The 48,034-nt window shown below is 50.4% G+C and carries 39 protein-coding genes and 1 pseudogene; 24 read left to right on the forward strand and 16 right to left on the reverse strand.

Features of this window, described 5'->3' with window-relative positions:
• Nucleotides 1-248: 248 nt before the first annotated feature.
• Nucleotides 249-749 carry a MarR family winged helix-turn-helix transcriptional regulator gene (locus ACQ4M4_RS24875; protein ID WP_430687176.1) on the reverse strand — a complete coding sequence of 167 codons (501 nt, stop codon included), beginning with the start codon at nt 747-749 and terminating at the stop codon, nt 249-251.
• Nucleotides 750-903: 154 nt separating this feature from the next.
• Between ACQ4M4_RS24875 and ACQ4M4_RS24880 the strand changes: the two genes are divergently transcribed.
• From ACQ4M4_RS24880 to pyrC, 9 genes are all read left to right on the forward strand, one after another.
• Complete coding sequence (locus tag ACQ4M4_RS24880) at nt 904-1,392, forward strand: DMT family transporter (protein ID WP_430687177.1); 489 nt, start codon at nt 904-906, stop codon at nt 1,390-1,392.
• Between the two features lie 110 nt (nt 1,393-1,502).
• Entirely contained in the window at nt 1,503-1,964 is a 462-nt protein-coding gene (locus ACQ4M4_RS24885; protein ID WP_430687178.1) for a DMT family transporter, read from the forward strand.
• 63 nt (nt 1,965-2,027) lie between these two features.
• Nucleotides 2,028-2,651 (forward strand): FMN-dependent NADH-azoreductase, encoded by a 624-nt coding sequence (locus ACQ4M4_RS24890; protein ID WP_430687179.1) that lies wholly within the window; start codon nt 2,028-2,030, stop codon nt 2,649-2,651.
• 139 nt (nt 2,652-2,790) lie between these two features.
• Nucleotides 2,791-3,315: a DUF1349 domain-containing protein gene (locus ACQ4M4_RS24895; protein ID WP_430687180.1), complete on the forward strand. Its 525-nt coding sequence runs from the start codon at nt 2,791-2,793 to the stop codon at nt 3,313-3,315.
• Nucleotides 3,316-3,504: 189 nt separating this feature from the next.
• A complete protein-coding gene (locus ACQ4M4_RS24900; protein WP_430687181.1) occupies nt 3,505-4,725 on the forward strand; it encodes a dsDNA nuclease domain-containing protein in 1,221 nt (406 codons plus the stop codon).
• Nucleotides 4,722-5,270 carry a hypothetical protein gene (locus ACQ4M4_RS24905; RefSeq protein WP_430687182.1) on the forward strand — a complete coding sequence of 183 codons (549 nt, stop codon included), beginning with the start codon at nt 4,722-4,724 and terminating at the stop codon, nt 5,268-5,270. Before ACQ4M4_RS24900 ends, ACQ4M4_RS24905 begins: the two co-directional genes overlap by 4 nt.
• Complete coding sequence (locus ACQ4M4_RS24910; protein WP_430687183.1) at nt 5,270-7,195, forward strand: hypothetical protein; 1,926 nt, start codon at nt 5,270-5,272, stop codon at nt 7,193-7,195. Before ACQ4M4_RS24905 ends, ACQ4M4_RS24910 begins: the two co-directional genes overlap by 1 nt.
• Before the next feature lie 536 nt (nt 7,196-7,731).
• Nucleotides 7,732-7,932: a hypothetical protein gene (locus ACQ4M4_RS24915; RefSeq protein ID WP_430687184.1), complete on the forward strand. Its 201-nt coding sequence runs from the start codon at nt 7,732-7,734 to the stop codon at nt 7,930-7,932.
• A gap of 403 nt (nt 7,933-8,335) precedes the next feature.
• Entirely contained in the window at nt 8,336-9,364 is a 1,029-nt protein-coding gene (gene pyrC / locus ACQ4M4_RS24920; protein ID WP_430687185.1) for a dihydroorotase, read from the forward strand.
• 267 nt (nt 9,365-9,631) lie between these two features.
• Here pyrC and ACQ4M4_RS24925 read toward each other — a convergent pair whose 3' ends face one another.
• Entirely contained in the window at nt 9,632-10,132 is a 501-nt protein-coding gene (locus ACQ4M4_RS24925) for a hypothetical protein (RefSeq protein ID WP_430687186.1), read from the reverse strand.
• A 531-nt stretch (nt 10,133-10,663) separates the two neighbouring features.
• On the opposite strand from ACQ4M4_RS24925, the pseudogene ACQ4M4_RS24930 reads away from it, so the two are divergent.
• Nucleotides 10,664-10,879 (forward strand): annotated as a pseudogene (locus ACQ4M4_RS24930) (hypothetical protein); the annotation flags it as partial.
• Here ACQ4M4_RS24930 and ACQ4M4_RS24935 read toward each other — a convergent pair.
• The 5 genes from ACQ4M4_RS24935 to ACQ4M4_RS24955 form a co-directional block, all read right to left on the reverse strand.
• Nucleotides 10,817-11,641 carry an ABC transporter permease gene (locus tag ACQ4M4_RS24935; RefSeq protein WP_430687187.1) on the reverse strand — a complete coding sequence of 275 codons (825 nt, stop codon included), beginning with the start codon at nt 11,639-11,641 and terminating at the stop codon, nt 10,817-10,819. The pseudogene ACQ4M4_RS24930 and the gene ACQ4M4_RS24935 sit on opposite strands and share 63 nt — an antisense overlap.
• Complete coding sequence (locus ACQ4M4_RS24940; protein WP_430687188.1) at nt 11,638-12,546, reverse strand: ABC transporter permease; 909 nt, start codon at nt 12,544-12,546, stop codon at nt 11,638-11,640. The genes ACQ4M4_RS24935 and ACQ4M4_RS24940 overlap by 4 nt, the downstream gene beginning before the upstream one ends.
• Nucleotides 12,543-13,673 carry an ABC transporter ATP-binding protein gene (locus ACQ4M4_RS24945; RefSeq protein ID WP_430687189.1) on the reverse strand — a complete coding sequence of 377 codons (1,131 nt, stop codon included), beginning with the start codon at nt 13,671-13,673 and terminating at the stop codon, nt 12,543-12,545. Before ACQ4M4_RS24945 ends, ACQ4M4_RS24940 begins: the two co-directional genes overlap by 4 nt.
• A gap of 57 nt (nt 13,674-13,730) precedes the next feature.
• Nucleotides 13,731-14,921 (reverse strand): ABC transporter substrate-binding protein, encoded by a 1,191-nt coding sequence (locus ACQ4M4_RS24950; RefSeq protein WP_430687190.1) that lies wholly within the window; start codon nt 14,919-14,921, stop codon nt 13,731-13,733.
• A gap of 148 nt (nt 14,922-15,069) precedes the next feature.
• Nucleotides 15,070-15,915, reverse strand: coding sequence for a cyclase family protein (locus ACQ4M4_RS24955; protein ID WP_430687191.1), 846 nt, complete (start codon nt 15,913-15,915; stop codon nt 15,070-15,072).
• Between the two features lie 1,404 nt (nt 15,916-17,319).
• On the opposite strand from ACQ4M4_RS24955, the gene ACQ4M4_RS24960 reads away from it, so the two are divergent.
• From ACQ4M4_RS24960 to ACQ4M4_RS24970, 3 genes are all read left to right on the forward strand, one after another.
• Complete coding sequence (locus ACQ4M4_RS24960; RefSeq protein WP_430687192.1) at nt 17,320-18,186, forward strand: DUF488 family protein; 867 nt, start codon at nt 17,320-17,322, stop codon at nt 18,184-18,186.
• Nucleotides 18,180-19,007, forward strand: a complete 828-nt coding sequence (locus tag ACQ4M4_RS24965; protein WP_430687193.1) for a hypothetical protein — start codon at nt 18,180-18,182, stop codon at nt 19,005-19,007. Before ACQ4M4_RS24960 ends, ACQ4M4_RS24965 begins: the two co-directional genes overlap by 7 nt.
• A gap of 642 nt (nt 19,008-19,649) precedes the next feature.
• Nucleotides 19,650-19,850, forward strand: a complete 201-nt coding sequence (locus ACQ4M4_RS24970) for a hypothetical protein (RefSeq protein WP_430687194.1) — start codon at nt 19,650-19,652, stop codon at nt 19,848-19,850.
• Nucleotides 19,851-19,946: 96 nt separating this feature from the next.
• Here ACQ4M4_RS24970 and ACQ4M4_RS24975 read toward each other — a convergent pair whose 3' ends face one another.
• The 3 genes from ACQ4M4_RS24975 to ACQ4M4_RS24985 all read right to left on the reverse strand — a co-directional run bounded on the left by ACQ4M4_RS24975 (nt 19,947) and on the right by ACQ4M4_RS24985 (nt 24,329).
• On the reverse strand, nt 19,947-21,263 hold the full coding sequence (locus ACQ4M4_RS24975; RefSeq protein WP_430687195.1) for an ATP-dependent DNA helicase: 1,317 nt from the start codon (nt 21,261-21,263) through the stop codon (nt 19,947-19,949).
• A gap of 143 nt (nt 21,264-21,406) precedes the next feature.
• A complete protein-coding gene (locus ACQ4M4_RS24980) occupies nt 21,407-23,590 on the reverse strand; it encodes a CHASE2 domain-containing protein (protein ID WP_430687196.1) in 2,184 nt (727 codons plus the stop codon).
• Between the two features lie 286 nt (nt 23,591-23,876).
• The gene (locus ACQ4M4_RS24985; RefSeq protein ID WP_430687197.1) at nt 23,877-24,329 is read right to left on the reverse strand and encodes a hypothetical protein; all 453 of its coding nucleotides are present in this window, start codon (nt 24,327-24,329) and stop codon (nt 23,877-23,879) included.
• A gap of 30 nt (nt 24,330-24,359) precedes the next feature.
• Here ACQ4M4_RS24985 and ACQ4M4_RS24990 point away from each other — a divergent pair, with 30 nt between their 5' ends.
• Both ACQ4M4_RS24990 and ACQ4M4_RS24995 read left to right on the forward strand, forming a co-directional pair.
• Nucleotides 24,360-25,232, forward strand: coding sequence for a shikimate dehydrogenase (locus tag ACQ4M4_RS24990; RefSeq protein WP_430687198.1), 873 nt, complete (start codon nt 24,360-24,362; stop codon nt 25,230-25,232).
• Between the two features lie 364 nt (nt 25,233-25,596).
• Entirely contained in the window at nt 25,597-29,460 is a 3,864-nt protein-coding gene (locus ACQ4M4_RS24995; protein ID WP_430687199.1) for a PAS domain-containing protein, read from the forward strand.
• A 149-nt stretch (nt 29,461-29,609) separates the two neighbouring features.
• Here the strand turns inward: ACQ4M4_RS24995 and hemJ are convergent, their stop codons facing one another.
• Nucleotides 29,610-30,212 (reverse strand): protoporphyrinogen oxidase HemJ, encoded by a 603-nt coding sequence (hemJ, locus tag ACQ4M4_RS25000; RefSeq protein ID WP_430687200.1) that lies wholly within the window; start codon nt 30,210-30,212, stop codon nt 29,610-29,612.
• Nucleotides 30,213-30,342: 130 nt separating this feature from the next.
• Nucleotides 30,343-30,567 carry a DUF2811 domain-containing protein gene (locus tag ACQ4M4_RS25005; RefSeq protein WP_430687201.1) on the reverse strand — a complete coding sequence of 75 codons (225 nt, stop codon included), beginning with the start codon at nt 30,565-30,567 and terminating at the stop codon, nt 30,343-30,345.
• An 837-nt stretch (nt 30,568-31,404) separates the two neighbouring features.
• On the opposite strand from ACQ4M4_RS25005, the gene ACQ4M4_RS25010 reads away from it, so the two are divergent.
• The 9 genes from ACQ4M4_RS25010 to ACQ4M4_RS25050 all read left to right on the forward strand — a co-directional run bounded on the left by ACQ4M4_RS25010 (nt 31,405) and on the right by ACQ4M4_RS25050 (nt 41,385).
• A complete protein-coding gene (locus ACQ4M4_RS25010) occupies nt 31,405-32,226 on the forward strand; it encodes a prepilin peptidase (protein WP_430687202.1) in 822 nt (273 codons plus the stop codon).
• A 212-nt stretch (nt 32,227-32,438) separates the two neighbouring features.
• The gene (locus ACQ4M4_RS25015; RefSeq protein WP_430687203.1) at nt 32,439-32,663 is read left to right on the forward strand and encodes a putative signal transducing protein; all 225 of its coding nucleotides are present in this window, start codon (nt 32,439-32,441) and stop codon (nt 32,661-32,663) included.
• An 87-nt stretch (nt 32,664-32,750) separates the two neighbouring features.
• Complete coding sequence (accD, locus tag ACQ4M4_RS25020) at nt 32,751-33,698, forward strand: acetyl-CoA carboxylase, carboxyltransferase subunit beta (RefSeq protein WP_430687204.1); 948 nt, start codon at nt 32,751-32,753, stop codon at nt 33,696-33,698.
• 57 nt (nt 33,699-33,755) lie between these two features.
• Entirely contained in the window at nt 33,756-34,049 is a 294-nt protein-coding gene (locus ACQ4M4_RS25025; protein ID WP_430687205.1) for a hypothetical protein, read from the forward strand.
• 101 nt (nt 34,050-34,150) lie between these two features.
• Nucleotides 34,151-35,098 carry a prolyl aminopeptidase gene (pip, locus tag ACQ4M4_RS25030; RefSeq protein ID WP_430687206.1) on the forward strand — a complete coding sequence of 316 codons (948 nt, stop codon included), beginning with the start codon at nt 34,151-34,153 and terminating at the stop codon, nt 35,096-35,098.
• A 227-nt stretch (nt 35,099-35,325) separates the two neighbouring features.
• The gene (gene ychF, locus ACQ4M4_RS25035; protein WP_430687207.1) at nt 35,326-36,417 is read left to right on the forward strand and encodes a redox-regulated ATPase YchF; all 1,092 of its coding nucleotides are present in this window, start codon (nt 35,326-35,328) and stop codon (nt 36,415-36,417) included.
• Between the two features lie 157 nt (nt 36,418-36,574).
• Nucleotides 36,575-37,012 (forward strand): DUF6918 family protein, encoded by a 438-nt coding sequence (locus ACQ4M4_RS25040; RefSeq protein ID WP_430687208.1) that lies wholly within the window; start codon nt 36,575-36,577, stop codon nt 37,010-37,012.
• Between the two features lie 454 nt (nt 37,013-37,466).
• Complete coding sequence (locus ACQ4M4_RS25045; RefSeq protein ID WP_430687209.1) at nt 37,467-38,042, forward strand: Uma2 family endonuclease; 576 nt, start codon at nt 37,467-37,469, stop codon at nt 38,040-38,042.
• Between the two features lie 310 nt (nt 38,043-38,352).
• A complete protein-coding gene (locus ACQ4M4_RS25050) occupies nt 38,353-41,385 on the forward strand; it encodes an EAL domain-containing protein (protein WP_430687210.1) in 3,033 nt (1,010 codons plus the stop codon).
• 29 nt (nt 41,386-41,414) lie between these two features.
• Here the strand turns inward: ACQ4M4_RS25050 and ACQ4M4_RS25055 are convergent, their stop codons facing one another.
• From ACQ4M4_RS25055 to hpsL, 4 genes are all read right to left on the reverse strand, one after another.
• A complete protein-coding gene (locus ACQ4M4_RS25055) occupies nt 41,415-43,049 on the reverse strand; it encodes an alpha-D-glucose phosphate-specific phosphoglucomutase (RefSeq protein WP_430687211.1) in 1,635 nt (544 codons plus the stop codon).
• 311 nt (nt 43,050-43,360) lie between these two features.
• Nucleotides 43,361-44,575 (reverse strand): hormogonium polysaccharide biosynthesis glycosyltransferase HpsO, encoded by a 1,215-nt coding sequence (gene hpsO / locus ACQ4M4_RS25060; RefSeq protein WP_430687212.1) that lies wholly within the window; start codon nt 44,573-44,575, stop codon nt 43,361-43,363.
• Nucleotides 44,514-45,509 carry a hormogonium polysaccharide biosynthesis glycosyltransferase HpsN gene (gene hpsN, locus ACQ4M4_RS25065; RefSeq protein ID WP_430687213.1) on the reverse strand — a complete coding sequence of 332 codons (996 nt, stop codon included), beginning with the start codon at nt 45,507-45,509 and terminating at the stop codon, nt 44,514-44,516. The genes hpsO and hpsN overlap by 62 nt, the downstream gene beginning before the upstream one ends.
• A 769-nt stretch (nt 45,510-46,278) precedes the next feature.
• Complete coding sequence (hpsL, locus tag ACQ4M4_RS25070; protein ID WP_430687214.1) at nt 46,279-47,913, reverse strand: hormogonium polysaccharide biosynthesis protein HpsL; 1,635 nt, start codon at nt 47,911-47,913, stop codon at nt 46,279-46,281.
• Between the last annotated feature and the right edge of the window lie 121 nt (nt 47,914-48,034).

Below are 48,034 nucleotides of genomic sequence, written 5' to 3' on the forward strand. Positions count from 1 at the left end.
TCGGGCAAGCTCAGCAGGTCAGTAATCTGATGGATGAGCGCTCTAAAATCATCCAACTTTTGGGCCTACCTTACTGCCGTTACTACCTGCTTAATTAATTCCCAGCAACCTGCGGAATATCGGTTAGCTAGCTGGACGTTGACCAAAAAAGTCGCTGCAGGTTAAAACCATCGTAAATCTCGCTGGTCTCACTCGCTCGTGCTACTTCTTGAAGTGGTTCTAACAGAAGCGCAATGAACCAGATTGGCTCATCTGCCGTTTGGGTCAAACTCCAGCAAAAACTGGCGCAACAGTTTTGTAAAGGCTTGAGTCTCCGCTTTGGTAAACTGCTCCAGCAATTGATTCTCCCGGTTGAACAAAACTGGCATGACCGTATCCATCAGTTCAATTCCTTTGAGGGTTAACTGCACACTGACGCTTCGCCGATCGCTGGGATCTCGAAGGCGAACAACCAAGCCATCTTTCTCCAGGCGATCAATCCGGTTGGTCATCGCCCCCGATGAGAGCATTAACAGATCGTAGAGATCGGTCGGTTTGAGTTGGTAGGGCGGTCCCTGTCGTCTCAGGGTCGCCAACATATCAAACGACCAAACGGCTAACCCATAGCCTGCCAGGATAGACTCCCGATGCTTTTCTAGTAAGCGCGCAATCCGCAGGACTCGCCCGGTCACCGCCAGAGCCGAGAGGTCTAACTGCGGCGACTCCCGCTGCCATTGTTCCAAGATGTCGTCAATGCGATCGTGGTTCATAACACCATTATATCTTGATGTCGAGATTCTTGACTTTTATCTTTTGCTAAAGTATCTTGATGTCAAGATGAATCTGATTCCAGTCTTCTACTCGTCAGCGCTGCAGATTCCAAGATTTTCCTTATTACAAGTCATTTACCTACGGTTTTCAGGTATGAGCTTCTTGTCTCTGTTCCGATTGCGGAGCTTTTGGTTTCGCTGTCAAATTTGCCTTTATCTTGCGTTGTCGCTGCTGAGTGGCGCGTTGTTGCCGATTCAAGCCAGCATGAATGCTCAGTTGGCGCGATCGCTCACTTCCGCACCTCTGGCGGCTAATGTTTCTTACCTGGTTGGCTTTTTAGCCTTAGCGATTTTGCTGCTGACACATCGGTTTGATCGCCCTGACTGGTTGGCGCTACCGAAAGCACCCCATTGGAGTTTGACGGGAGGCATTTTGGGAGCCTGGTACATCGCCTCCAGCGCGTATTTCATCTCGACTTTAGGGGCGACGTTAACCCTGGGATTTGTGGTGTTTGGGCAGGCGATCGCAGGCATTGTTGCTGATCATTTTGGTTGGCTGGGACTGCCTCGCCATCGGCTCACGTCCTATCGGCGCGTGGCCATTGGGCTGTTTATCGTCGCGCTTTTCTTTTTAATCCAGTAGTGGTCTGTTAATTCAAGGATTGACGGTTAAAGCGGGTGATTGACTCGCGAAGCGCGGCAATCACCCGTCAGCAAACACTTGACAAAGCAGGCGTTCATTTCGGATGCATTATGGATCTTTTATTAGCCATCGTTGGTGCCGGTTCAGCGGGTAGTTTCTTAGCCATCGGGTCGGCTGCCAATGCCCGCCTTAAGCAAACGTTGCAGTCTGCGATCGCAGCGGCTGCCATTAATTTCCTGGTCGGGTTCAGTATTCTAGCGATTTTGATTGCCTCTGGGCTGTTTAAATCACCCAATTTTCAACAGTTCGCGACCGTTCCCTGGTGGGCATTTTTAGGCGGATTATTGGGCGCTACGTTTGTCAGTTTGAGTACATTGACAGTTCCGAAGTTGGGTTTAACAACAGCGACCTTAGCGGTGGTTTGCAGCCAAATGATTATGTCTTTAGTGATTGATCAGTTTGGCTGGTTGGGTGTTCCAACCCATCCGCTCGATTTTTCTAGAGTTTTTGCCATTGTTCTGCTGATGGTGGCGATTACGCTCACTCAGCTCGATCGGAAGCACTCACGTTAGATCCTAGGATCTCACTCAAAATCATCTTTGCATCGAATCAACCTTTTGATTGGAGAAATCCCTATGCAACTGTTAGAAATTCAGTCCAGTGTTCGTCAAGATAGATCCGTTTCCCGAACTCTAGTCTCCAAGTTTATTTACCAGTGGCAGTTGTTTCACCCCGAGGCGCAACACCAACTGCGCGACTTAGGACAACAACCCCCTGCCCTAATTACAGCAGAATGGGTTGCCGCCAATCAGACTCCGGCACAAGACCAAACGGAAACCACAAAGGCACTTTTAGCAGAATCAGATGCCCTGATTGCTGAACTGTTTGAATGCGATCGCATTGTGATCGGAGTTCCCATGTATAACTTTGGCATTCCGGCTCATCTGAAAGCCTACTTTGACAATGTTATCCGCGTTGGTCATACCGTAGGCTACAACCGCGATACGGCTACCTTTAAGGGTTTGCTCACCGAAAAGCAAGCGTTAATTATTAGTTCTCGCACTGGCAGCTATGCGCCCGAAACCCCGGCAGCCACTATGGATTTTTGCGTGCCCTACCTCCAGTTCCTCTTGAATTTTCTGGGTATTCAGCATGTGGACTATGTTGAGGTGCCCTATCAGGGCATGGGGGGTAAGATACAGCAACAAGCCACTGAAACAGCGATCGCCCGGTTAATGGAATTAGCAGAGGTTTGGTAGTGTCTGTACGATGGATGCCCTAGCGTGAAGCAGACGATTGAAGCTCACGCTGGAGCATTACAAATCGCGTCTTCATCAACCGATGGCACAATCGCCATAGTCATATCATCCAATCATAAAGGTACACCTGAGGTATCCCATGCAATGGCTTAATGAACCGGCGGAATGGTTCTATTCAGGCGATCGACTGATCGTTAAAACCTCCCCCAAAACGGACTTTTGGCGTACGACCCACTATGGCTTCATTCGCGACTCAGGCCATTTTTACTTCGATACCTTCAGCACCGATTTTGTGCTGGAGATCGGCATTCGCGGGAACTATACAGACCTCTACGATCAGGCCGGGGTCATGCTCCGGATTGACGAAAACCACTGGATTAAAACCGGTATTGAGTTTGTTGATGGAGTACAAAATCTGAGTGCCGTTGTTACCCACGACTATTCCGACTGGTCGATTATTTCGCTACCCAACCCGCCCGACGTTCTTCACCTGCGGGTCGAACGTCGCAAGGAAGCTATCCACATCGCTTACCGAGGTGGCGATTCAGAATACAGGCTGTTCAGGTTAACCTACCTACCCGGCGATACGATTCAAGCGGGCATCATGTGCGCTTCCCCAGAGGGCAATGGCTTTGAAGCGTCTTTTGAAGGTTTTCCATCATAGGAACTGGAGTTCTCTGGCGAATGCCAACGCCTTATAAGATTTCTCAACCTAGCCATTGAAGCCACCTAACGGCAAAACGCAACGGCTGCAGATAGCCTTAAATTAGCACCAGCAGCTCTAGTCTGTCCGCTGCCGTGAAGTGTTAGCCTGTGGCGCTGTTTCTTCCAGTTTATGGCTTCTTGACTCAGAGTGTTAAAAGTAGCTACAAAAGAAAAGATATTTCACGCTTATATACAGCTGCCGGAGGATCGTTTGCCTTCAGTTTCTCCCCTCCCCTCGTATCGCGATGTACCACCACTGGAAAGTGGTGGCGTGATAGCTCGTAGTGGATTTGAGTTTCAAGATCACGTTGCGGCTAGGTATTGCTTAGAAATGCTTCAGGACAAAACACTTATAGAAGTTTGGTGTGAAAGCCTAGACGACATAACGCTCATTCGCGTCAATGGAGATCAAGAAGAATTTGAGTTCGTTCAAGCAAAGAGTAATGAATTTAGCCATTTTTGGTCTGTTGCAGAATTATGCAAGAGAGATAAGAAAGGGAAAAATTCGGTGGTTGGCAGTTCGATCCTTGAGAAATCGCTTGCTTATGAACGTGGCTCAGAGCCTTGCCGCTTCCGAATAGTGACAAGCTTACCTGTCAAGGACGAACTTAAAGTGCTGACCTTACCACTTAGTTCACCATGCCGCACCTCACCAACTGATGGCTTTACCAAGCTATGTGAGCAAACTTTAAAGAAAATACCAGAATACACCTCTCCTAACGGTAGTGATGCGTCTTCTTGGCTATCACGGGCAGTATGGGAAGTTTGCCACTCATCTGAAGCTTTAGAAAATGCAAATCTTTTGAAGCTGAGGCATTTCGGTTGTGCCCTTGGAATGTTTCTTGCTGAAGATCAGTGGGATGAGATGTATAGAAAAATTCTGCGAAGGGTTCAAGATGCAGGTAGAGCAAAATGGGAAGTCGATCCGGAAGCCAAGAAGTTGAAACAAGGTGACTTTTTAAACTGGGTCAAGAATTTAGTGTCTAAAGCACAACATCCTGGAGTTGGTGGCAAGGGCGAACAACTCCGTGAAAAAATGGAGGGTGCAGGAATTCCTCCTGACTCGATTGAAATTGCTCAAGAACAGCGGAGGTCTTATCGCAGCCGTTCCTTGAGTTCAGGTTATATGGATCTATCAAGGCGACAGGAAATAGAAATGGACACTCAAGCTCATCTACATCAATTAATATCTAAACTTGACGCTGGGCAACTGAGTGATACAGGGGTTGAGTTTCATAGCCGATGTCTAGATTGCCTGAGTGAAGTTCGGCAGCATGACAAAGGGGAGATACCATTATCCTTCCTGCAAGGATATATGTACTATCTGGCAGATAGATGTTTACATCGCTTCACGAGGGTAGCGATATGAAGTCTTTGCATGAACTCGCCAAACTACCCGCAGGTGTGTCCTTATTAGCAGATGACATAATAGAGTTTCATGCAGCTAGGCTTCTTCTATTGTTGGGTTTGTGTGGTGTTGGTGGTCGTATTGATGGGTTGACTAAACTAGCAAAGCTCGATTTTTTCGTAAGATATCCTCATTTTTTTGATAAAGCCTGTTCTGCTTCAGGGGAACAAATTCAATCTGCTTCAACTTCTATTGAATCAAGTATGGTACGCCATCATTATGGTCCTTGGGATCATAGGTACTATGAGGTACTTGCCTATTTAAGAAGTCGAGGCTTAATCCAAATTATCAAGGAAGGAAATACCTATAAATTTAAGCTTACTCAAGTAGGCAAACAGCAAGTTGAGCAACTGAAAAAAGAACCATCTTATGAGCAGCTATGTGAGCAAATGCGTCGTGTAAAAGCTGTTTTCGGCAATAAAGCTGGAGCAACCCTGAAAAATTTGATCTATAAGGTTTTCAGTCAGGAAGTTGCACAAAAATCTCTGGGCGAGGTTATTGAGTAATGACTACAAAGACGTTAATAATTAAGCAACTGAGCCGCTCGCCTAAAACTGGTGATTTTGATGAGTTGAATTTTGAACCTGGAGTCAATGTTTTGGTGGGTCAACCAAATACAGGCAAGACCCAGTGGCTCAGAATGTTTAATTTTTTGATGGGTGATCGGGATAGCAATCCAGTTAATGCATTTGATGAAAACCTTGTCAACAAATATGATTCAGTCAAGGGTATTTTTATTGTTGGAGATGAAGAAATCATTTTAGAGCGAAACTGGAAGCAGGCGGGTAATAGAGGAAAAGTATTCATTAATGGAGAGCCGATCACAGCAGATAATTTCTCATCTTATTTATTACCTCGCTTAGAAATCCCCACGGTACATTATCCACAAGGAAATCCTTTATCGCCTCGTACATGGCCGGAGCTTAGTTGGCGAAGTTTACTACGTCATATTTACCGTAGACAGAAATCATGGGGAGAATTAGCAGATCAACAATTCGAAGTTGAACAGCACGCATGTATCTTGCTTTTTCTGGGAATTGCTGAATATTTATTTTCTCCTGAATATGAAAAATTAGCAGAAAAGCAAAAAGAAATTTATAGACAGCAAGTTCGAAAAAAAGAGTTTGCTAGCACACTGAATCAAATATCTAGAGAGATTCTAAATGAGCCAGGATTAGGTGTTGCAGTGACGGCTAATTCTATAGATTCTGCCATTCAACGTCTTGATATTGAAGTCGATAGCTTGCTCAATCAACGTACAGCGTTACTTAATTCTTTGCAAGAAAATGTACTTCAAGAATCAAGCTCAGAACAGATAGCAGCTTTTGAGCAATTGAGTGACAGGTGGTCAAGGCTTCAGGCAAGCAGAAGTGAAGTTTCATCGCAGATACAATCAACTCAAGCTCGTCTAAAAGATCTGGAAGACTATAGTACGAAAATAAGAGAGGAACTATCTAGAATTGAACGCGCTAGAAGTGCTGGTCAGGTATTTCGAGACTTACGAGTTACACATTGTCCCGTATGTGAACAACCTGTTGACTCAAAAAATATGTCTCTTGATCACTGTTATCTATGTGGTCAACCAACAGATCTAAATTTAAACGAGGGTAGCGCAAGTGAGCAGCGCCTTGATTTTGAGATAGAGCAACTTCGGGGCGAGAACCAAGAAGCTCAAGAGCTAGTTGAAGTGGTTCATAGCGAGCTTGAAAGCCTAATATCTCATCAACGCCTTATTGATGAAGAACTTACATATATTCAACGTCAGATGAGACCCACACAAATCGCTGCTGCTGCTATTTTACCTCCTGAAATATCTCAAATTGATATGGACTTGGGACGTATTCAAGAGCGCATGAGACAACTTGAGAGGGTTAAAAGTGCGCTTGAATTGCAAGAGGACTTATCAGAACAAATTGCTCAAATTGAAAGTGAAATTCGTGTTTTAGAGGTTGAAGTAGCACGGGCATCTCAAGAAATTAACTTTGAAAGATCTAGCTCGTTGCTTGTAGATCAGATGAATACTTATCTGAATGCTATTAAGCTTAGAAATCCAAACTCATGGACTCAGGGCGAAGTTGGATTACGCTTAAGGGAAAAAGGCTTTGCTTTCACGGTAGGTCAAAATAAAGCAAGTAGTCTTGGTGATACAATGATGCTTTATTTTTTGCCAGCATATAACTATGCGTTACTGTCATTATCTAATAATGAAAAATGTCATTATCCAGGATTGAGTATTCTAGAGTTTCCGGCAAATTTTGACGATGTCTCTCAACAATTTCTAGAGAGGGAACAAGAAAATTTTATATTGGAACCCTTTATAGACTTAGTAAATCAGGAAGGTATGAAAAATACACAAGTAATTGCTGTAGGAAGATCTTTTGAAGGTTTACAGAATGTTCACAGAGTTGAGCTTAATCAGGTATGGAGATAGAACTTGTTTTGCATTACTTACTGACAATCTTCAAAAGCTATCCCCGTCAATAATTCAGCAAGCTAACTCTATGTAGACAGATCAGTGTCAGCCTATATCTCCAAAATGGCAATTAAAGCAGACGCAGTTCTGTCTAAAATCTGGCAAAAGTAGAATTAGACAGAATCCTAGCATTGTGCCAAAAGTTGAGCCTTGTTCGTTCAACATTTTTCTATAAGCATGTGAATCGTGCCAAAAGATCAAGAATTCATAACAAAGCGCCAGGTGATACTTGTGTTCCCCTGGCGTTTTGTTTTATTGTGGGCGATACCGGAATTCGTTCCGGTGATTTGATTAAAGGACAAGCTTAAGGTGAGGACGCTGATTAGGAGTGTTGGTAGCACTGCCTAACCAGCTAACCTAACTCTCTGAATCGGGCAGAGGGCTAGGCTGGATCGATTTTATCGTTTCACCTCGCTAATGCTACACACGTGGTTGGGTACCACGCCTTAAGCTTTTCTTCTCCACATCTCCATTGCATTAGCGAGGAACAGAATATGACATCGGAGTTTAACGATCTGGTGCCTGTGCCCCAGCCCGAAAAGCCGCAGATTTGGATTATCGGTACGCGAGAGCAAGTCGTTCACATCATGAACGAAATGTACGTGAAAGAGATGGTGCAAGACCGAGCGCGATTCACGCCCATCATTCCCGCACCGTTTGCCCATGGCAAAGTTATGACGGTGTTGGTGCGGTAGGGGGGAATTCGAAATTCGGAATTGGAGGATTGCTGTGTTGGCTTGCTTGGCGTTGGCTAGAGTGGGTTGAGCAGCGTCTTCCAACTGTGCCAGAGGGCGATCGCCCCTGATTCCAACATGAGGTAATTCAGAATTCGCAGTTTGGAATTCGGAATTGGAGTCTTGCTGTGTGGGTGTCAGGAGTGCGATCGCCGCCAAAAGCTTTTGCCATATTCAAACAATGGCTAGAACCAGCAGTGCAAGGGAACGGCGCTTCCCAGCCTTTCACCATGCGAATGTTCATTATGACAGCCCTTGGAGTTTTGTTACTCAGCGTGAGTGCACAGCCGCCATGCGTTGGCCAAGCTCGTGAGGGGTATTCGCGCATCGTTTGCCAAAGCACTGGCAGTTTTATAATCAAATCATGCAACAACTCACCATCACCCGACCCGACGACTGGCATCTTCATCTACGCGATGGTGCCGCATTGAAAGCCGTTCTACCGCATACAGTGCGCCAGTTTGCCCGCGCCATTGTTATGCCAAATTTGAAGCCCCCAGTCCGCTCGGTTGCAGATGCAGCCGCCTATCGCGATCGCATTCTTGCAGCAGTGCCACCGGGGCAACCGTTCGAGCCACTAATGACGCTCTATCTCACCGATAACACAACCCCCGAAGAAGTGATTGCGGCAAAGGCTTCTCAGTTTGTCAAAGCTGTGAAGTACTACCCCGCCGGTGCAACAACCAATTCAGACCTTGGGGTGACAGATATTCGCAAGTGCGATCGCGTCTTTGAAGCCATGCAGCAAGTCGATTTGCCCTTACTCCTGCATGGAGAAGTAACCGATCACAAAGTTGATATGTTCGACCGCGAAAAAGTCTTTATCGAGCGACATTTAATCCCACTCAAGCAACGGTTTCCCTGCCTGCGCATCGTGCTTGAACACATCACCACCTCCGATGCAGTGCAGTATGTTCTATCGACCAGTAACATTGCTGCAACCATCACACCACAACATTTGCTATTCAACCGCAATAGCCTATTCCAGGGTGGCATTCGCCCCCACTTTTATTGCCTGCCAATTTTGAAGCGAGAAGAGCATCGCTCGGCGCTTTTACAAGCGGCAACCTCTGGCAATCCCAAGTTCTTTCTAGGCACCGATAGCGCCCCTCACCCTCGCAATAGTAAAGAAAGTTCCTGCGGATGTGCGGGTTGCTATTCAGCCCTGCACGCAATGGAGTTATACGCCGAAGCCTTTGAGAGCGCCAATGCTCTAGATAAACTGGAAGCATTTGCCAGCTTTTATGGGCCAGATTTTTATCAACTTCCACGCAATACGGAACAGATTACGTTGACCAAAACAACCTGGCGCGTTCCCGATGAAATTTCCTTTCCGGAATCTGGATTGGTGCCCCTATGGGCAGGTCAAGAAATGTCTTGGAAAATGGCTTAATCCCAGCCATATCCCAAAAAGAGCGATCGCAGGCTCAGAACAAACTAGCGACTTCCACCTCCACTAAAGATAACCATTGCATCCTCGCTCAATTGCATGATTGCCAAACAACTGGGCGATCGCTGTGTATAGAACTTATGAGCTTGTGGCTTCGAGATTAGCGAAAGGCAAAAAGCAAGAATGATGCTCTGGATAGAAAGCCACCCCACAAGAAACTGATAGTGGAAAATGTACCTCTAAATAGCTGTGATCTACCGAAACAGTCATTCATCGGCAAACACTCTCAAACCGATCGATATCCAGGTCTGCTGATGTCGTTGCTGCTGGCAGCAAGCATTGATAAGTCCCTATCAATGCTTGACCATCTTGATTAAATTGAAAATGACGAAACTCAACTGGAGGAGGACTTACTTCCATCCTAAAAGCCTCCAACTTCAGGTTTCTGAATGCCGTCATCATACAAAAATTACGGTCAGGAACAGAGTCTGTAGCACTTGGACGTGTAAAAACGGACAGACTTAATTGATGATCGCTAACGTTAGGACTTTGCCACTCGTACCATGCCCGCGGCCTACCGTTCAAATCAGAAACACCGCATGGAATTCTTTCTTCCCTTCCATGTAAATTCATGAAAAGCCATTGAAGGCGAGTAGGGGTGTAGGGTTGTTGCCATACATTCTGAGGGGATACTTCCGCGACAACCGATGGTTGAGATAAGGCTGAAAACAACAGAACGACAATGCTATGAAAGAGGGCTTGCTTCTGCATAAAATTTTGATTAGCTGCTCTATTGATTGAATCTTGATTGCAAAACTGCAAAACCTACCTAGACTAGACTTTGGCACCCAGAACGGAAGCTAAATCCTGACCTGAACTACTGAACTGCATCATGCCTTAAATCAGCAGCAGCTCATGAACTTTGCTAACTAACCAGCTTATCCTGTCTGCTGTATTTGGGTTGTGAACCTGCACTGTTGAGCGATCGCCTCCATCTCTCTTTGAGGGGATTTGAGAAGTATCAAATGTTCTGCATTTGACCCCAAACCCTTCAATTTTTGAGAACTTCTGACCCTGTTTTTCCCATTTACAGTTCCCCAATTTTTGGGGATGTAGAGGGCGGTTCGGATCGCAATTGGCACTTGTAAAACATCCTCTTCCCCTCTACTGCCCACAACTTCCGCTACTGGACTCATCCTTTTGCTAAAAACAAAAAAATCGGGACTGTTAACGTGGGCGGAACACTGGCTATCTCTACCCTCTGGCTGGGGGCGGCCCTTGCGGTAAAAGCAACTCGACGAGCAAGGACTAAAGTTGATCGCCAAGTGTCGTAAAAACATGGTCAATCGGCTCATGAGCCTCATTGCCAAAGCCCTTTTGCGTAAGCGTGTCATCATGAAAGCTCCCTGTCGACCTGCGCGAAATTCTTGCCCGTTGGCATTTCCCAAAACCCAGTCAGTGCCGAATTCGCCCTACCCGAAACACCAAAATGACCAAGGCCACCCCCAGCAGCGTTAAACCCATCGTCACGCTGGACGCTGCAGCAACCAGGGGCGTGAGCGTATAGCGAAGATTGGGCCAGATTACCTTGGGTAATGTCTCTGTGGCCGATGTACCTAAAAACAGCGCAATGACAAACTCATTCAACGAAATAATAAACGCCATGATGGCACCCACGATCATCGCTGGCGCAATGATTGGTAAGGTAATTCGTCGAAAAATAGTGATAGCACCTGCCCCAAGACCTTGAGCCGCCTGTTCTAAATCAGGGTCAAGGTCTTCCAAGGCCGATCGAATCAGCAGAAAGGCGACGGGCATACTCCAAAGGCTATGACCCGCAGCAATTGAAACCTTTGTGCCCCAGAGCCCAATCCGGTGAACAAAGGGCAACAAGGCCATTGCCAGCACCACCGCTGGCACAAACAGTGGTAGGAGCACTGCGCCAGAAATGAGTTGAGCATAGCGGAAGTGGTAGCGGGTCACGGCCAACGCTACCCCACCCCCGGCGAGTAATGATCCAACAACAGTCATCCCTGCCACCCAAAAGCTGTTCAGCAGCCCTTGGGTCCATTGAGGACTGGCAAAAAAGAGAGAATACCACCGCCAGGACCATTGCCCCGTAGGAGGCTGCAACAACTCGCCCGGCGTAAAGGAAATCCAGAGCACATAGATGAGGGGTAAGAGGATCACCAACAGCGCACCAATCCCTAAAAGCATCACAAGCCCCTGCCTCAGGGTCGTCAACCAACCCGATGCCCCACTCAGTCGTCTCGCTATCATGGCAACCTCCGCAAGGACTGTTTAGACCGTAGGGACAGGCTGTAAACGGCAATGCAAATCCCTAAGGTTACAAACATCATCATGGCTTCGGCGGCACCACGGGGCCAATTGAGGTTTTCAAACGTTTGTTTTTGAATATCGACTGCAAGGGTAATTTCCTGGGGGCTCCCTAACAGATAGGGGCTCTCAAAAGCCCCGAGGGCAAAGATTAAGCTGAGCAGCATGGCTAAAGAAAGACCCGGTACAGAAAGCGGCAAGGTAATCCGCCGAAAGGCCGCCCAAGTTGTTGCCCCAAGGCCGTAGGCTGCTGGCACCAAAGTATCATCAATGCGATCCAGCGCTGTGACCAAAACAAGCACTGCGTAGGGCAATATCAAAAAGATTTCTCCAGCCACAACCCCAAATAAGTTATGGAACAAGGGAAGGGGTTCTGCAATGAGACCTAACCCTAACAGACCTTGATTGATTGGGCCAGAGTTGCTCAGCAATAGCTGAATGCCGTAGATAATCACCAGAGGATTGGCTAACTTGGGGAGTACCACTGCTACAAGGGCGATCGCCTTCCACCAGGGCGGTAGTTTATGGATAAAGAGAGATAATGGATAGGCCAAGAGCACCGTCACAAGGGCGGTACCGAGCCCCAGGCTAACGGTAAAGGCTAAGACTTCCCAAAAGTAGCGATCGCCCAAGAGAGCCCCATAGGCATCCAGGGTCCATGTGCCGGGAGTATAAAACCCGCCACTACCAATTCCAAATCCACTCTGGCCACCACCTGCATAAAGGCTAACCCGACCCAGCAGCACCATGGGCGCAACAAAAAAGGCCAGGAGCAAAATCAACGCTGGTGTGAGCAGCAGGACCGTAACCCAATCACGCGCAGAGAATTGAGGGAACCGCAGGGTCATGCTTGAAACCTTTGCAGAGGACGGTGGGGAGAGCTGGACAACTGAGGCACTACCCAGGTTGGATCGGATTCAGGGATGGGCCAAAGGTATTGAGCCGGAATTCCAACGGGAAGAACATTGCCCAGTTGCACATCAGGTAGGTGATCCGGACGGCTCCGCACCCGTAAGGTTGCCCCAGACTCCAACTGCATCTCCAAAACAAGATCCGTTCCTAGAAACGTAGACTCTACGACTGTCCCCTGCCAACGATGAGCACAATCCATAGCGGCCATACCAACCACGCAATTTTCGGGTCGTACCATGAGCCAGTTGCCAGGTTCTACGGCAGGCGATTCACGACGATATAAATGCATCCCATTGTCTAGATGCATCAACTCTGTCCCTAGGGATTGCACCTGAAACAGATTGGCCTCGCCCAGAAATCGGGCAACCAGCGGAGAAGCTGGCTGGTGATAGAGGTTGGCCGGGGTATCAATCTGTAGGAACTGCCCGTTTAGCATTAAACCAATCTGGTCTGCCAGGGCCAAGGCCTCTTCTTGGTCGTGGGTCACCAAAATGGTTGTGACGCCGGTTTGCTGCTGTAGGTGTTTGAGTTCGGTACGCAGGCTTTCGCGCAGTTGGCGATCTAGATTCGCGAAGGGTTCATCGAGCAACAGTAGCTTGGGCTGAATCACCAACGCACGCGCTAGGGCCACTCGCTGCTGCTGCCCACCCGATAGTTCCTTCGGTAAGCGATCGCGCTCTGCGGTAGAAAGCCCAACGCGGTCGAGCATCGCTTCCACCCGTTGGTGGCGATCGGCACGGGCAAGTTTCTGTACTTCTAACCCAAAGGCAACATTCTGTCGGGCCGATAGGTGCGGAAACAGGGCATAGTTTTGAAATACCATCCCAACATTGCGCTGGTTAGGGGGTTTGCAGGTAACGTTCTGATTTGCGATGAAAATCTTGCCCTGGGTGGGCTTAAGGTAACCGCCAATTAACCGCAGGAGCGTTGTTTTTCCGCACCCGGAAGGCCCCAGCAAACAGAAAAAGCGCCCCGCTTCAATCGACAGAAAAAGTTGATTGATAGCCGTGAGACGCTGTTGATAGGAATACTGGATAGCCTCTAGACGTAGGATTACTTCCATTTGCGATCGCATTTTGATGATCTATTCATTGCCCAATATCAAGCAAATTGCCCGATATCAAGCTGCCTGTCGCAAAATCTCTTTATCCCAGGTAGCAACAATATTATCCCAGTCCTTGAAGTAGGCATCGTAGGGGTAATAGCCGATCTGTTGCAATTGATCTTCCGTAGACGGATACACTTGCTTCCACAAGGGATCTTGAGTAGACACTTTCTGGGCAACTGCCAAACTAGAGGTCATTGACCCAGTTTGGGCAAAGGCCATTTGCATTTCTTCTCCCATCAAGAAGTTAATGGCCTCTTCTGCCAGTTCCTTTTGCTGAGTGCCCGTCGGAATTACCCACATCAGTTGCACAAAGGCCCGATCTGCATCTGGCACAATGGCGGCCAGCTCTGGACTTTGACGCATTGCAATTAACATATCAGGGCTATGCATATTGCCGATGGCACAGTTCTTTTGGCTTAAGTTCAGAGCCATATCCGTTGAAGTTGGCCACCAATATTTCACGCGATCTCGGTTTTCCTTCGCAAATGCGATTACTCCAGCCAGGTTGTTGTCCATTTCTGCTGCCGCTGTCCCAGGCTTACCGTCCTGCTCCACTTTCATGGCAGCAAAGGTGTACAGAGACATATAGAAAGAGTTGTACAGCCCCAAATTGCCATTCACGTCATCGCGCAGTAGGTCAGACCACCCCGTTGGGGTGAAATCGATCAGTTCCTTGTTATAGGCTAAGGTCATGACGGATTCCGGGAAGGTGATCCCGTAGCCATCCGTATACACCCAATTGTTCAAAACCGATGGGCTTAAGTTCTCTTTATTGGGAATTCGAGACATATCAATGGTTTGAAACAAACCTTCCTTAATCGCCGGATAGCCTTGAGTGGCATCTGTAAGGACTAGGTCAAAGGCAGGCTGGCCCGGTGGGGAAGCCTTGAGCTTGGGAATAGAATCCCACCACCCTGGATCGGGGATGACCGTTGCGCCAGTTTTTGTTTGAAATTGAGGCACAAAGGATTCTCGAAAGGCTTTTTCCCAAGCCCCCGAATAGATAAATACCCGTAATGTTTGCCCTGCGAAATCTTGGGTTCCCGTATTGGTTGCAGGTGCAGGTGCAGCCTCACGGGCTGAGTTACTGGTATTTGTGCAACTATGCAACCCAAAACTCAGACCAAAGCCAGCGGCTCCAGCCCAGCCTAAGAAGTGACGCCGGGAAACTCCGGCTCTATTAAACATGGGGTTTGAGGGCATAACTTATACTTTCCTAAATCTGTAACAGGCGACGAGCATTTAATGGGTCGCCAAGCTACTGTGGCTGCTCGGACCGCTCCGAGCAAACATCTCAGACAACATTGATCAGGTTGAAATTTAACTCTTAGGGGCAGTAAGGGAGTTTAGCCTACTGGGAGAAGCGATCCCGAGGCACGATGGCTACAGGACGAACCCACCCCGCACTGCCACCGCGAATTTTGATCGGAAACGCAGCAAAAATAAACCCTGTTGCACAGGGGATAGCTTCCAGGTTTGCTAACTTTTCGAGATGCATGTGTTCGCGATCGCGCCCAGCAAAGTGGGCAGGCAAAAACATTGGATCTTCCTTCTGATATTCCTGTTGCATGGTGTTGTAGGAAACATCCATGGCATAGCCATCAATCCCCACTAACCGTACCCCTTGATCGAGTAAATAGTAAAGCCCCTCCAGGGAAAGCCCCGCCTGGCTTTGCCAGTATTGGTCATCGTCGTTGACATGGGCATCAGCACCGGACCAAATCAAGGGAATCATCCCTGGTTTTAAAGTGACTTCCAGGCGTTCTAGCTCCTGCTTGAGGTCATCTACCGTAATATCTCGACCACCGTGGGAGCGAAAATCTAACCGAACTCCTGGCCCCATGCACCACGATAGTGGCACTTGATCAATGGTTTTAGCAGGTTGCCCTGCAACAGTGGGGCCAAAGTGATAGGGCGCGTCAATGTGATTTCCGGCGTGATCCGTAAGCCATACATGGGTCCAGGCTAAGCCCATAGATTCAGGGAAGTCAGTTCCTTCTAGCTTTTGCTCACGATCTTCACCGCTAAACTTATGGCGATTAAACTGGCTAGCCATAGCTCTTGCCCCATCTGCATGGCTGACGTGCTGGGCTTTATAGGTCCACGGTGCGTAGGCTGCCGCATCTAGGTAAACCCCTAAATCAATAATCTCGAAGGGTTCGTTAAAGACATCAAACATAATTTCTGATTTGCTCATAAAATGCAATCCAACAAGACCAATTCACGGATAAAACTTTGCTGAAGAATCGGGCAAAAATCTTGAAACTCCGTTTCTGTCAGGGCTTACGCAGTTGAATGATGTTTGGAGCGCTAAGCGGTTCAAATATCATTCAACCCCCTAGTTTTTCGGATTAAGTGCATAAGGGCTATCTGTAATGCCGTAGCCGTGCGGTTTCTGAGTTAAGGGCATTATTTTGTGCTCACTTGATAGTTTTACCAAGCACCGCGATAATACCGGAGTAAACCTGGGTCAAAATGAGTACAAGATTAATTTGAATATTCCATATGGAACTTAACAGACGGCTAAGCATTTGCACACTGTTCGTAAGATATGCAGATGAACCAACAGTGTGGAGCCAGATTTCTCTTGGCAAACATCCCATTTACTGTCCATCCTTTTAACTCATTAACTCACTGGTTTTTCCAAAGCGTAGAGTATCTAAAAAATACACATTCGTTTTATTGCGTCTCTATAAGCAATCTTTTAATCTTGAAATAATTTTTGGTTGCTTTTTAACTAAATATTACTATCCATTAATTCATGATTCATTATTTATCGATGGGGTCGTAGAAGTTGAAGCGGGAAATGCACACTGCGAGATCGGCGATCGCACTGTAGCTTTTGGCGATCGCTATCAGGAATCTTTCAAGTTGTGGAGAGTACTCACTCTGTCTAAGAAGCTGAAACCCCTACTAAAAGAAACTTCCCCTGATGGTTACAAGTCGCTCAATCCGCCTTGCTTGAAAGGGTTGAGCCATAGATACCTATCGGCTCACCTGCTAATCTTCAACAAGGGAAAAGAGAGTCGCCCCAAGGATAATATTGGTCGCCCCAATTAGGCTATCGTCTTGGTCTTCTCCCGAAAAGGTGAGGTGCAGACCGCCGCCGACCATTAAGACAGAAATAAGACAGAAAGGATATTGATGCCCCACTTGGAGCATCGTCTCAAGAACATACCAACTTGCCACGGATTCATGTCTTCACCTTCCCCAAAAATTAAGCTTTTGCTAAAGGGAAATGTGAGATTGAACACCATCTAGGTATCGAATCAACTCATCCAATCAGGAATACTGAATACTCATGTACATAGAGGTTTTTCCGACTTTATGCAAGATCTACAGCTAACGGTGAAGTTGTGCGGCGGCAGATAACCTTGAACTCCCACCGATAAGCTCTGTACCGTCCGCACCGACGTAGTGTTGGGCTGCTGCTACCTGCACAGTGGAGAAACAAAAGACGCACCAAAATTTTAACTGGCGGCTAGAATGCTGAGAAGCTTGTGAGGTAAGATGTAAAGCCATCTTAATATCAGGCTGACTCCCAAGACCTTTTATGGGACAATCTTAGTATAAATGAACTATTTGGAGGGCGGTAAATAAGGTGTTGCATCGACAAAAAGCCCTACTGATGATGCTTCAGCAAGTTGGAGGTACAGCTTCTAGCTTGCAAATGATGAAGTGGGCATTTCTGTTGTCCTCTGAAACACCATCGCATGGGGGAAAGACGTTTTACCAATTTATTCCATACCGATACGGACCTTACTCCTTTACTCTCAATCAAGAAACAGATTCGCTCATTCGTAATGGTTTCCTAGAAAGAGAACTTGACAATCGATGGAATCTTACTCCTTTAGGGAAGAGCCTAGAAATAACTTTGCCTAATGATGTGAGCAAAGATATTTACCAAATTTCTAAGATTTACGGAAAGTTTTCTGGACAAGAATTAATCGATCTAATTTATGACAAATATGATTGGTTTACAATCAACAGCGATCTCCCTGGAAGAAGCAAGGGGAAACGTCCAGTTGCAGAAAAGTCTATTTACACTGCTGGTTATGAAGGCAAAACTGTTGATGAGTTTCTAAATCTCCTTATGGAATTTGGTATATCGCGGTTGATTGATGTCCGATACAACCCCATTTCACGCCGATATGGTTTCCACAAAAGTACTCTTTTGCGTCTATGTAGCTCTCTGAGAATAGACTATCAACACCTTCCTGGTTTGGGAATACCAGGCTCAGAACGAGAACATTTAGACTCTGATCGTCAATATACGTCCTTGTTTGAGAATTATCGTTGTAGTCTTCTCTCTCGTGAAAAGGATCTGACTAATGTAAGTAGGTTGTTGAAGTCCGAACCTAGTGTCCTTGTATGCATGGAAGCTAATCCAGAATTTTGCCATCGCAACGTTTTGGCTCAACATCTAACAACTTTAATCAATATGCCGATTAAGCACTTGGGATGTTAGATATGAGTAATCAGGCAATCAGAACTAAAGTTCTTATAACTGTGATGACTTACCCACATCCATCTAGAGGTTATCAAGAACTTGTTTGTACGGCTGGTGTGACTGAGCAGGGCGAATGGGTTCGACTTTATCCAGTAGACTATCGTTACCGACCTAGAAATCAACAATTTCGTAAATATCAGTGGATAGAAGTTGATTTATTCCCGCATGGAGCTGGTAATGATCGGAGGAGAGAAAGCAGGAAGCCGGTTTTAGATACGCTCCGCGTTTTAGGAGAACCACTCTCTACAAAAAATGGATGGAGTGCGCGTCGTCAAATTATTGATCAAGTTCCGATTTATACGGTGAAGCAGTTACGCGAATTGCATGAATCTGAGCATGTATCGCTCGGTATTGTGCAGCCTACAAGAGTAATTGATTTAAAGATTGAACCTGCTGATTCTGAATGGAAATCAGAATGGCAAACTTTATTTGACCAATTGACCCTTTTTGGACCTGTTCAAAAGCCTCTTCGGAAAATACCATACAAGTTCAGTTATGTTTTTGAATGCAATGACAGCCACAAACCCCACAATGCCATGATTGAGGACTGGGAATTAGGGGTGCTTTGGCTGAATGAAGTGGCTCGTTTGGGTAATGAAGAGCAAGCAGCTTTGAGCGTTCGCCGCAAGTTTCTGGACGAGCTATGTAACGAGAGCAAAGATACCCGTTTCTTTATGGGTACAGTATTTCCATACAATACGTGGGTTGTACTCGGTGTTTTTTGGCCACCTAAACCAAACAACTCGCAACCAGAAGTGGTTCAAGGAACTCTATTTTGAGGTATTGACAAATGGGTCGGCTCCAAATTTTCAATGCTGCACCATTATGCTCAAAGTACTGCCCCAACCGAAATACGAAGCAGCCCAACTCTATGTAGACAGATCGGATCTGTCTAATTCTTCTGCATGAGGGATGTAGGCAGATTTAGATCTGTCTAAGTGGCCCGTATAGGGGATATAGACAGATCAGTGTCAGCCTATATCTCCAAAATGGCAATTAAAGCAGACGCAGTTCTGTCTAAAACCTGACAAAAGTGGAATTAGACAGAATCCTAACATTGCGCCAAAAGTTGAGCCTTGTTCGTTCAACATTTTTCTGTAAGCATGTGAACAGTGCCAAAAGATCAAGAATTCATAACAAAATGCTGAGGGGTACTTGTGTTCTCTTGGCGTTTTGTTTTATTGTGTGCGATACCGGAAATTTGTTCCGGTGATTTAACCAAAGACAGGCTTAAGGTGAGGACGCTGATTAGGAGTGTTGGTCGCACTGCCTAACCAGCTAACCTAACTCTCTGGGGTCGCAGAGGGCTAGGCTGGATCGATTTTATCGTTTCACCTCGCTAATGCTACATAAGTGGTTGGGTACCACGCCTTAAGCTTTTCTTCTCCACACATCTTCATTGCATTAGCGAGGAACAGAATATGACATCGGAGTTTAACGAGCTGGTGCCTGTGCCCCAGCCCGAAAAGCCGCAGATTTGGATTATCGGTACGCGAGAGCAAGTCGTTCACATCATGAACGAGCTGGTTGTAAAACAGGTGGTGCACGACCGAGTGAAGTTCACCCCCATCATTCCCGCACCGTTTGCGAATGGCAAAGTCATGACTGTGCTGGTGCGATAGGCTGAGTCCGATCACGATCGCCCGAATCAAGATTTGGATAGGGTGAATGCAAACGTGCGATCGCCCATCCAGATCTTGATAAATTCGCAACATGAATTAGCACACGAACAATCGTTTAGATGCTCGCGTGACTGCAACGTACAACAATTGGTTCCGTTCGCGAATATTCTTATTGATCAACGCATTGGGAATATCCACGAATACATTTTGGAACGTAGAACCCTGAGATTTGTGAATCGTCAGGCAATAGGCATAGCTCAAGTTGGCGAATAGATTTTTTAAATCCCAAAACTCTTGCCAACGCTTTTCTTCGGCATAGAGCTTGAGCAGCTTGTCGTACTCGCCCTGGCTGGCTTCGTGGAGCACATGGAGCGATCGCAAATAGCCATCATCTGTCATCACCTGTAGCGTCCACACCTGCCACGGCCCATAGGTCGAGGCGCCCACATCCAGCACCTCACACTCTGCCGACGTTTGCATCAGCAGCGCATCGCCTGCAAAGCATGGGCTGTTGGCCACCAGCCGTTCGCCTGCCACAAAGCGGGGCACCGCAGGCCCATAAATCGCAGAGCGAATGGTGTGGTTGAGCGCATCGACGCGGCGGTTGGTATAAGCCAGCGCCCGCACATAGTCGGGATCGGCCTTGTAGGCATCGCTTTGAAAGGCGCGAATCAACAGTTTTTCCCAGTCCAAACGGTTGGCGACAATCACCCCCTCAGTGCGATCGCCATTGGCCTCCGTTTTGAACTGGGGCAGGTATGCCGACTCCAAATTGTTGCGAATGGACTCGGCCAGCAGAGCGATCGCCCCACCGTAGCGCACCACCATCGTTAAATCGGAGCGATCGGCGATGGATTGGAAGACTTGAGATTCTGGCTCACCAATGGGCGGTAGCTGTGCCACATCTCCCACAAACAAGAGCTGCGTTTTGGACAGTAGATCCATCACCTGCATCGCCAACAGGCTCCACATCTCTGCATTAATCATCGACGCTTCATCGACGACGACGAGCTGGTAGCGATCGATGTGGTTTTCGCTATCGCGATCGGGACGAAACACCTGCTTGCCCGTGGTCACATCAATATCGGGACGCAGCCCCAGCAGTTTGCAACAGGTCATGCAGTCGATATTCAGTTCCCACTGCGAGGCCATGTTCTCCAAAACTTTTGTGGCCTTGTTGCTGAAGGCGGTGAACACAATTTTGCGCTTGTCGCCTTCGGCCCGCATGCGTTTGATCAGCGCTTGCAGCAGAGTTGTTTTGCCGGTGCCTGCGTACCCCGTCAATAAATAGAAGCGATCGCGACTTTGGGTAAAGGCTTCGAGCGCACGCAACGCCTTGCGCTGCTGGCGGTTGAGGCGAATACCCGGCAGCACTTCGGCGATCGATCGATGTTTGGCGAGGGAGGAGGACAAGGGTGCAGGAGACGAGTGGAGGGCGCAGGCTAGAACAAACGTTTTACCTCATCATAGGGGCTGATGGCGAAGGGTTTCAAATCGGGGTGAAATTTATTTCTAACATAGGGATCTGTTGGGGCTGAGTTGTACGGTCTGCATGCCTATCGGGGGCGCGATCGCGTCAGGGGAGCCGTTGTCGCTCCCCACCAGAGTGCGGTCATCTCTTGCTGTTCCCGTGATTCGGCATAGGCGCGGTAGACGGACACGCCGCCTATGGATAGCACCAGGGCGATCGCCGGAGTCACCAAAGGAACCCAGCCACCTGCTGCAAAGGTGGCGACACCGGCCCCTGCCAAGCCACCCACGCCCACTACCAATCCACCTACCAGCACTGCCGGATGCCGCTGCACCCAGGCGATTGTGCTGCCCGTCACCGTACAGCCAATCAGAATGATCAATTCTGCCCAGTCGGAAATAGCCCAGGGCACCGCCTCCCCATCCAACACTGTGGTCAACAGTTGGCTGGTCATGGCGGCGTGAACCATCACCCCTGGCATTTGGTGTTCGCTGTCCTGCCCAGCGCTGTAGGGCGTGTAGAACAAGTCTTTGGCGCTGGGGGCAGTTGTGCCAATGAGAATGATGCGATCGCTCACCTGCTCGGGGGTAAGGGTGCCGCTGAGCACGTCCGATAGGGAAACCATTTCGGCGGGCTGGTTGGAGCGATAGCGCAGCATGATTTGGTAGCCCTGGGCATCGGTGGGTTGGTACCCGCCAAAGGTGGCTTCCAGTGGGGGAAAGGTGCGATCGCCAACCACCATGGTTCCTGGATTTTCCTGGCTATCCTGCGGGGTCATGTTGGCTTTTGCCAAGTATTGCAGCGCCAGCCGCGCCGAAAAGGAATACATTGGCGTATCGCCCACCGTTGCAAACATCAGATTTCGCCGCACCACATTGTCGGCATCCAGGGTGAGATCGTTAAACCCCACCTGCTGATCGGGCACACCGGGCGGAGGCGGCACTTGATTGGTGGTGGTGTTGCCAATTTGAGTAATGGCGATGACGTTGTTGGCGGCAAACTGTTGCAGCAGTTGTTCTCGTCCGGGGTCTTGGGGCAGGTCGCGCAGCAGATCGAGGCCAATCAGGCGGGGTTGCAGGAGTTGCAGGTTGGCGATCGCTTCGGCAATGGAGGCATCCGATGGGGTGGCTCGCTGTAGGGCTTGCAGATCGGCTTCGGTAATGCCCACCACCAGCAATCGCGGATCGGGCGGTTGTTCTGGCTGCAGCCGGACGAGCTGATCATAAGCCGCCAGTTCCCACGATTCTGTCCAGCCCAAATAGCGCGCCCCTACAAACAGACCACTCACGGCCAACGATGCGATCGCCACCGTTTTCAGTCCTTCTTGCAACCGCTGCTGCCAACTTTTGGGTGGCACAGTTGGCTGAGTTTGCAATTGTTTGAACAGAGCCTCTGGCAGTAGCAGCTCCGACAGCTCAATCTCTGACGGAATTTCGGTTGTACTGGTGGGCAAGTCGCCCAGCCGTCCTAGCGCATGCAGCACATCGGTTGCCGACTGGTAGCGCTGCATGTAGTCATACCGCACCATCCGATCCAAAATGAAGGCAAGTCCTGGGCTGGCGGTGGCGTGACTGTGCCACTGGACTTCCTGGGTGAGTTCATCATCTGGCAGGCGAGCCGGGGGAATGCCCGTCAGCGCTTGAATCACCGTCATGCCCAAAGCATAAATGTCGCTACAGTAGCGGGGCTTGCCCATGAGCTGTTCGCTGGGGGTATAGCCCTGGGTGCCAATGCCCACCGTCAGGTTAGTTTTGCCCGACATGCCGGTCATTTGAGTTTGAATTTCTTTGACGGCCCCAAAGTCAATCAGCACAATGCAGCCATCTTGCTTGCGCCGAATCAGGTTTCCGGGTTTGATGTCGCGATGAATGACTTGGTTCTGATGAACAAATTGCAGGACGGTCAGCACATCTTTTAGGATGGCGATCGCCTCATCTTCAGTCAGCCGCGATCGCCGCGAAAACTCTTCGGCCAGCGAGATGCCTTCAATTAACTCCTGAACCAGATAAAACTCTTTATTCTCTTCAAACGAGTCAAAAAAATCGGGAATTTGGTCGTGTTGACCCAACAGCCGCAGCATATTGACTTCGGTGTCAAACAATCGCCGTGCAACTTCCAAAAACTTGGTTTCGCGGCTGCTCGGCTGAAACTGCTTCACCACGCACTGGCGATGCCCTTGGGTATCTTCTGCCAAAAAGGTTTGCCCAAAGCCACCCGCCCCAAGGCTGGTTAAAATTTTGTATCGTCCCGCAAGCAGCGTTCCCAACATGAGCAGTGTGGTCGGCGTGATGTACTGATTCTATAGCAACCGTTTCGCTCGCAACTGTGATGAAGGGTTAGACCTGGCTCAAGGCAACACTCTACAGAACCTAGATTCACAGCGCCAAGCTCGACCGGATCGAGCTACTGGATCTAGATGATTCAAATCGCCTCGACTACTGTGCACCATCACCGAAACTGGATTTCGGTGTGTGAAACCACGGGCTGAATGTGGCAAGAGTTGAGTTGGTCAACCTAGCCCAATTGCCTTAGCCGCACACCCAACTCTAAGCCCGTTAGCTGGCCTTGCGGTAGGCCGTTTCAAAAGCTGGAGCTTTGGTCGGTTGAGGGGATGCGGGCAGAGCTGCGGGCAAGATTGCGGGCGGTGTCGCAGGCAATGCGGATGAGGGAGACTTTGCCGTCGCGTGAGATGCTGCCGAGCTAGTACCCGCGACCTGAGATAAGGGACGGTTGGCAGGGATCGGGTGAGTATTTGGCTGGCTGGAACTGAACTGGCTGGTTTGAAACTGCTGTATCGTAGCCCGAATCGCATCCAGCTTGGCGGTCAAGCCTTGGGTATGAGTGGTGAGTGTGGTTAGCTCATGTTCTAGCTGGTGCAGCTCGGTGTCGATTGTGTTGACGTTGAGTGCTAAAGTCTGAAGTTTAGATTTAAGCTGCTGGGTGTGCGTTTCCAGGCGTTGGCCGGTGGACTGCATCTGCACAGCAGTGGATGCAAAAACGTTTTTCATGATCTCAAGCTTCCTGGTTGTTACACTCTCATGATTACTGGATCCACAAAATTGCTGGGCGTTATCGGATATCCTGTGGAACATTCGTTATCGCCGATGATGCACAATGCTGCGATCGCCCAGATGGGCATAAATTATCTTTACGTGCCGCTTCCGGTTAAACCGGAGAATTTAGCCGATGCAATGCGGGGCTTTGAGGCGATCGGTCTTGTTGGGTTTAACGCCACCATTCCCCACAAGCAGGCCATCATACCCTTGCTAACCAGCGTGAGCGATCTGGCCCAGGCCGTGGGTGCCGTTAACACCGTTTGCCGTACCGAACAAGGCTGGATGGGCACCAATACCGATGTGCAAGGATTTTTGGCTCCGCTGCAAGGCATTACACGCGACTGGGCCAATGCCGAAGTGGTGGTGCTTGGCAATGGTGGTGCCGCGCGGGCGGTGGTGGCGGGCTGTGCCCAGTTGGGGGTTGGGCACGTGCATGTGGTAGGGCGACAACTAGAAAAAGTGCAGGCGTTTCAAACGAGCTGGCACGAGTCTCCGCTGAAGGTGGCGATCTCCGCCCATGGGTGGAATGCGATCGATGCGCTGTTGCCCAATGCCTCGTTAATTGTGAACACAACGCCCATTGGCATGTATCCGCATGGCAATGCATCGCCGCTGAGCCAACATCAGCTGGCAAAACTATCTCCCGGAGCGATCGCCTACGATCTCATCTACACTCCGCGACCCACCCAGTTTTTGCAAGATGCCCAGGCTGTGGGAGCGATCGCCCTGGATGGCTTGGAAATGCTGGTGCAGCAGGGAGCCGCCGCGCTGGAACTGTGGACTCAGCAGCCTGCTCCAGTGAATATCATGCGCGCCACCCTTGAGCAGCACTTGGCCCAACGCATGGGGCATTGATCCAATTGACCCAACTTGACCCAATCAACAATCCAAGCCCGCTGGCTCATCGTGCGATGCCTAAACGTTTGATGACTGAAACGTTCGATAGCTAAAAATTTGATGGCTAAAAATTCGATGACTCAACGTTCGATAGCTAAACGTTTGAAGTTTGATGTCTAAACGTTCGCGTTCAGGAATTTCATGTCTAAAAGGTGAATGAATGTAATCTGAGGGCGATCGCACGCGATTCCTGCAGCTGTCTATGCGCCAACATGCTCAACCTCTCAGTGCAAGCTGCTGAATTGGCCAGCGTGATTATGCGTTTCAACGGCAGAACGGGAACCCTGTATGCATGTTCGAGTCCGACTAGCCAACGATATCTATGCAGGCACCATCTTCCAATCCGGAAATCCACCTTCTTCATCAGCGTATTCGCGAACTAGAAGCCGCCTGTCAGCTAGAACGACAACGCTACGATGCTGTGGCACAAGAGCAGTGTGCCTTGCTGGAGTGGATTCAGCGATCGCCACTGCCCACGCTCGAAACCGACACGAACCTCACCATTACCCTGTGGAACCCCGCCGCCGAACATGCCTTTGGCTACCCCCAGCATGACGTAATTGGGCGATCGCTACTGGATGTTATTCATACGGATCACCATGCCGAGTTGGATGCGCTCATTCCAATCTTGCAAAGTTTGCAATCTCCCACCCGCTGTCTCCCAACAACGCTGGTTGTTCAAACCCAGTCAGCCCAGTCGATTTCCTGCACGTGGCACAGCACCTATCGCACCGGGGGCGATCGCTGGCAGCTCATGTTGCAGCCTCAGGACACCCAAGTCGAACCTGTTCCCAGCGGGGCTGTAGCCTGTCAAACCTCCAATGCACTCCTCCAGCTTGTGTTGGATACCTTGCCGCAGCGCGTATTTTGGAAAGATGTCAACCTGCGCTATCTAGGAGGGAACAAGCTGTTTGCGCAGGACGCAGGGCTTGACTCACCAGACGCGTTGATTGGCCTTACGGACTTTGATGTGTCGTGGGGCAATGCAGCGATCGCTTATCAAGCACACGACCGGGATGTGCTTGCCAGCAACGCACCCAAAATGAACTACGAAGAGCAAATGACCTATGCCGATGGCAGCCTGCGCTGGGTCAAAACGAGTAAACTTCCGTTGCGCAATGAGCAAGGAGAAGTAATTGGGGTATTTGGCACCTACGAGGATGTCACTCAGCAACGCCAAATTGAGATCGCGCTGCAACAGCGCGAAGAATTTTTACGCAGCATTTATGACGGTACGGCGGAAATCATGTTTGCCGTGAACTACACCGAGTCAGGTGAGTTTCGCTACGAAAGCTTTAACCTGGCCTGTGAACGGTTTACCCAAGTAACCACTGCCGAGGCTTTTGGTAAAACACCAATCGAAACGTTTGGTGAAACAATGGGCAACCATGTGCAGCGCAACTACGAACGCTGTATTGCGGCTGACGCACCGATTACCTATGAGGAAAAAGTTCAGTTCACCCATTCGATCGAGTGGACGATGACAACCCTCTCTCCTTTGCGGGATTCGACTGGGCGCATTTTTCGCCTGGTTGGTACGGCGAGCATTATCACGGATCGCAAGCAAACCGAAGCGGAGTTGGAGCGATCGCAAGAGATGCTGCGCTTGGTGATCGACAACATTCCCCAACGGGTGATGTGGAAAGATCGGAACTCGGTATATCTAGGCTGTAACCAAAGCCACGCCAAGCTGACCGGTTTTGTTCATCCCAACGCCATTGTGGGCAAAACAGACTTTGATCTGCCATGGCTGAGTGAACAGGCGGCAGCCTATCGAGAAGAAGATCAGCAATTGATGGAATCCGATACACCGTTGTATCGCATCGTAGAGCCGCAGCGGTTATCCAGTGGTGAGTTGCGCTGGGTAGAGGCCAACAAAATTCCCATTCACGATGCGCAGGGTGAGGTTGCTGGACTGTTGATTACGCTAGAAGACATTACCGAGCGCAAGCAAGCCGAAGAGGCGCTAAAAGCATCCGCCCAAGATTTGCGCACCTTGTTCAACTCAATTCACGATGCCATCTTTATTCACGATCTGGATCTAACGCTGCTGGACGTGAATACCAAAATGCTGGAGATGTTTGGCGTTAGCTACGACGAAGCGCTAACCATGTCGATCGTGGAGGATTACTCCAGCGCCGATAACCCGTTTGATGATCTGCCGCCGCTGTGGCAACGAGTACTGGATGGTGAAACCTGTCAGTTTGCATGGCGGGTCAAACGTCCCCATGATGGAACGGTGTTTGATGTGGAAGTTGTGTTGCAGCGGGTGTCGTTGAGCAATCGCTCGGTGGTGCTGGCCAATGTGCGTGATATTAGCGATCGCAAACGAGCGCAAGAAGCTGTGCAACAATCTCAAGAAATGTTGCAGTTGGTGATTGACACTATGCCCCAACGCATTTTTTGGAAAGACAAAGATTTGGTGTATTTGGGGTGCAATATCAGTCAGGCTAAGTTTTCTGGATTGTCACATCCAAAGCAAATTGTGGGCTTGAGCGATTATGACTTGCCCGAAGTTGGCGATCGCGCTGAGCGATATCGAGCGCGCGATCGCCAAGTTTTAGCGGCCAATCGAACGGAGCACGCGATTTATGAAACCGTGGATGAAGTAACGCAGCAGGCGCAATGGATTGCGGTCAACAAAATTCCGCTCCACGACTCGCAGGGAAATGTTATGGGCCTGCTGGGCATGGTTGAAGACATTACCGAGCGCAAGCAGACCGAAGCCGCCTTGTTGCAATCGGCTGAGCAATTGCAACAGCAGGCACAGCACGAGCGCCTGATCAACCAGCTCATTGGCCAAATTCGCAACTCGTTAGATATTCAACAAATTTTGCGGGTGGCTGTGCATGAAATGCGTGTTGTTCTTGGTATTGATAGTTGCATGTTTGCCTGGTATCAGCCCGAAGCTGACCCTCCCTACTGGGATGTGGTGGAGGAATCGTGCTTTATCGATATGCCGCGATTGCTGGGATCTCATGTGCCCAATGCTCACATCGAGCCGATTTCGGATGTGGTGCTCCAGGGCGAAATTGTACGGGTGGATGACACCTTTACGCTGAGCGATCGCAAAGCTCGCGTGTTCTACCAACGCTTGGGGTATCGCGCAAGCTTGGCATTGCCCGTATGCACGCATTCTGGCGCTGTTGGCGTTCTGGGCTGTAGTTCGCGCTCTGGCCCACGGATCTGGCTTGATGATGAGGTGGAACTGGTGCAAACCGTGGTCGATCAGCTAGTGATTGCGCTGAACCAGGCCGAACTGTACGACCAAAGCCGCACCAAAGCCCAAGAACTTCAGGCTACGCTGCAAGAACTCCAACGCACCCAAACTCACCTTATTCAAAGCGAAAAAATGTCCTCTCTTGGCCAACTGGTGGCCGGAGTTGCCCATGAAATTAATAATCCGGTGAACTTTATTTCGGGCAACCTCAACTACGCTAGCGACTACACCCAAGATCTGTTGCGATTAATTGAGCTTTATCGCAAGCATTACCCCGCCGCCCATCCCGAAATTCAAGAAGAGGCAGATGCGGTTGATCTGGACTTTTTGATGGAGGATTTGCCCAAGCTGTTGAACTCGATGCGAGTCGGTTCAGAACGCATTCAGGCGATCGTTGCTTCATTGCGTACCTTCTCGCGTATGGATGAAGCAGAATTCAAAGCAGTAGATATTCATGAAGGAATTGATAGCACCCTCATGATTTTGCAGAATCGACTTAAGGCAAAGTCAAATCGACCCGCCATTGAAGTGATGCGCGAATACCATGAGTTACCGCTTGTAGAATGCTATGCGGGACAGTTGAATCAGGTCTTTATGAACATTCTGAGCAACGCAATTGATGCTCTGGAAGAACGGGATGAAGAGCGATCGCTCGATGAGATTACGAACAATCCCAGCCATCTTTGGATTAAGACTGAAATGATTCAAGAAACCGTTGCATCAGGAACTGTAGAGTCAAAAGTTAAGATTCACATTGCTGATAACGGTCCAGGTATTTCAAGCAAAAATTTACAACGCTTGTTTGATCCATTTTTTACAACCAAACCGGTTGGTCAAGGAACAGGAATGGGACTATCCATTAGTTACCAAATTGTGACCGAACGACATGGTGGAACTCTGGAATGTATCTCCAGTCCTGGGCAAGGTGCAGAATTCATCATCACAATCCCGATTCAGCAAATCTGATGCAATGCATCTTCCTTGAGGTAGCGTTGGCGATACCACACACATCCACATGGCAAGAAAAAAGGGAGCGATCGCTCCCTAATCTCTAAAATCAGAATTGATATCAAGCAAATCGTTAACGTTGCTATCTCAGAAGCTAGAACTCAGGCTTAAGACGCAGTACCACTCATTTCCGTCTCTGCAACCGACCCATCCGGTAGGGTAGATGCGCGCTCTCGCTCAAGCCGACGCTTGCGTGCATAGAGCTGAATCGCCGCTGCAAATGCAATCACCATCCCAACAATGCCCCATGCCGTCGCACTTGTTGGCAAATTGTTTTTGAAGATTGCCAACATGACAACCACAATAAAGAGAATTGTTGGAATTTCATTGAACCAACGAAACTGTTGGCCCGTCATTTTGCACTCATCTGCGGCGAGCTTTTTCATGAGCCTTTTGCAGTAATGGTGATAGCCAATTAACACCACCACAATCGCCAGCTTTGCATGCAGCCATGGCTGCTTTAGCACCTCTGGCTCTGTCGTAACCAAGCCGATCGCCATTGCAATGGTGAGCAGCATGGCCGGCGTCATAATAATGCTGTAGAGGCGCTTCTCCATAATCTGGTACTGATTTTTGAGGATGGTGCGAGCCGGCTCCGGTTGTTCGTAAGCTTCGGCATGGTAGACAAATAGACGCGGTAGGTAAAACAACCCTGCAAACCAAGCCACAATGCCGACAATATGAAACGCTTTGAACCAAAGGTAATTCATTGAGTTCGCTCCTCTCCCTCCAGAACCCTGATCATAGCGTCGTTTCGCACCACCATTAATCAGCCTGTTACGGTCTGTTACGGTTCGCAATCATAATTTGGGCGTACCATGCCCAAACCCTGCGCGAAACCTATACAGCGTGCTTAAACAGCGTATCGAGGTAAACCCGTGCTGCACGACGATAGCTCAATGCGCTGTTGGGATTTTCGCTAGTGCCGTTTTGCAACAAAAACAAAGACAACGCAGCGCTAAAGACGCGATCTTGATCCCAATCGGGGTGGGTTTCGAGGTAGCCCTGCAACGACTCATGAAGCTCTTCGGGAATTTCGGCCAGGATGCTAACAGTTGCATTCATGTTGTAGAAACCTCAAACGTTTTGGAGCGGGTGGACAGAAACAGCGAACAGACAGCCAAAAATTTTAGACAATTCAAATTGCTCGCCACGGAACGCAGCAGAACCGGGCGTAGAATTGTCTGTTTTGGAATCGCTGACGAAGCTGGTGACACCTTGTGCCCTGCCTACTCAAACAGGCAGAAGCGAGCAACTCGTCCCTATCGCCAGACGCTTCACAGTTGGTAATACTTTGCAAGTCCCTCTGTGGATTAATGGCTTACTCAGGTCGGAGCGCTTTCTCGGATGTCGCATCATTGTGCGATGGCAGAAAAGGGTTGTCAACGCTGCGAAATATGAAGAGGTTCTTCAGGTTTAAAACAGACTTACGAAAGAATCAGGGTTTTGGCCTTTGTTTCTTTACGTTAGTTTACAAAAAAACGGCTTTTATGAGAATGCTGCGGATCGAAAGCGTATTCCCCAGCAATTCCCCCAATGCCCCATGCTGTCGTTCGACCCTGTGGAAAAGATCGGAACGCCTGTGGAAAACTTTCTCATACTTGTGGAAAGCGTGTGGAATAAGTGGGGAAAAATCTGCTGAAAGATAAGAAATGCAAACTTTGGAAAAACCGATTGTTTTTAAGAGGATGCACAAGTTGGCGTAAATTTTTTTCGCGATCGCCCTGTACAAATGTGGCCTGTGTTACTAAACTCTGCGTTCAACAAAATTCGACAAAAATCTAGGTTGGGCGATCGCCTGATACCTCGACTCGGGCTGCGAGTAGATTAGTTGGGCCGGCTTAGGCGAAGATTGAACAGGAAAACCGCAGGGCTAACTTGAAACCTGCATTGGGACATGAGATGGAAACACTCGTTTTGGCAATCCAAATTGGGTTGGCGTTTGTGGTGGGGGCATGTGTCGGCAGCTTCCTCAATGTGGTGATCTATCGCTTGCCTGCGGGGCTGTCGCTCCTGCATCCGCCCTCCCGCTGTCCTGTGTGCTACACACCGCTTCGACCCTATGACAATGTGCCAGTGTTGGGGTGGCTGTGGTTGCGCGGTCGCTGCCGTCATTGCCAAACTCCCATTTCATTGCGCTATCCCCTGATTGAAGCAGCGACGGGGTTGCTATTTGTCGGGATATTTCTCAGATTTGGCACTTGGTTCCCCATGCTGGGGTTTTGGCTATTTGTCAGCTGGCTGATTGCGCTTTCATTTATTGACTTAGACACGATGACGTTGCCCAATCCCCTCACTCAGTCTGGATTGGTGCTGGGGATCGTGTTTCGGGGGCTGCTGGGGTGGTCTCTCGTGGGCTCCGGGCGGGATATGGCCCACGCACTCATGAACAGCATTTTGGGCGCGGGCTTGGGCGTGTGGATGTTTACGCTTATTGCGGTGGTTGGCACGTTGGTGCTGGGGCAGGCGGCCATGGGCGGCGGTGATGCCAAACTGGCCGCGATGATGGGTGCGTGGCTGGGCTGGCAAGATTTGCTACTGGCGAGCTTTTTGGCCTGTGCGATGGGGGCGTTTGTTGGGGGTGGGGCGATCGCACTCGGACTGATTAGCCGTCGTCAACCTATGCCCTTTGGCCCTTTTTTGGCTTTGGGAGCGATTCTCACGGTCTTTTTTGGCGAGTTTTTGCTATTGGGATACCAGCAGCTCTTTTTTCCGTCGTTGTAGCTGTGATGTGGTGGTGGTTGAGAATTCCCAGGATTCGAGGAGAATGGGTTCGTCAGGGTTAGCGAGAGTGGCTTCTCGCCCCAACTTTTCGCCCCAAACTGTCGAACGCTCTCCACAACGGTGTTTTGTGGGGTAGCACTTGGCCGTTGTCTCGGCTTCTCCCGTGCTCTGATAAGATCTGATCCGTAGTCTGTTTCCCGTATGAAGTTGGCGTGACTTGGGTAACGCTTAAAACTACCAACGCTCGCTGGGAAGCTGAAATGATGCAGCAGCTTCTGGCCGCTCACGATATTCCGTCGCGAGTGGTGAATCAGGGAATGCCGCATTTTGGCTGCGGTACCCCGGCTGCCCTGGAGGTGCGGGCCAGCGATCGCTGGACGGCCCTTTTGCTGCTGAGCCCCGTCGAAGATGACGATATCGCCCAAGACTCTGCTTAATCCCTTGCGCCTTCCGTTGCGTTTTTCCACTGGTTTGCCAAATGACTGCTCCGGTCGCGCTTCGTCCTTTCGTTAACGAGTAATCCCATGTCCCTGTTTGATTGGTTTGCTAATCGCCGCAAGTCTGAACCTGTAAGTCATGAGCGCCAAGAACGCGAAATTGCCGATGGCCTGTGGAGCAAGTGCTCGGAGTGTAGCGTACTGACTTACACGAAAGATTTGCGAGCCAATCAAATGGTGTGCCCGGAGTGTGGACACCACAATCGGGTGTTTAGCGATGAGCGCATTCGTCAGTTAATTGACGGGCACAGCTGGCGATCGCTCGATGAGCATCTTCAGCCCATCGATCCCCTCAAATTTCGCGATCGCAAAGCCTATGGCGATCGCATCCGCGAAACCCAAGAAAAAACGGGGCTAAAGGATGCGGTGGCGACTGGTGTTGGCACGTTAGACAATTTGCCTGTTGCTCTGGGAGTGATGGACTTTCGGTTTATGGGCGGCAGCATGGGCTCGGTGGTGGGCGAAAAGCTGACCCGATTGATTGAACGAGGAACGCGCGATCGCATCCCGGTGATTATTGTGTGTGCGTCTGGCGGTGCGCGCATGCAAGAAGGCATGCTGAGCCTGATGCAAATGGCCAAAATCTCCGGTGCATTAGAGCGCCATCAAGAAGCGGGCTTGCTCTACATTCCCGTGTTGAGCCATCCCACAACAGGTGGGGTAACGGCCAGCTTTGCCATGTTGGGCGATATCATCATTGCCGAACCCCAAGCAACGATCGCCTTTGCCGGACGCCGGGTGGTCGAGCAAACGCTGCGTGAAAAGCTCCCCGATGACTTCCAAACGGCGGAGTATCTTCTGACCCATGGCTTTGTTGACTTGATCGTGCCGCGCACTCAGCTCAAGAGTACGCTGGCTCAACTGATTCAGCTACACGCACCCAAGTCTCAGCCTGCACACCATGCCGAACCGCAAGCCGCTGGTGTGGCCCATGTGCCCGATGCGTTTCCCTTTCCCACCATGACCCCCGACTAAACTCTAGGTCTGAGGACGACAGGAAAGGCGATCAGCTTGCAATCCATTCAGAATCTAATGTCAGCGCTTTACACAATTCAAACTCTGTTTCAAGATCCCCCCATTCCCTACGAGCCTCAAAAGCACACGCTGAAGGGCTGGGCCAAGTATTGTTTGCAAATTCGCGGCTTTAAGGTGGTGTATGCCGACAAAGCGGATTTTGCGGTACAAACCCCAACTCACAAGCTGTACTTTAATGTTGCAACAGATGTGGAAGGGCCAGGGGAGGCTCGCGATCGCCGAGTGGCCTGGATTGTCTGGCATGATCAAACCAAGACCGCTACTATTACTCCACCCGATGCCGAGGCGTAATTGGGTGTGTTTGAGAACCAGCCCATGGGGTTGGGTAGGCCAGGTTCTTTTCTGAACGGACAAATGGTATAACTCTACGGTTACTAGCGATCGCCACACCCATGCGTGAACCCTATCCCCCCATCGAACCGTTCCACACCGAAATGCTGAAGGTGTCGGAACTGCACACACTGTATGTTGAGCAGGTGGGCAATCCTCAGGGTAAGCCTGTCGTGTTTTTACACGGTGGGCCAGGAGGCGGATGCAATCCGGGCTATCGACAATTTTTTGATCCCAAACGCTGGCGCATTGTGCTGTTTGATCAGCGAGGCTGTGGCCGCAGTACGCCCCATGCCGAGCTAGAGGGCAACACCACATGGGATTTGGTCAGCGATATTGAGCGAATTCGTGAGCATTTGGGGATCGACCAATGGGTGGTGTTTGGCGGCAGTTGGGGCAGCACGCTGGCCTTGGCCTATGCCGAAACCCATCCCGATCGGGTAAAGGGGCTGATTCTGCGCGGTATTTTCACCCTGCGCCAGAAGGAACTGCTGTGGTTTTACCAAGAGGGATGCAGCTACATTTATCCCGATGCGTGGGAGAAGTACTTGCAGCCCATTCCACCCGAAGAGCGGCACGATTTGATCGGCGCATACTACAAGCGGTTGACCAGTGCTGACCCGGCGGTGCGCTGGGAGGCGGCGCGAGCCTGGTCGATTTGGGAGGGGAGCACCAGCCGCCTGTTCCCCGATGCCAATATGGCCGAGCAGTATGGCCGGGTGGGGTTTGCCGATGCCTTTGCCCGCATTGAGTGTCACTACTTTGTGAACAAGGGCTTTTTTGAAACCGATGATTGGCTGTACCGCCATGTCGATCGCATCCGCCATATTCCAGGGGTGATTGTGCAGGGACGGTACGATGTGGTGTGCCCCATGGTGAGCGCTTGGGACCTGCACAAGGCGTGGCCAGAGTCAGAGCTGTTGGTGATTGCCGATGCCGGACACTCCATGAATGAGCCGGGAATTCGCACGGCGCTACTGGATGCGGGCGATCGCTTTGCTGATTTATAAAACGTCGATACCCCTGGAGCTCACGAGATCTTAAGGAGTCTCACGAAACTGTTGAGCCGATGAGCCGAGTATGGCTCAACGCATCCTACTTTGTAGCTGATAGCAACCCTTCGCGCTACGCTGGTATATTGCGTGTGTGTTTTGGGAGTGCCTGCGCGATCGCGCTCGACTGCTTCTGCTAAAGCTCATACCTGTTTGTCCAATTCATCACATCATCTTTCGTCATCATGCTAAGAGCCGGAATTGTTGGACTGCCCAATGTGGGAAAATCCACTCTCTTTAATGCGGTGGTTGCCAATGCCAAGGCCCAGGCCGCAAACTTCCCCTTTTGCACCATCGAGCCGAATACGGGTGTGGTGGCTGTTCCAGATGAGCGATTGAACAAACTGGCCAAAATCTCAAGCTCCGCAGAAATTATTCCAGCGCGGGTGGAATTTGTGGATATTGCCGGATTGGTGAAGGGTGCCAGCAAGGGCGAGGGGTTGGGCAACCAGTTTTTGGCCAATATTCGCGAAGTGGATGCGATCGTGCATGTGGTTCGCTGCTTTGAGAATGACGACATTATTCACGTGGCGGGTTCGGTCGATCCGGTGCGGGATATTGAGGTGATTAACCTGGAGTTGGCGCTGGCAGATTTGTCGCAGCTTGAAAAGCGGGTTGATCGCACCCGCAAGCAAGCCAAAACCAGCAAAGATGCCCAGGTCGAGATGGGTGTGTTGGAGAAATTGCTGGTGGTGTTGAATGAGGGCAAGTCGGCCCGGTTGGTGGAGCTAACGGAAGAAGAAGAGGCGCTGATTAAACCCTTGGGCCTATTAACTCGTAAGCCGGTTATTTATGCCACCAATGTTTCGGAAGATGACTTGGCGACTGGCAATGAGTGGGTGGAACAGGTACGGGCGATCGCCGCTCAGGAAAATGCCCAGGTCGTTGTCGTGTCTGCCCAGGTGGAATCTGAATTGGTAGAGCTGCCACCCGAAGAGCAGACCGATTTTCTAGAAGCGTTGGGCGTGACGGAAGGTGGCCTCAAAACCCTAATTCGCGCGACCTACGAGCTGCTCGGGTTGCGCACTTACTTTACCACTGGCCCCAAGGAAACTCGGGCCTGGACCATCCGAACCGGCATGGTTGCGCCCCAGGCAGCTGGGGTTATCCACACGGACTTTGAGCGGGGCTTTATTCGGGCGGAAACCGTGGCCTACAAGGACTTGATCTCCACGGGTTCTATGGCGGCGGCCAAGGAGAAAGGGCTGGTGCGCAGCGAAGGCAAGGAATATGTGGTGCAGGAAGGCGATGTCATGTTGTTCCGCTTCAATGTGTAAGGGAAATGGCAGGAGCGAGTTCCCAGCAACCAGCCATATCCAGGAAAAATTCACACTCCTGTTAAGAGTGTCAAAAGATTGCACGATTACCCTGGACTTTGCAAAGGCGGGTCGGTAACAAGGAACTAGCAAACACCGAGGTTTGAGACAAAGCGATATGGGTCTTAGCGAAAAGATTGCCGATCAAACGACCAAAAAAAACTTAGTAGCCGACTGCACCAAGCTGATTGATGAGCAGGTTGCTGCGAAAGGTGGCGTGTCTGGTCTTGCCCTCAAGGCCGCCTATGGCGTTGTTAAAGGCGTTGAGCCAAGCTATATTTCTGGCGCAATTCAGCGCTTGCTGCCCGATGCTTTGGCGGCGCTCGATCCCGTTTGGAATGAGGGAGTGCAGTCGGGTGACCCGGTGCAGTTTTTGATTCAAAACCGCTCTCTTACGGCAGATACGCTGCTGAGCGTGACTGATGCCAAGATCGAGCGGGCTCAAAATGGGGTTGTTCGCGGGGCATACAGTAAGCTGCGGAAATCGGTCAAGGGCGATGTGGAAGCAGCGGTTCCCGGCTTGGCCCAAATTTTAGGGACCCACGTTCAAGGTTAATTTCAACTCACTGTTTTGTGGACATGAAGGGTTGATGCTAGTAAGGCATCAGCCCTTTTTCTATGTCAGCCCCACTGGTTGGAGTAATGCTTAACGCCCATCGTTCAGGAGTTGGGATCACATGATTGTAATACTGTTATGGGCGAAGAATTTCAACTCACTTGGTATACCCGCAGGTTTAGAGGATGTCTGAGAAGTCAAAAAATAGCTCTCATCCCCCAGCCCCTTCTCCCCAAATTTGGGAGAAGGGGAGCTGCAAACCCTTTCCCCTCGCCTAAATTTGGGAGAGGAGAACACAAGGGGTGAGGGAATCTCGAAAAGCAAGGGAACAGTCGAAACAACTGCTAGAAATTGCTAAAACAGGAGTAGAACGGGCGATCGAAACGGATGAAGCGACAGCAACGATCTGGATCAATCAGCAGCTAAAAGCCTTGGGGGTGAAAATCTCATGATCATGCAGCTTGAAGAAAAAAGGATCTATACCCCTGAAGAGTATCTTGAGTTTGAGGTGAACTCAGAAACGCGGCATGAATATATCAATGGAGAAATCATTCCCATGACTGGCGGCACCCCCGAACATAATGAAATCGCCAGTATCTTGAATGCTGCCTTGAGAGTGGCTTTGAAGGGGAAACCATACAGCATTTTTGTCGCCGATCAACGGCTTTGGATTCCTGCTCACAATCTTTATACCTATCCTGATGTGATGGTTGTGCCTCGTCCACTTGAACGACAACAGGGAAGAACAGACACAATCACAAATCCAATTATGATTGCTGAAGTGCTTTCCAAATCTACAAAAAGCTACGATCGAGATGAAAAGTTTTCGGCTTATCGCACAATTCCATCATTCCAGGAATATCTTTTAATCGATCAATACAGCATGCATGCTGAGCAATATTTTAAAACTGACACTCACCAATGGCTCTTTACTGAATATAGCGATGCAGAGTCTTTGCTGTCGCTCTCATCCATTCCATTTGAAATTCAATTAGCGGATCTCTATGAGAATGTAGAACTTGAGTCGTAAACGGCGGAGCTTCTTTGTTTATGGTCAATCTTGCCATTGCGTTACCACAAGCTTGCCGTTGCAATACCAATGGAGAGCGTTGCTGAGTTTTGTCACAAATAGCAATAGTAAATGACAGGATTTTCTCTATTCGACTCTGTTCTGCGCGAAGGCTTTTGCCCCGATAGCGGCTGTGATGTGATGGTGCAGTGCGTCTAATAATGTAAAGGTTAAGACAATGTAAAATCGCCGCCGTCACTGCCTCTAGAGAGCAAGGCATACTGAAAGAACAACCCACAGCGTTTGTCTCTGCTGTGTGGGGGTTGATGAAATGGTGTTGAAATCGAGTCCGGTGCTGCTGGGCCAGTTGGTACGTCGAGTTCCGCTGCGCTTGATATTCATTGTGCCCTTTGTTGTGCAAATCGTTGGAGCGGTTGGGCTGACTGGGTGGCTCTCCATTCGCAATGGTCAGCAGGCGGTCAACGATGTCGCCATGCAGCTCCGCCAAGAGGTGAGCGATCGCGTGGCTTATCGATTGGATGACTACCTGGCCATGCCTCATCTCATCAATCAGCTCAATCGCAATACCATTCAACGAAGATACTTAGACCCCAACAATTCGGCTGCACTGTATCAACATTTTTTTCAACAAGCTCACGATTTTCCTAACATTGGCTCCATCTTTTTTGGCACGCCAGAGGGAGAGTTTGTTGGCAATGGACAAATTGAGCACGGAACCCATCAGCTGATGATTGCTGGCCCCTCGCAAGGGGGCAGTATCCGCTTTTATGATGTGGATGAAGACGGCAAGCAGCAGCGGTTGGCTCAGGAAACCCCCAACTTTGTGGTGCAGCAGCGGCCCTGGTATAAGGCGGCGATCGCTGCTGGTCAGCCTACCTGGGGCGATATTTTTATGTATCATGCGTTTCCGGTGTTGGCGTTGCCAGCCTCGGTGCCAGTGTATGCCGATGATGGCAGCCTGATTGGCGTTGCAGGAAATAATTTTTTCTTATCGCAAATTAGCGACTTTTTGCGGACCTTGCAGGTTGGGGAACATGGCCAAATTTTTATCGTGGAACCTTCGGGCCTGTTGATTGGCAGTTCTACCCCAACGCCGCTGTTGCAGGTTGAGGGCAACAAGGCTACGCGCATTCATGTGCTGGAGTCGGGCGATCGCCTGCTGGAATCCACAACCCAGGCGTTGTTGCAAGAGGTGCCCTCGCTGCCCCAGCTAACTCGTACCATGCAGCTCGACTTTTTCCTGGATGGCAGTCGCCAGTTTGTGCAGGCTGTGCCTTACAGAGGTCCGTTGGGGCTGCAGTGGATCATTGTGGTGGTAGTGCCCGAATCGGACTATATGAGCCGAATTCAGGCCAATACTCGCAGCACCATCGTGCTGTGTATGGCGGCGTTGGGCTTGGCAACGGCTTCGGGAATTTTGACATCCAGCTGGCTCACGCAGCCCTTGGTGCGCCTTAATGATGCAGCGAAGGCGATCGCCCTGGGCGATTTTCAGCAATATCTGCATCCCACCAGTGGCACCCAACATATTCGTGAAGTTGAGGAACTCAGCGGCTCGTTTAACCAGATGGCGTCTCAGCTTCAGTCTTCGTTTGCTGAGATGCACGCGCTCAACTTTGCCCTGGCAGACAGCGAAAGTCGGTTGCGGCAATTTCTGGATGCGCTGCCTGTGGGCATTGCCATTCACGATCGCTCTGGGCAACTCATTTACACCAACCAACTGGCCCAAGATTTGCTCAATGCTCACCAGTTTCAGCCGATAGCAGTGGATCAGCTGGCTTCGGCCTTTCAGGTCTATCAGGCGAGCACCAATAGTTTGTACGAACCTGAGCAAATGCCAGCCATTCGAGCCTTGCAAGGCGAGTTTGTGCAAACGGAAGATCTGGAGCTGCGACGAGAGAACAAAACGATTCAGCTAGAGGTGCGGGCAACGCCCATTTTCGATCACGAGGGGAAGGTCATTTATGCGATCGCCGCGTTTCAGGATATTAGCCAGCGCAAGCAGGCCGAAGAGCAGCTGATTTACAACGCGCTGCACGACACGCTGACCGATTTGCCCAACCGCAACCTGTTGATGTCGCGGTTGGAACTGGCGATCAACTGGGCCAAGCAGCACGAAGATTATTTCTTTGCGGTGCTGTTTTTGGATATGGATCGGTTCAAGGTGATTAACGACAGCTTGGGGCATTTGGCTGGGGATGAGCTATTGATTACCATTGCTCACAAGCTGCAAGCGTTGATTCGTCCGACTGATTTGGCGGCGCGGCTGGGGGGCGATGAGTTTGTGTTGCTGCTGGACGAAATTGAGGGAATTCAAGATGCGGTGCGGGTGGCAGAGCGCATTTTGCAAGAGTTTCGTTCGGTATTTGAGCTGGATGGACGAGAGCTATTTCTCTCAACCAGCATTGGCATTGTGATGGGCGATCGCTCCTATCAGCATCCGTCGGATGTGTTGCGTGATGCCGATTTGGCGATGTATCAGGCCAAGTCTAGCGGCAAGGCGACCTATGCTGTGTTTGATGCGGCCATGCATGCCCAAGCGCTAAAGCGACTGCACCTGGAAAATGATTTGCGAAAAGCGATCGCGCGACAGGAGTTTGTGGTGCATTACCAGCCCATTGTGGCGCTGGGAACGGGCCACATTGTGGGATTCGAGGCGTTGGTGCGCTGGCAGCACCCAACCCGTGGGCTTGTGGCACCGGGGCAATTTATTGCGATCGCCGAAGAAACTGGGCTGGTTCATACAATTGACAATTGGGTGCTACGCCAGGCTTGCACTCAGTTGGGTATCTGGCAGCGGCGCTTTCCTCAGTTGTCGTCTCTAAAGGTGACGGTGAACCTGTCCACGCGGGATTTGTGGGAACTGCGACTGGTGGAAACGCTGGATGAACTGTTGGCGATCGCTGGCCCCCTGCATCCCGGTAGTCTGATGCTGGAAATTACCGAAAGTTTGCTAGTGGAAAATGTACCCGCCACGATCGCCCTACTCATGCAGATTCGAGAGCGCGGCATTCAGGTGAGTGTGGACGACTTTGGCACAGGTTACTCATCGCTCAGCTACCTGCACGAATTGCCCATTGATACCCTCAAAATCGATCGATCGTTTGTGGGGCAAATGACCCGACAGGGCAAAAACTATCGCATTGTTGAAACGATTGTGCAGCTCAGCAATCAGTTGGGGCTCGATGCGATCGCCGAAGGGATTGAGACCCACTCGCAGTTGGAATATCTGCGCGAGTTTGGCTGTGAATATGGCCAGGGCTATCTGTTTGCGCAGCCTGTAACGGCGGCTGTGGCCGAGCGCTTGTTAGAAGATAGCCCCTGCTTCAACCTCAAGGTTTAGAGCTGACGCAGGGGCATAACTGACCCTCATCAGGTGATGACGGTTGGCTTGTCCATGCCAGTGTATTGGCGAATTTGGGCGACTTCTTCCGCAATGTCGATCAACGGCTTGAGTGCGTCCTGGGCATCCAGGTTGTGCTTGGCGATGTTGGGCTCGTAGCTTTCTAAATACACCCGCAGCGTTGCGCCCTGGGTGCCTGTGCCCGAAAGACGAAACACAATGCGCGAGCCATCAGTAAAGCCAATGCGAATGCCTTGCTTGCTGCTGGTGCTGCCATCCACCGGATCGGTGTAGCTAAAGTCGTCGGCATAGTCTACCGTGTAGCCACCAAGCGGCTTGCCCTTCAGGCTGGGCAACATGTCGCGCAGCTTGGAGACTAGGGTATTGGCGCGATCGCTATCCACCCCTTCGTAGTCATGCCGCGAGTAGTAGTTGCGGCCATACAGCTGCCAATGTTCGCGCACAATGTGCTCAACCGACTGTTGGCGCACCGCCAGAATATTGAGCCAAAACAGTACTGCCCACAGGCCGTCTTTTTCACGCACATGGTTGGAGCCTGTGCCAAAGCTCTCTTCGCCGCAGAGGGTGGCTTTGCCCGCATCAAGCAGATTGCCAAAGAACTTCCAGCCAGTGGGGGTTTCGTAGCACTCAATGCCCAGGCGATCGGCAACGCGATCGGCAGCGGCGCTGGTGGGCATGGAGCGGGCAATTCCGGCAATGCCATCTTTGTAGCCGGGAACAAGCTGAGCGTTGGCCGCCAGCACCGCCAAACTATCGCTTGGGGTAACAAAGAAATTGCGACCCAAAATCATGTTGCGATCGCCATCGCCATCCGATGCCGCCCCAAAATCGGGGGCATTGTCCCCAAACAAAATCTCCACCAAGTCGTGGGCATACACCAGATTGGGGTCAGGATGTCCATCGCCAAAGTCCTCAAGTGGCACCCCGTTCATCACCGTTCCTGCAGGGGCTCCCAGGCGATCTTCAAAAATTGCCGTGGCATACGGCCCAGTAACGGCATGCATAGAATCCATACACATGCGGAAGTTGGTCCCTGTGAGCAGTTGCCGAATGCGATCGAAATCAAAGAGCGATTCCAGCAATTCCTGATAGTCCGCAACGGAATCAATCACCTCCACCACCATGTCGCCTACGGTGCTGGTGCCCAGCTCATCCAGGTTGATGTCTGGCACATCCAAAATGCGGTACTCGGTGATGGATTTGGTGCGGGCAAAGATCGCCTCGGTTACCTTTTCGGGTGCGGGGCCACCGTTGCCAATGTTGTACTTAATGCCAAAGTCGCCATTGGGGCCACCGGGGTTGTGGCTGGCAGAAAGAATGATGCCGCCAAATGCTCCGTATTTTCGAATGACGCAGGAAGCCGCAGGCGTGGAAAGAATGCCGCGATGTCCGACCTTGACTCGGCCAAATCCATTGGCTGCGGCCATTTTGATGATGGTTTGAATCGCCTGACGGTTGTAGTATCGCCCGTCGCCACCCACCACCAGCGTTTGCCCCTGAAATGCCTCCAGGCTATCGAAAATCGACTGCGTAAAGTTTTCGAGATAGTGGGGCTGCTGAAACGTGGTGACGGCTTTTCTGAGCCCAGAGGTGCCTGGCTTTTGGTCAGAAAAGGGCGTGGTTTCAACCTTGCGAATCGTCATTGGGTTTCGCCTCTCTCAAATGAAATCGATGGGATGCCTTGGGGCTACAAGTCTGCGATCCGTTAGCACTGTCCTATGGACTAGCCATATGGACTGTAACGCGATCTGTGTTCACTCTAGGGTTTGCTGATGGGCTCGTCTAGTGGCGAGGGTTACTCAGCGACAGGTTCGCCTGGACAATAGGTTACTCAGGCAACAGGTTACCCAAGCAATTAGGCTACCTCAACAACAACAAGCCGCGAGAAAAGTATCCCTGAGAATGGCCACCCTGACTACTGCTGTACAAAAGTTTTCACTGAATCTTGACTGGCCTAGTGGGTGGGTGGGTGCTCTTGGCTGAGCAACTGCTGGTAAAAGGCGAATTGCTGTTGGGCTAGAACCCGGTTGGTGTAATGCTGCAACACGCGATCGCGCCCTTGGGTTCCAAGCGTATTGGCCCAGGTAGGCGACTGCATGAGTTGGAGCAAGCGATCGCGCAGTTCTGCCACATTTCCTTCCGCAAACACCAGTCCGGCTGAACCAATGACATGGGGAATTTCGCCAGAGCTAGAGCCAATCACCGGTACGCCACAGGCCATCGCCTCAATTAACACATGGCCAAATTGTTCCTTCCATCCCACCGAGGTTAGGGTTTTGAAGCGATCGCTGGTTTGAGAAGGCAGCACCAGCACGCTCATCAGGTTTAGGTAGCGGGGAATGTCGGCGTGGGGTACGTTCTCAACCCAAATTAAGCGGTCGGCAAAGCCATGGGCGATCGCCTGCTCCATGACGGCTGACTTGAGCGAACCACGTCCTACGAGTAGCCATTTCCAGGGCAGATGCTGGAGTTCGGCTAGCGATCGCGCCAGGGTCAGCAGCCCCTTCTCTTCCACAAAGCGGCCCACAAACCCCACCACAAACTCTTGAGGCCCAATGTTCAACTGTGCAGCTAACGTTGGCTGTGGTTGTGGGGCAAAGTGCTGCTCATCTACCCCAAGCTGTGGCAACACGGTCAGTGGCCCACCATAGCCGCGATCGCGCAAAATATTGGCTCCATCCTGGTTTCCGGCGATGGCCCCGTGGGTATGGCGCAGGTTATAAGCTTCTAGCCATGCGGCTGGCCCACGCAGGCTGTAGGGCACATTCCACCACGTAAACACCACATTCTTGGCCCCAAGCCCCAACAGTCGATTGAGTGTAATGAACTGAGCATAGGCGATCGCTTTTGTGCCCTGCTCCACTTGAATCAGGTGGGGCCGAAATCGACGCAGCAGCGTAATCGCCTCCCAGCCAAAGCCCAACAACCCCTGATGCTGCTGGCTCCAGTTGGCAATGGGCACGACTTGAAATGCGCCCTCGTGGCTAGGCTGGCTGACCACCCGCCCCCATTGCACACCGCCAGGGGCCCACCACTTGGGTACCGCCACGGTTACGCTGACCTCGGGCGCAAGCGCTGCAAGCTGCCGCAGTTTGTTGCAGTTTAAGTCAACGGTGTAGGTATGGCTTACGACAAGAATCCGCATCGGGTTGGCTGTATCCTTGCCCATCACTCCATCGTGACTGTAGCGCTGTTCTCCCGGCTTGCAACAACCCCAGCAGATAAAAGACCGCTCGCCCCACAATCTTGATGGGCGATCGCTCCTTGTCGCAGGGGGCATGACCCAGCACATGGCAGTCAAACAGGCGCAGCGCAAACCGAACTTGTTGCACCACCGTGAGGTTCTTCAATGCCATCCAAAAATGGTTGTGGTAGAAGGTGATTTGGTATTGGGGCGATCGCACATCTAGCGTATGGCAGCCGCCCGTTTGTTCGCCAAAATGGGTGAGTTTGGCCGTGGGGTCATACCAAATCTGCATTCCTGTGCGCCGCACCCGCAGGCAAAAGTCCGATTCCTCGCGAACGGCACAGCCCCCAAATCGTTCGTCAAACCACAGATTCCACTGAAAAAATAGCTCTCGCCGAAACGACATGTTACAGCCACGGGCCGTAAGCACCGCTTGAGCTTGTAGGGTATTGCTAAAGTCCAGATAAAACCAGGCGATCGCCGGATCTTGGGCCTCCGGTGGTAAGTGAAGTTGAGGACGCACCAATGGTTGGTCTGTGTGGGCAGGAGGCAGCACCCGCCCCGCAACGCCTGCTGTTTCGGGATGCTGATAGTTGTGCACATGCGCCCACAAAAAGTGAGGCGGTAACTCCACATCGTCGTCGATAAACACCAGGATGCTGCCCATCGATCGCCGCACTCCATAGTTGCGTGCCGCTGGCAAGTTGGCCCATTCTACCCGATGCCATTCAATCAGCCCCTTGTCGCTCAAAGTTTGCAAGAGTTCGGTTGTGTCGGGGTCGTGGGCGATCGTTTGATCCACCACCAAAATTTCAACGTCGGGGTAGGTTTGGGCAAGCAGGCTATCCAACGTGTGCCGCAGGGGCTCTTCGCGATGGTAAGTAGGCACAATCACCGAAATGAGAGGAGTAAGCACGGTTTACCAATCCGGTAGACATTGCGAATGCTGTGCACGTGCGGCAGAATCCCCGCAAAGACATCGTTCCCCAAAATGACCCAATGGATAACGCCATGGTCACAGAACATCCTAGGGGATTCCACTGCTATTGACTCAAACATCGGTTAGGACCATGTTTGAGAAGTGGTTTTATAAGATCAATCATTGCATTTCAGCTAATCAATTGATCACAAAATCACAGGAGCTTGAGCCAGTTATTGATGCTTGGAGAAATAAGCCTCCAAGGGCGATCGCTTGGAGGCATCGAACGACTTAAAACTTGAGACGTTAGCCTCAAACATCAGCCTTAAACATCAGGTGAGTGAGAATGCTGAAACTTTAACTAAAAACACTTTCTTTTCTGCTCAACTTTGAATTGATCAAAACATTAAAGTTGATTGCATGGTCAAATGCTAGCAGATGTTTTTATTTGTTTGTAGTTTATTGAGGATTCTTCAGTTTCTATTTGAAAAAGATCATGAAAAAGTTGATGCAAAAAGGGCTTAAAAGATACTGCTTAAAGAACCTTCGTTGCTGAAGAGATTGGTTCTTCTCGATTTTGTGGATGTGTGGGCTGTCATGAATCTAATGCGCGATCGCATCACAGATTTAAGATTGACAAAATTTACAGATCCGGTATTCTCAAATCCGCATTGAAGAGCAAAAAAAGGCGGTTCGAGAACGGCCTTGAACCGAAGCTGATGTTTTGTTTGAATTCGGCTGATCGGCGGTTGTCTGCCGTGCAGCTTTAGGAGAAGCCAGCTCGTTTTCGGCGAAAGCGCTTGTGGCGTTGGGGTTGTTGAGTTTCGGCTTGGGTGAACCGTTCTTGGCGCTCTAGGTCGGGCAATCGTAAAATGACGCCTGCAAAGAACCAGTAATACACGGCAACGGGGTCAACATCGAGTGGATAAAAGTACGTGTTGTAGCTCACAAATACAACCAGTGCCCAGAGCGAAGCACCGTAGCGCCGCAGGGCGCGATCGCGCACTCTGCGATAAGCCTGAAAACACAAAATCACAAGGGCTGTGGCCATGACAAAGAAGGCCAGCATCCCCATTGGCCCAATTTCGTACAACAGTTTGGGATAGTATGCTTCGATGAGCTGGGTATCGCCCAGGGTGCGGGCTGAGTTGGTGGCTCGCCCTAGTCCATTTCCTAAGATTCCGGCTTGTTGCTCGATTACCCAGGTAAACTGATTCACGACAAATTGGGTGGGTGGGGAGGCGGCCCAACGATCTTGTAAGCTTTCCAATCGGGATGCCACAATTTCGGGATTGCTGAGGGCGGTATATCCAAAAAAGATGCCGAGCACAAAGGCGGGCGGCACAAAGCGTTTGGCGTCGGCTACTTGCCCAGTCATAACCAGCAAGGCTCCAAAAATGAGCGGTACGAGTACTAGCGCAATGCGCTGCCCTGATAAGACGGCCATCACAAAGATAGAGGCGATCGCCATGAGCCCAGCCGTTCGCCAGCCAGCCTTGGGGTCGTTAAATGCGGTAGAAAACGTGAGAAATGCCGCAGAAATGAGAAACCAGCCCCACTGCCACGGCGCAACGAACGTACCTGGCAGGCGAATTAACTCAAGCTGTGGTGTGTAGAGTAGGGCTCCCCCAAAGAGGCAACGAGCCTCTAGGGACGCTTTGTATAACGCCTCGCCCTGAAAATATTGGGTACCTGGGCAGTAGCCAATTTGTAGCAGCAAATATTGGACAAAAGCACAGCCACAGCAGGCCAGCACAACCACCACCATCAACCGCATCAGGAATAACAGATCGCGGCGATCGCGCAGGAGATAGTAAGCACACACAATTAGCGGAATGTAGCCTACCAGCACCTTGAGCCCCAAAATACCCATGAGTAGAGGGCTTTCGCCAGCTTCAGGCGACAATTGCTGTCCCCCGTTTACAAACAGCAGCGTCGCCAAACACAGCGCCACAAAAATTGTGACGGGGGCAATGAACTTTCGCGGAATGAGAATGGGCAGCTTCTCTCGGCGGCAGTACTGCACCACGCCAAACAGTGCCGGAATGTAGAACCCGTCTTTGGCTAATTGCAGGAGTGGGCTGTTGCCAATCAGGTAGGTGACGCTGCCGCTAAACGGCATGTAGATGAGAAATGCCCAAAGTGCCTGCCGGGGAAACTTAAACGACAGTGCTGTATACAGTACACCGATGGTGGCTCCCAACCCCAGTTTGACTCCTACAAACAACCCGATGGCGTAGCCAATGAGAACTGCAAACAGCACCGCAACGGTTGTAAATACGATGAATTCTTTGCGGAGCTGTTGGGCTTTTTGCCGCTGGGCCAGCCGTTGCTTGAGCGATGGGGGTGCCTTGGGCTGGTCTGCGGGCGGTGGGGCTGCCTGGCGGCGACGAAGTGGCACAAACGACGTTTGGGAAACTGCCCCTTTATTATGGACAGGACTTACGCAGTTGAATGATGTTTGGAGCGCTTAGCGCTCCAAACATCATTCAACCCCCTGGTTTTTCGGATGAAGTGCGTAA

Source organism: Leptolyngbya sp. AN02str (assembly GCF_050565595.1).
Taxonomy (GTDB): Bacteria; Cyanobacteriota; Cyanobacteriia; order Elainellales; family Elainellaceae; genus Kaiparowitsia.

Bases quoted from the DNA above. Each gene is read 5' to 3' on its own strand.
- ACQ4M4_RS24875 (WP_430687176.1), bottom strand. From the start codon at position 749: ATGAACCACGATCGCATTGACGACATCTTGGAACAATGGCAGCGGGAG.
- ACQ4M4_RS24880 (WP_430687177.1), top strand. From the start codon at position 904: ATGAGCTTCTTGTCTCTGTTCCGATTGCGGAGCTTTTGGTTTCGCTGT.
- ACQ4M4_RS24885 (WP_430687178.1), top strand. From the start codon at position 1,503: ATGGATCTTTTATTAGCCATCGTTGGTGCCGGTTCAGCGGGTAGTTTC.
- ACQ4M4_RS24890 (WP_430687179.1), top strand. From the start codon at position 2,028: ATGCAACTGTTAGAAATTCAGTCCAGTGTTCGTCAAGATAGATCCGTT.
- ACQ4M4_RS24895 (WP_430687180.1), top strand. From the start codon at position 2,791: ATGCAATGGCTTAATGAACCGGCGGAATGGTTCTATTCAGGCGATCGA.
- ACQ4M4_RS24905 (WP_430687182.1), top strand. From the start codon at position 4,722: ATGAAGTCTTTGCATGAACTCGCCAAACTACCCGCAGGTGTGTCCTTA.
- ACQ4M4_RS24910 (WP_430687183.1), top strand. From the start codon at position 5,270: ATGACTACAAAGACGTTAATAATTAAGCAACTGAGCCGCTCGCCTAAA.
- ACQ4M4_RS24915 (WP_430687184.1), top strand. From the start codon at position 7,732: ATGACATCGGAGTTTAACGATCTGGTGCCTGTGCCCCAGCCCGAAAAG.
- pyrC (WP_430687185.1), top strand. From the start codon at position 8,336: ATGCAACAACTCACCATCACCCGACCCGACGACTGGCATCTTCATCTA.
- ACQ4M4_RS24925 (WP_430687186.1), bottom strand. From the start codon at position 10,132: ATGCAGAAGCAAGCCCTCTTTCATAGCATTGTCGTTCTGTTGTTTTCA.
- ACQ4M4_RS24935 (WP_430687187.1), bottom strand. From the start codon at position 11,641: ATGATAGCGAGACGACTGAGTGGGGCATCGGGTTGGTTGACGACCCTG.
- ACQ4M4_RS24940 (WP_430687188.1), bottom strand. From the start codon at position 12,546: ATGACCCTGCGGTTCCCTCAATTCTCTGCGCGTGATTGGGTTACGGTC.
- ACQ4M4_RS24945 (WP_430687189.1), bottom strand. From the start codon at position 13,673: ATGGAAGTAATCCTACGTCTAGAGGCTATCCAGTATTCCTATCAACAG.
- ACQ4M4_RS24950 (WP_430687190.1), bottom strand. From the start codon at position 14,921: ATGCCCTCAAACCCCATGTTTAATAGAGCCGGAGTTTCCCGGCGTCAC.
- ACQ4M4_RS24955 (WP_430687191.1), bottom strand. From the start codon at position 15,915: ATGAGCAAATCAGAAATTATGTTTGATGTCTTTAACGAACCCTTCGAG.
- ACQ4M4_RS24965 (WP_430687193.1), top strand. From the start codon at position 18,180: ATGTTAGATATGAGTAATCAGGCAATCAGAACTAAAGTTCTTATAACT.
- ACQ4M4_RS24970 (WP_430687194.1), top strand. From the start codon at position 19,650: ATGACATCGGAGTTTAACGAGCTGGTGCCTGTGCCCCAGCCCGAAAAG.
- ACQ4M4_RS24980 (WP_430687196.1), bottom strand. From the start codon at position 23,590: ATGTTGGGAACGCTGCTTGCGGGACGATACAAAATTTTAACCAGCCTT.
- ACQ4M4_RS24985 (WP_430687197.1), bottom strand. From the start codon at position 24,329: ATGAAAAACGTTTTTGCATCCACTGCTGTGCAGATGCAGTCCACCGGC.
- ACQ4M4_RS24990 (WP_430687198.1), top strand. From the start codon at position 24,360: ATGATTACTGGATCCACAAAATTGCTGGGCGTTATCGGATATCCTGTG.
- ACQ4M4_RS24995 (WP_430687199.1), top strand. From the start codon at position 25,597: ATGCAGGCACCATCTTCCAATCCGGAAATCCACCTTCTTCATCAGCGT.
- hemJ (WP_430687200.1), bottom strand. From the start codon at position 30,212: ATGAATTACCTTTGGTTCAAAGCGTTTCATATTGTCGGCATTGTGGCT.
- ACQ4M4_RS25005 (WP_430687201.1), bottom strand. From the start codon at position 30,567: ATGAATGCAACTGTTAGCATCCTGGCCGAAATTCCCGAAGAGCTTCAT.
- ACQ4M4_RS25010 (WP_430687202.1), top strand. From the start codon at position 31,405: ATGGAAACACTCGTTTTGGCAATCCAAATTGGGTTGGCGTTTGTGGTG.
- accD (WP_430687204.1), top strand. From the start codon at position 32,751: ATGTCCCTGTTTGATTGGTTTGCTAATCGCCGCAAGTCTGAACCTGTA.
- ACQ4M4_RS25025 (WP_430687205.1), top strand. From the start codon at position 33,756: ATGTCAGCGCTTTACACAATTCAAACTCTGTTTCAAGATCCCCCCATT.
- pip (WP_430687206.1), top strand. From the start codon at position 34,151: ATGCGTGAACCCTATCCCCCCATCGAACCGTTCCACACCGAAATGCTG.
- ychF (WP_430687207.1), top strand. From the start codon at position 35,326: ATGCTAAGAGCCGGAATTGTTGGACTGCCCAATGTGGGAAAATCCACT.
- ACQ4M4_RS25040 (WP_430687208.1), top strand. From the start codon at position 36,575: ATGGGTCTTAGCGAAAAGATTGCCGATCAAACGACCAAAAAAAACTTA.
- ACQ4M4_RS25045 (WP_430687209.1), top strand. From the start codon at position 37,467: ATGCAGCTTGAAGAAAAAAGGATCTATACCCCTGAAGAGTATCTTGAG.
- ACQ4M4_RS25050 (WP_430687210.1), top strand. From the start codon at position 38,353: ATGGTGTTGAAATCGAGTCCGGTGCTGCTGGGCCAGTTGGTACGTCGA.
- ACQ4M4_RS25055 (WP_430687211.1), bottom strand. From the start codon at position 43,049: ATGACGATTCGCAAGGTTGAAACCACGCCCTTTTCTGACCAAAAGCCA.
- hpsO (WP_430687212.1), bottom strand. From the start codon at position 44,575: ATGGGCAAGGATACAGCCAACCCGATGCGGATTCTTGTCGTAAGCCAT.